This is a genomic window from Burkholderia sp. LAS2 (assembly GCF_018417615.1).
GTDB lineage: Bacteria > Pseudomonadota > Gammaproteobacteria > Burkholderiales > Burkholderiaceae > Burkholderia > Burkholderia sola.
In genome coordinates, this window is record NZ_CP071052.1 from 2,277,648 (window position 1) to 2,334,055 (window position 56,408).

Consider the following 56,408-nt stretch of genomic DNA (forward strand, 5'->3'; position numbering starts at 1 on the left):
GTCACGCCGGCGCTCGCGTTCATCGCCGCGCTGTTCATCTATCCGTTCGCGTACGGCCTCGTGCTGTCGTTCCAGCCGACGAACGGCGGCGGCGCGCTCGCGAACTACGTGCAGTTCTTCACCGACACCGCGATGTGGCCGACCGTGCTCGTCACGCTGAAGCTCGCGGTGCCGGCGACGCTGCTCAACGTCGGCATCGCGGTGCCCGTCGCGTTCGCGCTACGCCGCAGTTCGCGGTACCAGAAGTTCGTCACGACGCTGCTCGTGATTCCCGTCACGCTCGGCACGGTGCTCGTCGCCGACGGGATGCTCACGTATTTCGGGCCGAACGGCTGGTTTCCGCAGGCGCTGCAGGGGCTGCACCTGTACACCGATGAAGTGCGCCTCACGCATAACTACTGGGGCGTGCTGCTGTCGCTGATCGTGTCGGGCTTTCCGTTCGCGTTCCTGCTGATGCTGTCGTACATCAGCGGCATCGACCCGACGCTCGCGCGCGCGGCCGCGACGCTCGGCGCGAACCCGTGGCAGCAGTTTCGCCGGATCTACCTGCCGCTGCTCGTGCCGGGGCTCACGATGGCCGCGTGCCTGTCGTTCGTGCAGGCGTTCTCGGTGTTCCCGTCGGCCGTGCTGCTCGGCGCGCCGGCCGGCCCGACGCGCGTGATCTCGATCGCGGCGGCCGAAGCCGCGTTCGAGAGCTACGACTATTCGCTCGCGTCGGCGATCGCGATCGTGATGGGCTTCGTGCAGCTGCTGGTGGTCGCGTCGATGCTCGGCGCGCGCCGCTTCTTCTATACGGGTGCGGTCACGGGAGGCAAGGGCTGATGGCGACCGACAATCATGCCGCTCGCACGTGGCCGCCGAAGCACGACGCGCCCGATGCGCGACCCGTCGACGCAAGGGAACCGCACCGGATGAAAAGCAATCTCGCCGGCCGCGCATGGAAGGCGCTCGTCTGGGGGCTGATGGCGTTCTTCCTGCTGAACGTGATGCTGCTGATCGCGACCGTCGCGGTGAACTCGGTCGCGACGCGCTGGTTCGGCACGCCGCTGCCGCAGGGCTTCACGCTGCACTGGTATGCGAAGGCGTGGGAGGATTTCCAGCTTGCGAGCGTGCTGTGGGTGACCGTCGAGGTCGTCGGCGCGGTCGTGCTGCTGTCGATCGCGCTCGGCGTGCCGGCCGCGTATGCGCTCGCGCGCGTGCAGTTTCGCGGCAAGCGCTTCGCGCTGCTGGTGTTCCTGCTGCCGCTGATGGTGCCGCCCGTCACCTACGGGATTCCGATGGCGACCGTGATGTACAAGATCGGGCTGGCGGGCACGCTGCCGGGCGTGATCCTGGCGAACCTCGTGCCGGCGCTGCCGTTCGTGATCCTCGTGATGACGCCGTTCATCGAGCAGATCGATCCGAACCTCGAAGCCGCCGCGCGCATCTTCGGCGCGAACACATCGCGCTATTTCCGCTACGTGCTGCTGCCGCTGCTCGTGCCCGGCATGCTCGCGGCCGGGTTGCTCGTGCTGGTGCGCACGATCGGGATGTTCGAACTGACGTTCTTCACCGCGGGGCCGAGCACGCAGACGCTCGTCGTCGCGCTGTATTACGCGGTGTTCTCGACCGGCGTGCGCGCGCCGCAGTCGATCGACGCGATGGCGATGATCTACATGGCCATCACGCTCGTGTGGGTCGTGATCGCGTTGCAGTTCGTCAGTCCGACCCAGCTCGTGAGCCGCGTGAAGCAGGAGCGGCAGTAGGCGAGGGCGGCAACGGACACGCCGGGCCGCCGTGCAATTGGTTACAAATGGATACCGCGCACGATACGCGGACGTTGCAGACTACGCGGCGTTCACCCGATCGACGAATATCCATGAAGTTTCAAACGCTGCTGACACTCGCCGGCGCCTCGACGCTGCTGGCCGCCTGCAATCTGCTCCACGACGGTCCCGGATCGAGCGACGTCGACGCCGCCGTGCGCCGCGCGCTCGAGGCCGAAAACCACGGCGGGCTGAACGCGCTGTTCGGCCAGCCGTTGCCCGTGTCGGCCGACGTCGTGTCGGCGAAACCCGACGGCGACTGCAAGAAGCTCGGCGACCGCACGTACTCGTGCGACGTCGTGGTCACGTGGCGGAATGCCGATTACTCGCCGTCGCGCGCGAACCTGACCTTCGTGAAGGCGGCCGACGGCTCATGGCAGACGTCCGGCGTCGATGCGGCGCTCGTGACGGGCACCGCGAAGTCATTGATCGACCATATCGGCAAGGCTTGGCCGGGCAATGCGGCGAGCGGCGCGTCGGCGGCGAAGTGACGCGAGGGCGGCCAGCCTGGACCGCACTGCTGCTTTTTCCCGATAAAAAAGGGCGCGAGCATCGCGCCTATCTCGTTTGAACGCATCCTCGGTATGCAGCCAGGGTTATAGGGAAAACCCTTATCTCAAGGTATAATTCCGGCCATGAGAGAAAGGTCATCCCATGCCTGAACGCTTCCAAACCCTTGAAAAATTTGTGTTTTCCCTCGTCGTGATGTCCGCCGTCGTGTGCTCGGCCTTCCTCGCGTACGAGCGTCACCCCGAGATCAGGATCGCACTGCACGAAGGCGAAGCGCTGATGCGCGAGAGCGCCAAGTACTCGGTCATCTGCTCGCCGTCCAAGGTCGACCCTTGCGTCGAGATGTCCGCTTACTGAGCCGGCTTTCCGCTTTTCGGGCTTGGGCGACGTCACTGCCGGTCTCAATGCCCTGAAGTCGTCTCGTCACGTATTCGGAAACCGGCCGCAAGACAGCGGCGAATGCACGAACCCGTTACGTGCCGAGTCGCCCGCATAAGCAGCCCCGCATCCGGTCGGCCCCGCTTCGAGCAATCGAGCGGGGCCGTTCTGTTTGTGCATGTCTGCGCGTATCACACGACATGCCGCGGCTCGCCACCGACGAACGCGGCGACGTTGTCCACGAGCTGATCGGCCAGCGCCTGCATCGCTTCGTCACTGGCCCATGCGACATGCGGTGTCAGGATGAACGCCGGATGCGACAGGATCGCGTGAAACGGATGCGCGGCCGGCAGCGGCTCCTGCGTAACCACGTCGAATCCCGCGCCCGCGATCTGCCCCGACTGCAACGCGTCGACGAGCGCGCTTTCGTCCACGAGCCCGCCGCGCGCGGTATTGATCAGCAGCGGCCGGCGCGCCATCCGCGCGAACGCATGTGCGTCGATCAGATGCCGCGTCGCGGGCGTGAGCGGACAGTGCAGCGTGATCACGTCGCTGACGCGCAGCAGCGTGTCGAGCGGCGCATAACCGTCGCCCGCTGCGTCGTCGTGCGCGGCGAACAACACGCGCATGTCGAGCGCCCGCGCGATGGCGGCCACCGCATGCCCGAGCACGCCGTCGCCGACGATCCCGAGCGTCGAACCGGCCAGGTCGCGAATCGGATGATCGAAGAAGCAGAACTGCCCGCTGTCGAGCCAGCGCCCACCACGTACCGCGTCGCGATACGCGACGAGGCTGCGGCGCAGCGCGAAGATCAGCGCGAACGTGTGCTCGGGCACCGTACGCATCGCATAGCCGCGAATATTGCTCACGACGATGCCGCGTGCCGCACATGTATCGAGATCGACGATATCGGTGCCGGTCGCGGCGATCGCGATCATCCGCAACCGCCGCGCGTCGGCGAGAGCCGTCGCGTCGAGCCGCACCTTGTTGGTCACGACGATGTCCGCATCGCGGATGCGCGCCGCGACTTCGTGCGCGGCCGTCCGGTCGAACGTCTGCACCACGTGCGGAAACGGAAACGGCTTCAGCACCGTCTGCGGCGACAGCGTCGCGCGATCGAGGAACACGATCTTCGCGGGAGAAGAAACGGAAAACATGGCAGGTCTCGCTGACAGGCGCCCGGCGGCGCGGAACGGATCCGATTTTGCGCGCGGCGCGCGCGCCGCCGTTTGACCGTTGCGGGAGCGTGCTTTCCCGGATGGAAAGGCTGGTGCGTCACACCTGGCCGATACCGCGCTCGCGCCGTCGTCCGCCTTTCCGTTTCGGAAAGTCTGGTTGACCATCGATCGATTTTCGCCACGCGCGAACGCCGTCATGATCGTCGTCATCGACAACACGATTTCATCGGAGACGGTCATGACACGCCCCCTGGACGGCATCCGCGTGCTGGAACTTGGCCAACTGATCGCCGGGCCGTTCGCGGGCCGGATGCTCGCCGAATTCGGCGCGGAGGTCATCAAGGTCGAGCCGCCCGGCGTCGGCGATCCGCTGCGCAAATGGCGGCTGCTGCACGACGGCACGTCGGTCTGGTGGGCCGCGCAGTCGCGCAACAAGACCTCGCTCACGCTCGACCTGCGCACGCCCGAAGGGCAGGACGTCGTGCGCCGCCTCGTCGCCGACACCGACGTGCTGATCGAAAACTTCCGGCCCGGCACGCTCGAAGGCTGGGGGCTCGGCTGGGACGCGCTGTCCGCGATCAACCCGGGGCTCGTGATGCTGCGCGTGTCGGGCTTCGGGCAGACGGGCCCGTATCGCGACCGCCCCGGCTTCGGCGTGATCGCCGAGGCGATGGGCGGCCTGCGCCACCTGACCGGCGAGCCGGGACGCACGCCGGTACGCGTCGGCATCTCGCTCGGCGATTCGCTGTCCGCGCTGCACGGCGTGATCGGCGTGCTGCTCGCGTTGCGGCATCGCGAACAGCAGGGCGGCAAGGGGCAGGTCGTCGACGTCGCGCTGTACGAATCGGTGTTCAACATGATGGAAAGCCTGCTGCCCGAATATGCGGCGTTCGGCGCGGTGCGCGAGCCGGCCGGCAGCAGCCTGCCGGGCATCGCACCGACCAACGCGTACCGCTGCCGCGACGGCCGGTACGCGTTGATCGCCGGCAACGGCGACAGCATTTTCCGGCGCCTGATGGAACTGATCGGCCGGCCCGATCTCGGCAACGATCCGGCGCTCGCGCACAACGACGGGCGCGTCGCCCAGGTCGCGCGCATCGATGCGGCGATCGGCGAATGGAGCGCGCGTCACGACCTCGACGACGTGCTCGCCGCGCTGAACGACGCGCGCATTCCGTCCGGGCGCATCTACGACGTGGCCGACATCGCGGCCGATCCGCACTACCGGGCGCGCGACATGATCGTCGACGCCGCGCTGCCCGACGGCACCCCGGTGCTCGTGCCGGGCATCGTGCCGAAACTCGACGCGACGCCCGGGCGCATCGAGCGGCCGGCGCCCGCGCTCGGCGCGGATACCGATGCGGTGCTCGAATCGCTCGGCATCGACGCGGCGACCCGCGACGACTGGCGCACGCGCGGCGTGATCTGAAACGACCACCGGGACGAAGACATGAACCCCCATCCGCAACGACTCCATATTCACGAAGTCGCGACCCGCGACGGTTTCCAGAACGAAGCGGCGTTCGTCGACACCGACGACAAGATCGCGCTCGTCGACGCGCTGAGCGCCTGCGGCTACGCGAAGATCGAGGTCACGTCGTTCACGTCGCCGAAGGCGATTCCCGCGCTGCGCGACGCGGAAGCCGTGATGCACGGCATCGCGCGCGCGCCGGGCGTCGTCTATACGGTGCTCGTGCCGAACGTGCGCGGCGCCGAGCGCGCGCTGTCGTGCGGCGTCGACGAGGTCAACCTCGTGATGTCGATGAGCGAGAGCCACAACCGCGCGAACCTGCGGATGACGCGCGAGCAGTCGTTCGCGCAGTTGCGCGACGTGATCGACGCGGTGCGCGGCACGGGTGTCGCGATCAACGTGTCGCTGTCGACCGCGATGGGCTGCCCGATGGAAGGCGACGTGCCGGCCGAAACGGTGCTCGCGTGGATGCAGCGCTTCGCGGATCTCGGCGTGCACGGCTTCACGCTGTGCGACACGACGGGCATGGCGTTTCCGTCGCAGGTGCGCGACTTGTCGCGCCGCGCACGCGAGCGCTTCCTGGCGTCGCAGCTCACGCTGCACTTTCACAACACGCGCGGGATGGCGCTCGCGAACACGCTCGCGGCGCTCGACGCCGGCATCGACCGCTTCGATGCGTCGCTCGGCGGGCTCGGCGGCTGCCCGTATGCGCCGGGCGCGACCGGCAACGCGTGCACCGAGGAACTCGTGCACATGCTCGAACTCGACGGCTACGATACGGGCATCGACCTCGTGGCCGTGCTCGCCGCGTCGGCGCGGCTGCCCGCGCTGATCGGGCACGACGTGCCGAGCCAGATCTTGAAGGCCGGGCGCCGCTCGGACCTTCATCCGCCCCCGCGCGCCGATACCTGCGACATGCCCGCGCAACGCGCTTTCTCGTGAACGTCAACAGAAACAGGAGCGAATCCCATGGCGCTGATCGACCACCTCGATCATCTCGTGCTGACCTGCGTCGATCCGGAGCGGACGAAGCATTTCTACACCGAGGTGTTGCAGATGCAGCTCGACACCTTCGGCGCGGGCCGGCTCGCGTTCCGTTTCGGTAACCAGAAGATCAACCTGCACGTGCGCGGCGCGGAATTCGAGCCGAAAGCGCACGTACCGGTGCCGGGCGCGCTCGATCTGTGCTTCATCGCGTCGGTCCCGCTCGACGACGTGATCGCGCACCTGCGGCGCGTCGGCTGGCCGATCGTCGAAGGGCCCGTCGAACGCACGGGCGCGACGCAGAAGATCCGCTCGGTCTACGTGCGCGATCCCGACCTGAACCTGATCGAAATCTCCGAACCGATCTGACCGGCCGCGCGAGCACCGGCACGCTGCGCGCACGCCGCCACAATCCTTCGCCGAAAGCGGACACGCAGGCGCCGCGCCCGCCGATTCGGGATAGCCGTGCGCGGCCGCGCTGCGGATAATGGCGCCACGGCGTCGGCGCGGCCGCCGCCTTCGCCGCGCACGGAACCCACCGGCCGCGCGCATCCGCAACCCGATCCAGGCACTTTCCGAATGACGATCCTCTATCGCGGCATGGACCGCACGGCGCTCGACGCCGCGTACCTGAACACGAAGGCCGTTCCCGATTTCCCCGCGTTGCTGGCGTCATGCCAGACGCGCAGCGCGGCGCTGTACGCGGCAACGCCCGGCCGGCGCGACCTGCGTTACGGCGCGCAACCCGCGCAGCGCTTCGACTGGCTGCCGTGCGGACAGCCCGACGCGCCGCTGTTCGTGTTCATTCACGGCGGCTACTGGCAGCACTGCACGAAAGAGGATTTCGCGTATGCGGCGAGCGGGCCGCTCGCGCGTGGCTACGACGTCGTGCTCGCCGAATACACGCTCGCGCCGGTCGCGACGATGACCGATATCGTCGGCGAGATCGGCGCGCTGCTCGACCATCTCGCGGCCGACCGCGACGGCCTCGGCACCGCGGGGCGGCCGATCTACCTGAGCGGCCATTCGGCGGGTGGCCACCTGACGGCCGTGCATCGCGCGCATCCGGCCGTCGTGTCGGCACTCGCGATCAGCCCGCTCGTCGATCTCGAACCGATCGCGCTGTGCTGCCTGAACGACAAGCTGCAGCTCACCGCGCGCGAAGTCGACGCATACAGTCCGCTGCATCACATCGGGCCCGGCGCCCCGACCGTCATTGCGGTCGGCGACGCCGAACTGCCCGAACTCATCCGGCAAGCAGACGTCTACGCGACGGCGTGCGAAGCCGCCGGGGAGCGGATCGTCCGCACATGGCTGCGCGGCATGCAGCACTTCGCGGTGCTCGACGATCTCGCGACGCCGGACGGCGCGATGCTCGACGCCTTGCATGCAATCGCGCCGCGCTAGCCGGGCCATATCCGGCCATATCGCACGCGCACGGCCCGGCGTATGATCGGCGTCAGGCCGGCGCGCTGACGGCATACCCCGGCACGGCCTTCCAGGATTCCACGACATGGTGAACCCGCTTCATTTCGATCTGCAGTCGCTGCGCGTGTTCGCGCTCGTCGCCGAGCACGGTAGCCTGACGAAGGCGGCCGAACACGGCCAGCTCACGCTGTCCGCGGTCAGCAAGCGCATCGCCGAACTCGAAAGCGTGACCGGCAGCGCGCTGTTCGTCCGGCATGCGCGCGGCGTCGAGCTGACGCCCGCGGGCCGCGCGCTGCTCGATCATGCGGCGAAGGTGATCGAGCAGGTGAACCGGATGGCGCACGAGATGAGCGACTACGTCGCCGGCGTGCGCGGCCATATCCACGTGTGGACCAATACGTCAGCGATCGTCCAGTTCCTGCCCGCCGATCTTGCCGCGTTCCTCACCGACCACCCCGGCATCAAGGTCAGTCTCGAGGAGCGGCTGAGCCACGAGATCGTCGACGCGCTCGCGTCGGGCAAGGCCGATCTCGGCGTATTCGCCGACAACGTGCCGGCGCCCGGCATCGACCGGCGGCTGTACCGGCGCGACGAACTCGTGCTGCTCGTGGCGCGCACGCACCGGTTCGCCGCGCGCGACAGCATCCGCTTCGCGGATACGCTCGACGAGGACTACGTAGGCTTGAGCGACGGCAGCTCGCTGCTCGCGCGGATGACCGACGCCGCGTTCGCGGCCGAGCGCTCGCTGAAGCTGCGGATCCAGGTATCGAATTTCGACGGTGTGAGCCGGATGATCGAGGCCGGCCTCGGCATCGGCGTGCTGCCGCGCGACGCGGTGACCGGCGAGCGCGCGGCGCGGCTCGGTGTCGTGAAGCTCGACGACGCGTGGGCAACGCGCACGCTGTGGGTCGGCGTGAAGGCCGACACGGTGCTGACGACCGACGTCGCGAAGCTGTTTGATTTCATGTCGGCGCGGTGAATGCGATGGTGCGATGGTGCGATGAAACGGCGACGCACGGGCATGCGCCCGTGCGCTCCGTGCCGACTGCCGCGTCAAACCGGATTGATCTCATCCTGGCTGCGCCGCGTGGTCAGCGGCCCCAGCACGCGCAGCGTGACGGCGACGACGCCGAGCGCGGCCGAGATCACGCCGAACATCGCGCCCGCGCCGTAGTTGACGAGCACCGGCAGCAACACGAACGGCAGCGCGCCGCTGACGATGCGCGACAGCGCATAGGTGCTCCCGATCGCCGTCGAGCGTACGCGTGCCGGGAAGATCTCGGCCTGATACACGTGATACGCGTTGCTGAACACGTTCGACGCGCACGTCGTCAGGAATCCGAAGCCGACGATCAGCACGGTATTGCCCGAATACGCGAAGCACAGCCCGAACACCGCGATCGACAGGATCGACACGATCACGAGCGTGCGGCGCTCGATCCAGTTGAGCAGCGGAATCGACAGCAGCGAGCCGATCGGATAGCCGATGAACGATAGCGCGATGAACAGCGTGCTGTCCGTCACGTCGAAACCGCGACTCTTCACGACCGTGCCGGCCAGCGTACCGAATCCGTAATAGCCGAAGCCCTGGAACAGGTGAAAGATCGCCAGCATCAGGTAGCGCGCGCCATACGGTTGGCGGCGCAGCAGCGCGATGCGCTCGCCGAGCCCGAGCGGCCGCTGCGGCTCGGCCGGTTCCGCGAAGTGTTCGGGCGCGCGCACGCCGGCGCTTTCCGCAAAGCGCCGCAGCGCCGCGTGCGCCTCGGCCGTGCGGCCTTGCGCGAGCAGCCAGCGCGGGCTTTCCGGCAGCCGGTGCTGGACGAACAGCACGTACACGGCGCCGAGGCTGCCGATCGCGAGAATGATGCGCCAGCCGGCGACGCCCGCCACATGCAGCGGGTTCAGCCACAGCGCGAGAAAGCCGACGAGCGGCACCGCGACATACGAAGTCGTATAGGCCCACGCGGCGAGCCGGCCGCGCTTGTCCTTCGGCAGGATTTCGGACAGGAAGCTGTCGGCAACCGGATAGATCGCGCCGACGCCGATGCCGGTCAGGAAACGGCAGGCCACAAGCATGTCGGCGTTCACCGAAAACGCGCCGACCAGCGAGAACGCGCTGTACCACCCGAGCGTGAGCAGGAACGCCTTGCGTCGGCCGATACGGTCGGCCAGGCTGCCCAGGCACATCGCGCCGACGAACATGCCGATGAACGCGGACGCCAGCAACAGCTTGAAATCGGCGCTTTGTCGGCTCAGCCCGTATTCGTGCTGCAACGCGGAGCCGATCGTACTGACGAGAAAGATCTCGTACATGTCGAAGAACAACCCGATGCCGATCACCCAGACGACGAATCGATGCAACGCACCGACCGGCAGATCGTCCATGAAATCGCCGAGCGTGACGCGGCGGCCGGGGAGGGCCGCCGTGTCGACGCCGGCGCCTGCGGAGGCGGCCGGCGGGCGGGCGGACGCGGGTTTGCCCGCGTGGCCGTCGAGGTCGAGGGATTGGCTGTTCATCGTGTCTCCTGATTATCGATATGCGGTGTTGCGGGCTCTGGCCGTTCGCGACCCGCGTAACACGTCGGCCGCCCGGCGCGACGACAGGCATCGCCGGGCTCGCGCAAGCGTCTGCCATGCGGGTTGCGCCGATCGTCCGATACATGGTGGGCAAATCGGCGGCACGTGATAATTGAGGATGTCTCAAGCCTCCTTTCCTGAGCAGAAAGGGTGGGGCGCGCGCGGTGGCCAGATTCGCGCGGCAGGCCGTTGCAGCCTGCGTGGCGGGCGGGTGCATATCGAAAACGATGCGCACCCGCGCGATCCCTTGGCCCGGGAAAACCATGACGCCGATTCTAGGGATGAAACCGGAAATGCGATACCTGTCGCCGCGCGCGGTAGATTTGCAATGTCCTGTATCCGCGCCGACTACCGATACAGTGCGATACACCGCCCGCGCGCGGGTTCGCTATAAAGCAGGCATGACCTCTTCCGGAGTCCATCATGTCTGCAACCTGGTTCAAGGGGTCCTGCCATTGCGGGGCCGTCAAATTCGAAGTCACGACGGCGATTGCGCCGGCCATTCGCTGCAACTGCAGTCTGTGCCGCCGACGCGGCGCGTTGATGAGCCCGATGTTCGCCGCCGCCAATCTGAGCGTCATCGAAGGCGAGGACGCACTGACGTGCTATCGCTTCAACACGCACACCGCGCGTCACTACTTCTGCAGCGGCTGCGGCGTCTATCCGTTCCACCAGACCCGCAAGGATCCGGCCTGCTGGCGCGTCAATCTCGGTTGCCTCGACGGCGTCGATCCGTATGCGCTCGACGCGGCGGTCGCCGATGGCGCGAGCCTGTCGGTCGTGGAGGACGCATGAAACGCTGGCTGATGATCCTGCTGTTTGCCGCGGGCGGGCTCGCGACCGAAATCGCGCATCCGGTGCAGTGCACGTTGCTGTCGGTGAGCCGTCAGCAAACCGGCAAGCGCCGCAAGCCGGGCTGAGCGCGCGGCGCGTCGGCCGATCGCCCCCGATTATCATGCTTCCGATAAGATCGCATGCGATATATAATGCGATTGTCTGCGACCGTTCGTGTCGCTGGAGGAAGTCCATGAAACCGACCGAAACCCCGTCGCCTGCCGCGCCGAAGCTGTCCGAGTTCCTGTGCTTTGCGATCTACTCGGCGAACCTCGCGTTCGGCAAGGCGTACAAGCCGATCCTCGACGAGCTCGGCCTCACGTATACGCAATACATCACGATCATCGCGCTGTGGGAGCAGGACAACCAGACCGTCGGCCAACTCGGCGAGAAGCTGTTCCTCGAATCCAATACGCTGACGCCGATCCTGAAGAAGCTCGAGGCAATGGGCTATCTGGAGCGGCACCGCGATCCGTCCGACGAGCGCCAGGTGCTCGTCAGCCTGACGAAAAGCGGCCGCCGCGTGCGCGAGAAAGGGCTCGACATGAACCTGGTCGAAGCGACCGGGCTGAAGCCGGACGAGTTCGCGAAGGTGCAGAAGGCGATCGTCACGCTGCGCGGCAACCTGATCCGCTCGACCGACGCATAAAAACACTCAGGCGCGACAAGCGGCCGACGCGGGTATCGCGCCGGCCGCTCGGTCATGCGCGCGCATCGTCCAGCACCCGCAGGTGCATCTCGCGACGGACGACGAAACCGAGCGCGAGATAGCGCTCGATCGCCACCTGGTTCGTCGTGAGGACGTGCAGGAAAGGCGTTTGCGAACGCGCACCGATCGTCGCGATCAGCGACCGGATCAGCCGCGCCGCCAGCCCTTGCCGCCGAAACGCGGCATCCACGCAGACGGCGCTGATCTCGGTATATCCGTCCACCTGCATCCGCTCGCCGGCCATCGCGGCCAGCCGGCCGTCACGGCGCACGCCGATGTAGTGGCCGAGCTCGAACGTGCGCGGGCCGAACGGGCCCGGCTGCGCGGCGGCGGTCAGCGCGAGCATGTCCGGCACGTCGGCTTCGCCGAGCGGAACATGCTCCGATTCGGGGGCCGGCTCGAACGTCCGTTCGCAAGTCATCTGAAGCAACGTCGCGCGCCGGATCACCGACAATCCCGCCGGCGGCTCGATTTCGTTCGGCGTAACGAGCGCCGCCGGCCCGTGTGCGGCGATCAGCGCGCGCAGTGCGTCCAACGACGCCGGGCTCGTGTCGTCGATCGCGGCGAACGGCGCGATGGCCGTCGGGAACCGCAGCGCACGGCCGTCGCCGAGCGCAAAACGGCGCTGCCTGCCCGTGAGCGCATTCCAGACGACCCGGTCGAGCACGTGCGCATCGCCTGTCGTGTTTGCGGTCATCGCGTCCGGCATCGGCGGCTCCTTGATGGAAGATGGGGGCCGCACAGAATAATCCTGGATGGGCCGGGCAGGTAGCTCCGTCAACGCAGATCCGCGCAACATGAAAAAAGCGCATGCGATTACATCGCATGCGCTTTATATGGGGGACTTCGGCGACCGAATTCGCCGTACCGCGCTCAATGTCCGAAATAGATCGAGCGCTCGGCGGTGCGCAGCGTGTTTCGGCTGCCGGACTGCGAGGCGCCGCCGGCGTCGTTGCCGTAACCGGCTGTCTTCGTGTCGGCCGCGACGGCGCCGTCGTCCCGAATCCGTTTCAGCGCCGCCTGGATATTGTCCGGGTAGTTCGGATCGTTGGGGCGATTCGGCTGGTAGCCGGCTTGCTGCAACGCGGCCAGTTCCGCACGCACCTGCGCACGGGTGACGGTGCTTTCGCTTGCAAAAACCGGCGCGGCGACGGTGGCCGACACGGCAACGAGAAGGGCGGCAATCAGTTGGGTTTTCATTTTTCACCTCGATAGAAAAGGAATTCGGGAAGCGCACCGCACGCCGGCCATCGGCGTCGTTCGCGTGTTCGTTCAATGGCCGAAGTAGATCGAGCGTTCGGCAATACGCGTCGCCGGCCGGCTGCCCGACTGCGTCGCGGCTGCGGCATCGATGCCGTAACCGGATGCCGACGTATCGGCCGCCACCGCATCGTTCGCATGAATGCGCGTCAACGCGGCCTGCAGGTCGGCCGGGTAATGCGGATCGTTCGCGCGGCCCGGCCGATAGCCGACTTGTTCAAGCTGGACGAGCTCGGCGCGTACTTGCGCGCGGGACACGACGCCTGCGTCGGCAAACGCCGGTGCGGCGACGGAAGCGGAAACGGCGACGAGAAGGGCAGCGATCAATGGGGTTTTCATCATTCACCTCGAAAAAATGGCATCAGGAATAAAAGGACTCGCGGTTCACGTACCGGTGGGGTACTCAGTGACCGAAGTACACGGAGCGCTCGGCCACGCTGGCGACATAGCGGCGGCCGGATTGCGTCGCGGTGTCGCCGTTGCTGCCGTAGCCGGCAGCCTGTGCGTTGGCCGCGACGGCATCGTCGGCGTGGATCTGCGTCAGCGCGGCCTGCAGATCGTTCGGGTAGGTGGCGTCGGTCGCGCGGTTCAGCGGATAGCCGACGTGTTGAAGCTGCGCGAGTTCGGCGCGCACCTGCGCACGCGTCACGGCGGACTCATTGGCAAACGCCGGAGCGGCAACGGCAGACGAAACAGCGACGAGCAGCGCAGCGATCAATTGAGTCTTCATTTTTCACCTCGATAGAAAAGGAATCGGGAATTCGAGAAGGCGGCGTTCGGCCGCCCGATGCAACGTTCAGGCGATCCGGATCTCGACGTCGATGTTGCCGCGCGTCGCCTTCGAATACGGGCAGGTCTGGTGTGCGGTGTCGACGATGCGTTGCGCGACGTCGCGTTCGAGCCCCGGCACGCTCACGTTCAACCGGGCCTGCAGGAAGTACGCGTTGCCCGCCGTGCCAAGATCGACTTCGGCGTCGACCGCGAGATCGGCCGGCAGCGTCACCTTCTCGGCACGCGCCGCAAGCTGCATCGCGCCGATGAAGCAGGCCGACCAGCCGGCCGCGAACAGCTGTTCCGGGTTGGTGCCGGTGCCGGCGCTGCCCGGCGACGACAACTGGATGTCGAGGCGGCCGTCGGAGCTGCGCGCCGCGCCGTCGCGGCCGCCGGAAGTCGTATGCGTCTTGCCCGTGTACAGCACTTTGTCGATCTTGCTCATCATTTGCTCCGTCAGTTGAGGTTTGTGTCAGATGCGATTCGATCGCATGCGACGCAGTTTCCGCCTGGCTGCCGCTTGCGTCAAGCGTATTCGATTAAATCGTATGCGATATTTTGTATTTCAATGTATCTGAAACGGGCAGCGCCTTTCCTGGCAAGGCTTTTCAGGCGATTTCGCCCCCAATGAACCACGGCTGCCCAGTGGACGATGCGGTTTCGCCGCTCTGGTTCTTGGCCGATAGGGTTCGGACGCTCGGCAAGGTGATCGCCGCGCGCGAATGTCGAAACGTGGCGAGCGCTCGCGACGGAACCGATTTCCCGGTGGTTTGATGACCTGAACCTTCTGTCGCGGAACATGCAGTTGGATAAAACAATGCATCTATCCAGATAACTTTTCTTATCACAATAGCACTGTTGGCAAACCAAACTCGCCGTTTCAAAAACGCGCGGGCCACCGAACGTGCGCTCGATTCGAAGGGCAGGGAACTGAATGCGCCATCACGCCGGCGCGCTCATCCGCGCAAACAGCACCGTCAACACCTCCGCCGTTGCGCGCGAGACGTCGTGTGCGGTCGTGTCCACCAGCGCGTGCGCGCATTCGCGATACAGCGGGTCACGCATCCGGTACAGCGCGGCGAGCGTCTGCCGCGGCTCGCCCGCCTGCAGCAGCGGCCGACACCGCGCGTCGTCGCGCGTACGCCGCCACAGCACATCGGGGTCCGCATGCAGATAGATCACGCTGCCGCGTTCGCTCAGGCGTGCGCGGGTGCGCGGATTCAGAACCGCGCCTCCGCCGGTCGCCACGACCACGTTCGCGCGCTGCGTCAGCTCGTCGACGATCTGCGCTTCGAGCAGCCGAAAGCCGCCTTCGCCCACCCGGTCGAACAGCGCGGCGACCGAGCGCCCCATGCGCCGCTCGATCTCGTCGTCGCTGTCGGCGAACGACCAGCCGAGCGACGCCGCGAGCGCGCGGCCAAGCGTCGACTTGCCCGCGCCCATCATGCCGACCAGAAACGCGCGCCCGCCGGCCGTCGCTACGGCGGTGTTCATAACCGTCGCGCGAGCGGCCAGCGCGCCCGCGTCGCCAGACAGATCCGTCGCGCGCGCACTGCGTCCGACAGCGTGTCGAGCGCCGCGCCGGTCGACGCGTCATCGGCGTCGAGCAGCGCGCCGAGTATCGGCTCGTCCGGATCGCCGGCCGCGATGTGTTCGGCCGCATCCGCCGCAATGGTTCGCGGCGTGCGTTCGGGCCCCGCGTCGCGGTCGGGCCGTCGCCACCTGTCGTGCAGATCGCGCCATCGCACGACCAGCCCGGAGAGCAGCGCACCGCCCGGCACGGCCGCGTCGTCGCGTGCCATCGCCGAGCCGTCGGGCGTCGTCGTACACCGTGTGACCCAGCTCGCGAATTCGAGCAGCGACGCATCGTGCGTGACCGTCGCCGCGTCGAGCGCGACGGCCACGCCGGCGTCCCGCAGCCGGCCGAGCAGCGTCCGCACGCCGTCGTGCGCGCCACCGCACGGCTGCAGCAGCACCTCCAGCTCGTCCTCGTGGCGATACGCGAGCGCACGGTGCCGCTCGAGCGCAGCCGGCCCGAGCAAGGCCTGCGCCGCATGCCGGACGATCACGATCGCGCGATCGTCCCGCCGCTCCACGATCGCGCCGATCCGGCGCCGGGCGCGCGCCACCGCGCAGCTCACGTGTCGCCCCCGAATGGGTGCGCACGCATCACAGCGACCCCTGGAATTCGAGCACGCGCGTCTTGAATTCGTCGGGCACGGGCAGCGTCGTGTTGTTCGCGTAATCGAACATCACGTGCGTCGACACGCCCCGCGCGACGATGGTCTGGTCGTCGCGCTCCATCAGGTGTTCGAGATCGAAGCTCTTGCTGCCGAAGCGCACGATGCTCGAGCGGATGGTCAGGTTGTCGCCGAATTGCGCGGGCGCGAGGTACTCGCACTGCGTCTTCACCATGATGTGCGGCAGTTTCTCGCTGCGGGGCAGGCCGAGCAGGTCGAACATGTAGCAGAGATACGAATGCTGCAGGTAGTCGTAATAGACGGGGCTGCTCACATGCCCCATCGAATCCGTATCGCGATACTTGACGTGAATAGGGGTTTCGTAATGTCGTTTCGACATGGTGACTCTCCGCAATGACTGGGTTGATTTATATTTTCGAGCCCGAATGGCCCTCGGGCATCCGAAAATTAATCGAACGACTATCGGGCCGCCACTATCAGAACGAATAGCGACGCGCGGCGGAAAGTCGCATCAGCCTGCAGTCCCCTCTGCGAAATCACATCCCCATTTTCGAATGAAACCCAATGAATATGCGGTTCCACACGCCGCAAACGTACACGCACCGGGTTCCTCGATTATCGAATCCGACTCTTATTCTTCTCATTCATAAAGTTATGAATTAGAAACTGATAAATATGTTAGTTGCGCGTAGAAAGCGCCATTCAATACAGTCGCGCTGTAGTGAAAAAATCCCGTTCATTATCGACAGGAGGGCAGTCCCCATGCATGCAAACGCCTGGACGACAAACCGCGACGCCGTGTCGCGCTTGCCGTCCCCTGCGGATCTGGCCGGCGCACTGCCGCCGGCGTGGCGCGCGTCGCGCACCGTTCACACGACCCGCCGCGCGATCGTCGACGTGCTCGATGGCGCGGACGACCGGCTCGTGGTCATCGCCGGCCCGTGCTCGATACACGATCCCGACGCCGCACGCGACTACGCGGCACGGCTCGCGCTGCAACGCGCGCGCTTCGCGGACGAGCTGGAAATCGTGATGCGCGTGTACTTCGAGAAGCCGCGCACGACGGTCGGCTGGAAGGGGCTGATCAACGATCCGCTGCTCGACGGCAGCGACCGGATCGACGTCGGGCTGCAGACGGCCCGCGCGCTGCTGTGCGACCTCAACGGCGCGGAGATGCCGGCCGCGACCGAGTTTCTCGATCCGCTGTCGCCGCGCTACCTGGCCGATCTGGTCGCCTGGGGCGCGATCGGCGCGCGCACCGTGGAGTCGCAGGTGCATCGCGAGCTGGCGTCGTCGCTGCCGATTCCGATCGGCTTCAAGAACGGCACCGACGGCAATGTCCAGGTCGCCGTCGATGCGATGCGCGCGGCGGCGCACGCGCACCGATTCCTGTCGATCGATGCCGACGGCCGGCTATGCGCGAGCGCGTCGCCCGGCAATCCGCATACGCACGTCGTGCTGCGCGGCGGGCGCGAGCCGAACTTCGACGCGGCCGCCGTGCATGCCGCCTGCGAGCGGATGACGGCCGCGCACGTCGCCCCGCGCGTGATGATCGACGTCAGTCACGGCAACAGCCGACGCCAGTACCGGAACCAGCTCGCCGTCGGCGCGGAAGTCGCCGCGCAGGTAGCGGCCGGCGATACGCGCATCGTCGGCGTGCTGATCGAGTCGCACCTGATCGAAGGGCGGCAGGATCTCGTGCCGGGCGTGCCGCTGCGCTACGGGCAGAGCATCACGGACGCGTGCCTGTCGTTCGCCGATACCGCGCAGCTGTTCGAGACGCTCGCGCACGCCGTGCGTACCCGGCGACGCGGCCATGCGCTGCCGCTCGGCGCCGAGTTCGCGCACGAGCCGCTGCTTGCCTGCTGCGCGTGAGCGGCCCGGCGCGACGCGCTCAGATGGCGGCTTCGTCATGGATCCGCGTCGCGTCGCCGGCCCACGCATCGCGATAGCGGGCCAGCCAGTGTTCGGCCTGGGTCGGCGCGCCGGCGACGATTTCGTCGAGCGGCGCGAGATACATCGATTCGTCGCGTCCGGCCGCATCGTTGCGCGCCCGCGCGCGCAGGCCGCGATGCGCGATCGCGAGCGCATCGGCCGCCACCGCGCGTAACGACCGGCCGTCGGCCGGCGTGTCGAGCCCGGTACGCGGCACGTCGCGACGCAGCGCGAGCAGCGTGCCGCGATCGATCTCGGCAGCCAGCGTCTCGGCTTCCGACAGCGCGGCCGGATCGTACAGCAGGCCGGTCCAGAACGCGGACAGCGCGACCATCATGTCCGGCGAGCCGGCATCGGCGCCGCGCATCTCGAGATAGCGCTTCAGCCGCACCTCGGTGAACACCGTGGTCAGATGGTCCGCGAAATCGCCCAGCGTCGGCATCTCGCCTTCGAGATGCGGAATGCGCCGCCGCAGAAAATCGCGGAACGTGTGCCCGGTCGCGTCCGCATAGCGATCGCCGCGCCGTACGAAGTACATCGGCACGTTGTCGAGCAGCCAGCTCACGTAGCGCTCGAAGCCGAAGCTGCGCGACAGGAACAGCGCCGGCACGCCGCAGCGATCCGCGTCGGTATCGAGCCACGTGTCGGCGCGCGTCGACAGCAAGCCCGACGGGCGGCCGTCGCGGAACGGCGAATTCGCGAACAGCGCGGTCGCGACCGGCTGCAACGCGAGCGACACGCGCAGCTTGCGCGCCATGTCGCTTTCCGACGCGAAATCGAGGTTGACCTGCACGGTGCACGTGCGCTGCATCATGTCGAGCCCGCGCGTGCCGACGCGCGGCATGTAGCGCCGCATGATCGCGTAGCGCTGCTTCGGCATCCACGGCAGCGCGTCGCGCGACAGGTGAGGGTGAAAACCGAGCGGCACGCAGCGCAGGCCGAGCGGATCGCATGCCGCACGGGCCGCGGCGAGGTGCGCATGCAGTTCGGTGTGCGTATCGTGCAGCGTATCGAGCGGCGCACCCGACAGTTCGAGCTGGCCGGCCGGTTCGAGCGAGATCGCGGCGCCGTCGCGCTGGATCACGCCGACGGTCTGCCCGGCATCGACGATCGGCGTCCCGTCGCCGCGCAGCCGCGCCAGCACCTCGGCGATGCCGGACGGTCCTTCATAACGCGCAGCCGCGTGCGTCGCGTGGGAAACGACGAATTTCTCGTGCTCGGTACCGATCCGGAACTGCGCGGCCGGCTTGCAGCCGGCGGCCAGATGATCGGCGAGCTGCTGCTCGGAGACGATCGGCGTGTTGTCCGATCCGACGGCGTTCGACATCGACATCCTCCACAGGTCACATTGGGCGACCGACCGGCCGGTCGCACGGCGACTATAGCGACGTCGATGCGCGCGCAGTACTGGCAGGGGTGATAGGGGGCCGGGCGATGCCGCACGGCATTACGGCTGCTTGCGCTTCGCGAAGTAATGCGCGGGCGAATCGCCGAACGCGCGGCGGAACATCGCGATGAAATTGCTCGGCGTCGCATAGCCGAGCGCGTCCGCGATGTTGGCGACGCTGTCGCCGTTCGCCAGACGTTCGAGCGCATGCGTGAGCCGCGCCTGCTGCCGCCACTGCGCGAAGCTCGTGCCGGTTTCCGCGACGAACAGCCGGCTCAGCGTGCGGGCGGACAGCCCGGCCCATTCGGCCCACGCGTCGAGCGTCCGGCTGTCGTGCGGCTGCCCGAGGATCGCGTTGGCGATCCGCAGCAACCGCCGGTCGCGCGGCATCGGCAAGTGCAGCGGTTCGTGCGGCGCGCGGCGCATCTCGTCGAGCAGCACGACGCTCATGCGCGCCTGCTCGAGGTCGAGCCGGTCCTGGTCGGCCCACGACACCGCGCGCCGCACGAGCGCGCGCATCAGTTCGCTGATCGCGATCACGCACGGCTGGTCGGGCATCCGGCGGCTCGCGGCCGGTGCGATCACGACGCTCCAGCCGCTCAGCGCACCGCTGATGCTGACCTTGTGCTGCTCGCCCGGCGGAATCCAGCCCGCGCGATGCGGCGGCAGCAGCCACGAACCGTGCGGCGTGCGCACGTGCGCGAACCCGCTTTCGACGCAGAACACCTGACCGCGCAGATGGCTGTGCCAGTCGACCTCGCGCGTGCCGAGCTGGTAGGTGTTGCTGCCGTCGTCCTCGCCCCAGACGGCGATCAGCGATGGGCCGTCCGCGCGTTCGCTCGGATCGGCGTCGGCGCGTTGCGCCGCGCGGGCGGGAGAGGTGTCTCGGATGGGCATGGCCGGATTTCATTATTTTTTGTCTAAACAACATTATCAGCTTTGCCGGGGAGCGTCCAACAATGCGTGTCGTATTCAAACTCAAACGAATCCGAGGAATGCGATGCATGCAGTACTTGCTCCGCCGCCGCGCGATGCCGTCGCGCCGCGCGTCCTGTCGCGAATGGCCGTCGCCGTCGTGCTCGCCATGCTCGGCGCCTGCGCGAGCCGCGACGGGCTCACGCCCGCCGGCACGCTGCGCGGCGCCGATACGCTCGCCGCATCGCGCAGCCTCGCGCATGCGCCGGCCGCCGACTGGCCAGCCGCCGACTGGTGGGCTGCGCTGAACGATGCGCAGCTGAATGCGCTGATCGACGAAGCGCTTGCCGGCAATCCCGATCTCGCGACCGCCGATGCGCGTGCGCGCGAAGCGCAGGCGCTCGTGATCGAAGCGCAGGCCGCCCGGCTGCCGCACCTCGTCGGCCGCGCCGGCGCGAAAGGGGAACGCACGTCCGCCACGCAGTTCTCGACGGGCGAGGGCGGCGGTGTCTTCAGCCACACGCGCGAGATCAATCTCGGCCTGAGCTGGGATCTCGATCTGTGGGGCGGCCGCCGCGCCGCGTGGGAAGCCGCGCTCGGCGAAGCACGGGCCGCGCAGATCGATGCACGGGCCGCGCGCGTGCTGCTGTCCGTCAACGTCGCGCGCGCCTACGTGAATCTCGCCTATGCGTTCGATCAGCAGGACGTCGCGCGCGCCGAATACGATCGCGCCGACGAAGCGCTGTCGCTGACGCGTCAGCGTGTCACGAAAGGCATCGACAACGTCGCGCAGCAGCGCCAGGCCGAAAGCGAAGTCGCGGCCGCGATACGCGAGCAGGCACGCGCGGCGCAGGCGATCGACAGCGCGCGCATCGCGCTCGCGATCCTGCTCGGCGCAGGCCCCGATCGCGGCCTCGCGCTCGTGCGGCCCGCGCCGCTGCCCACCGCCGCGCTCGCGGTGCCGGCCGACCTGCCGGCCGCGCTGCTCGGCCGGCGCGCCGATCTCGTCGCCGCACGCTGGCGGGTGGAAGCCGCGAGCCGCAACGTCGCGGCCGCCCGCGCGGACTTCCTGCCCGACGTGAGTCTCACCGCGCTGATCGGTCTCGCGACGCGCGGCGGCGCATCGCTGTTCCAGGCCGCCTCGCGCACCTACAACGTCAGCCCGGCCGTGAGCCTGCCGATCTTCGACGGCGGCGAACGGCGCGGCGTGCTGCGCAAGCGCGACGCGCAATACGACGTCGCGGTCGCCGGCTACAACAAGACGCTGATCGGCGCGATCGGCGAGGTGGCCGACGATCTGCACCGGCTGCATTCGCTCGCGGTGCAGGCCGACGCGCAGCAGCGCGCGTTCGACGCCGCCACCGATGCATGGCGGCTCGCGGACGCGCGCTACCGGGCCGGCGTCGGCAGCTACCTCGACGCGCTCGTCGTGCGCCAGCAGCTGTTGATCGCGAGTCGCGAAGTCGCCGCGTTGCGCGCCCAGCGCGCGGACCAGTCGCTGCAGCTCGTCGCCGCGCTCGGCGGCGGCTTCCATGCCGAGCCGGACGACGTCGCGCTCGCCGCCACTCCTTCCCACCGTCCTTGACATCGAACCATGAGCAGCGACAACACCCTGCAGACTCCCGCGCGGCCCGCAACCGCCGATCCCGCCAGCGCCCGCCAGCCCCCGTCGGCCGACCACACCGGTGCGCCGCGCGCGCCGGGCGGGTCGGACGCCCGCACGCAACCGGCGCCGGGCGGCGCCGCACCGGCCACGCCGCCGCCCGCACGACGCAAGCACCTCGTGCGCGCGCTCGTCGCCGTGTTCGCGCTCGGCATCGTCGGCTGGGGCATCTGGTACGGGATCGTCGGCCGCTGGTACGAGTCCACCGACAACGCGTACGCGCAAGGCAACGTCGTCGAATTGACGCCGCAGGTGACGGGCACCGTCGTGTCGATCGACGCGGACGACGGCAACCTCGTTCGCGCCGGCACGCCGCTCGTCCGTCTCGACGCGAGCGACGCGCAGATCGCGCTCGCGGCCGCGCAAGCCGACCTCGCGGCCACGGTGCGCAAGGTGCGCGGCCTGTACAGCAACGAGCGCGGGCTCGCGAACAGCATCGACGGCGCGCGCGCCGACCTCGACGCCCGGCGCACCGCGCTCGACAAGGCGAAAGCCGACTATCGGCGCCGCGAGGATCTCGGCCGCTCCGGCGCGATCTCGCGCGAGGAGCTCGCGCATGCGCTCGACACGCTGACGTCCGCGCAAAGCGCGTACGCCGCCGCGCAAAGCGCGCTCGCGACGTTGACCGAACAGCACCAGACGAGCAAGGCGCTCGTCGACGACACCGCGGTCGCGTCGCATCCCGACGTCCAGGCCGCGGCGTCGCGGCTGCGCGCCGCCTACCTGGCCCGTGCGCGCACCGACATCGTCGCGCCCGTCACCGGCTATGTCGCGAAGCGCACGGTGCAGGTCGGGCAGCGCGTGTCGCCGGGCGTGCCGCTGCTCGCGGTCGTGCCGCTGCGCGAGCTGTGGGTCGACGCGAACTTCACCGAAAAGCAGCTCGAACACATGCGGATCGGCCAACCGGTCGAGCTGACCGCCGACCTGTACGGCGACGCCGTGCGTTATACGGGCCGCGTGCAGAGCCTCGGCGTCGGCACCGGCAGCGCGTTCTCGCTGCTGCCCGCGCAGAACGCGACCGGCAACTGGATCAAGATCGTGCAGCGCTTGCCGGTGCGCATCGAACTGACGGACCCGTCGCAACTCGACGCGCATCCGCTGCGCATCGGCCTGTCGATGCATGCGCGCGTCGACCAGCACGACCGCAGCGGTGCGATGCTGTCGCATCGCGCGCAGGATGCGCCGGTGTTCCGGACCGACGTGTACCGCGACGAGCTCGCGCGCGCCGACAGCCTGATCGCCGACGTCGTGCATGCGAACCTGCCGGCGGCCGTGCATGCGGAGCGTGTGCGATGAGCGGCCCGATGCCGGCCGCCGACGCCGGCTTTCGTCCGTCGAGCGTCGCGCTGACGACGTTCGGCCTCGCCCTCGCGGTGTTCATGCAAGTGCTTGACGGCACCGTCGCGAACGTGTCGCTGCCGACGATCGCCGGCAACTTCGGCGTCAGCACGACGCAGAGCGCATGGGTCGTCACGACGTTCTCGGTCAGCAATGCGATCGCGTTGCCGCTGACCGGGTTTCTCGTGAAGCGCGTCGGGCAGGTCCGGCTGTTCGTATGGGCGACGCTGGCGTTCACGTTCGCGTCGCTGCTGTGCGGCCTTGCGCAAAACCTGCCGCAGCTCGTCGCATTCCGCGCGCTGCAGGGCCTCGTGGCCGGGCCGATGATCCCGACCACCCAGGCGCTGATGCTGTCGATCTACCCGCCGCAGCGGCGCGGCTTCGCGCTGTCGATGATCGCGATGGTGACCGTCGTCGCGCCGATCGCGGGCCCCGTGTTCGGCGGCTGGGTGACGGAACATTACTCGTGGCGCTGGGCGTTCCTGATCAATCTGCCGATCGGCGTGTTCGCCGCGATGTGCGTGTTCGCGCAGATGCGCGCGCGCGTCGAGACGACGGTTGCCGCGCGCGTCGACTATGTCGGTCTCGCGGCGCTCGTGGTCGGCGTCGGCGCGCTGCAGATCGTGCTCGACAAGGGCAACGAAGCCGACTGGTTCAACTCGACGTTCATCGTCGTGATGTCGGTGGTCGCCGCGTTCGGGATCGCGCTGTTCCTGATCTGGGAGCTCAACGAGCCGAACCCGATCGTGAACCTGCGGCTGTTCAAGCATCGCAACTTCGCGGCCGGCACGCTAACGCTCGTGCTCGCGTACTCGGCGTTCTTCGCGGTCAACGTGATCGTGCCGCAGTGGTTGCAGCGCACGCTCGGCTATACGGCGTTCTGGGCGGGGCTGGCCGTCGCGCCGATGGGTGTGATCCCCGTGCTGATGACGCCGTTCATGGGCAAGTACGCACCGCGCTTCAACATGCGCGTGCTCGTGTGCTGCGCGTTCGCGATCCTCGGCACGTCGTCGTTCCTGCGCGCGGGCTTCGTGCCCGACGTCGACTTCACGCACATCGCGCTGATCCAGCTGCTGCAGGGCCTTGGCCTCGCGCTGTTCATCATGCCGATCAACAGCATCCTGCTGTCCGACCTGAAGCCGGACGAGATCGCCGCGGGCTCCGGCTTGTCCACGTTCCTGCGCACGCTCGGCGCGAGCTTCGCCGTGTCGATCACGTCGTTCCTGTGGGACCGGCGCGCGATCCTGCATCACGCGCAGCTCAGCGAGCACCTGAGCAAGTTCGATCCGGCCGTTCGCGCCGAACTCGCGCAACTCGGCGGCGGCGATCCGCAACGCGCGGCGACGCTGCTCGGCAACCTGGTCGACGCTCAGGCCTACCAGATTTCGTTCAACGACGTGTCGTTCGCGCTCGGCTGCGTGTATCTCGCGGTGATCGCGGTGGTGTGGCTCGCCCGCCCGCCATTCGGCCCCGGCGCCGCCGCGAAACGATGAAACGGGCGCCGCGCGGCCCGTTCCAACCCATGCTGTTCAATTCGATGGAGATTGACCCGATGCCTACCCACCACGCTGAAAACGCGCCGTCCGCACTGGCGGCGCTCGCCGTGTTCGACGTCACGGAATTTCCGCTCGTCGTCGTGCGCAACGATGCAATCGCATCCGCCGGCTACGCGCAGCGCTGGCTCGACGACATGCACGCGCTGATGCGGCACGGCGAGCCGTTTGTCATGATCTTTCCGCCGGCCCGGCCCGACGAGCAGCACGACGACCGCAAGGAACGCGGCATGTGGCTCAAGCAGAACCGCGCCGCGCTCGCCGCGGTCTGCCGCGCGCTCGTGTCGGTCGAACCGGACCCGCGCGAGCGCGAAGCGGCCATCGCCAACGCGGCCGGCATCGAAAAGGCGTTCGGGATTCCGTTCGACGTGACGGCTTCGCTCGACGACGCGAAGCAGGCCGGTCGGCGACGCTTGACGGAGGCGGTCTAGCGCGGCCCGTTCGCGCGCAACGCCTCGAACCGGTTGCGCAAGTCCGCCTGATTGCAGATTCCAACAATTAAACGGGGTGGCCTGTATGAAAGGACTGGATTGTCTGAAATGGTTGGTACCCGGCGACACGGACGCGTCATGGCAGCGAATGACCGACGCGGCCGCCGGCATGGGGTTCGACAAGGTCGTGCTGATCGTGTTGCCGTTCGCCGGCGCGTCGTTCGATCTCGCGCGCAAGTGGAGCAGCGGCGTGCCGGGCTGGACGGCGCTGTACCGGCAGCGGCAGTTCGACCGCATCGACCCGATGCTGCAGCATTGCTTCCGTTCGGCGCTGCCGCTCGTCTGGGACGGCGCGCTGTTCGGGCTGCCCGAGCAACGGCCATGCTACGAAGCGGCGGCCGCGTACGGCATGCGCAGCGGCGTCGTGCTGCCCGTGCGCGGCCCGAAGGGGGAGGTCGGCATGCTGTCGTGCGCGAGCGCGGACGATCTCGCCGCCACGTGCGAGCGCTGCGACCGGCATCTGGCGGCGCTCACGCTGTTGCGCGACATCGCCTGCGAAGCGATCGCCGGCACACGCTGCCACGCACCGCCCGACAGCGTGCCGCGCCTCAGCCGGCGGGAGGTCGAGTGCCTGCGCTGGCATGCGGCCGGCAAGACCTCGTGGGAAATCGGCCACATCCTGAACGTGACCGAGTCGTGCATCAACTTCCACTTCATGAACATCCGCCGCAAGTTCAACGTGTCACGTCGGCACGAAGCCGTGCTGCGCGCGGTCGAGTGGGGGCTGATCAGCATCTCCGACGTGACGGTGCCGACCTGACGCCGGCGTCTCGTCGAGCCAGCGGTCGAGAAACGCGCTGAGCCACGCGGCCGTCGCGCGGTCGTGCCGGCAGCCTTCGCTGGCCTGCGTCGCCAGGTCCTGCGCGCCGGGCACCGTCAGCTTGTGCGCGGCCGCCGTGCTCCAGCGCCGCATCATCGAATAGCTCACTTCCGGATGGAACTGGACACCGTACGCGCGCGGCCCGTAACGGACGGCCTGGTTCTCGAAATGCTCGCCGGTCGCGAGGATCTCGAGCCCGGCCACGCGCTCGAAGCCTTCGCGATGCCACTGGTACACGTGCGACGGCCATGAACCGAGCCGACGGCCGGCCGGCGTCGCGGCGATCGGCCAGTAGCCGATTTCCGCGCGCCCGTCGCGATGCGTATTCACGCGCCCCCCCAGATGGCGAATCATCATCTGCGCGCCGAGGCAGACGCCGAGAAACGGCGCCGCCTCGCGCAGCGGCACACCGATCCAGTCGATCTCGTCGCGGATCCAGCGATCGCCGTCGTTGGCGCTCATCGGCCCGCCGAACACCACGGCGCCCGCATGGTCGGCGAGCGTCGCCGGCAACGGATCGCCGAGCGGCGGGCGGCGGATGTCGAGTGGATGGCCGCGGGCGGCGAGCAGCCGGCCGATCCGGCCGGGGCTCGACTGTTCGCGATGCAGCACGATCAGGATCGGACGAAGGGCTAAGTGCGTCATGTCGGGTGGTCGGTAGAAGGTCAGCCCGGCTGGCCGCGCAACGCGTCGAACGACACCATCACCTGTTCGCGATAGGCGGGCCGTCGGCACAGGCGGGCGTACCAGGCCTCGACGTGCGGCAACGGCGGCCGCTCGACGTCGAGCGAGAAATAGCGGAACAGCGTCGCACCGGCCGGAATGTCGGCCAGGCCCGGCGACGCGCCACCGAGAAACGGCTGGGTCGACAGCAGCCGGTCGAGCAGCCGGTAATGCGTCGCGCTGCGCGCGGCCTTGTCGAGCACGATCGCCTCGTCGCGCCGCTCCGGCGGCGTTCGCACGAGCGCCCAGAACAAGCCGGTCATCACGTCGGGTTCGAGCGCGGTCTGCGACCAGTCCATCCAGCGCTCCGCGCGCGAGCGGGCGAACGTGTCGCGGCACCAGAACGGATTGTTCGGCACGCGCGCGGCAAGATAGCGCAGGATCGTGTGCGACTCCCACACGACGTCGCCGTCCCAGTCGATCACCGGAATTCGGCAGGTCGGATTCAGCGCCGCGAACGCGGGCGTCTGCAGCGAGCCATGCTCGCCGCCGACCGCAATATGCCGGTAAGGCAGGCCGAGCTCGCCGATGAGCCACAACACCTTCTGCACGTTGAACGACGTGCGGCGGCCCCAGACGGTCAGCATCGCGCGGCATCCTCGCAAGCGGCGATCGACGCGCATGCCGCATAGCGGTCGAGGCCCGCCGCAAGATCGGCGATCAGGTCGTCCGCATCCTCGAGCCCGATGTGCAGGCGCACGCCGCGGCTACCGGACGGCCAGCGCGCCGCGAGGCCGTGCGCGTCCAGCTCGAACGGCAGCGCGAGGCTCTCGTAGCCGCCCCACGAATAGCCGAGCCCGAACAGCGTCAGGTGATCGAGAAACGCGTCGATCGCATGCGCGGGCGCGGGCTGCAGCACGATCGAGAACAGCCCCGACGCGCCGCGGAAATCGCGGCGCCACAGCGCGTGGCCGTCGTCGCCCGGCAATGCCGGATACAGCACCCGCTGCACCTCGGGACGCCGCTCGAGCCAGCTCGCGACGGCGAGCGCGTTGCGCTGGTGCTGCCGCAGCCGCACGCCGAGCGTGCGCAATCCGCGCAGCGCGAGATAGACGTCGTCGGGGCCCGCGCACAGTCCGAGATCACCGTGCAGTTGCTTCAGCGCGGGCCACGCGCGCGCGTTGGCCGACACCGTGCCGAGCATCGCATCCGAGTGCCCGACCAGATACTTGGTGCCGGCCTGGATCGACACGTCGATCCCGAACGCATGCGGCTGAAAGAACAGCGGCGTGGCCCAGCTATTGTCCGCGATGACCTGCGCGCCGTGCGCGTGCGCGAGCCGCACGAGGGCAGGGATGTCGTGCATGTCGAACGTGTAGGAGCCGGGCACCTCGACGTACAGTGCGCGCGTGTTCGGACGAAACGCGGCCGCGACGGGCGTGCTGCCGTCGTACCACGTCGTCTCGACGCCGAGCCGCGCCAGCACGCCTTCGCATGCGTGACGCACCGGGCCGTAGACCGATGCGGTCATCAGCAGATGGTCGCCGGGTGTCAGGCACGACAGCAGCGCGAGCGTGCATGCGGACAGGCCCGACGGGCACAGCACCGCGCCGGCGCCGCCTTCGAGGCTCGTCACCGCGCGCTCGAGCGCGTCCGTCGTCGGCGTGCCGCGACGGCCGTAGATATACGGCTGCGTGCGGTTCAGCAGATCCGACACCGTCGGGCTGAGCACGGTCGACGCATGGTAGACGGGCGGATTGACGAAGCCGTGCCATGCGGCGCTGTCGCGGCCGGCGTGCGCGAGCCGCGTGTCGTCGTGCAGGCGGTCATGCATGCCGTCGCGCGGCAGCGACGGCGGTTCGTCACGCTTCACGGCCATAGCGCGCACCGCTCCCAGCGCTCGCCGGCGCGGCGATAAGCCTGCCGCGCGAAACGGCGCGAACTGTCGGCCCGCCAGAACTCGACGTCGTCCGGCGCCAGCGTATACAGGTGCCAGTCGTCCGACACGAGCGCCGGATCGGCGGCCAGCCGTTCGAGCTGCGCGTCGATCGCACGCGCCAGGTCGGCCGGATCGTCGAGCCGTTCGCTTTGCCGTCCGGCCAGGATGCTCGCGCGCGACCGCTCGGGGCGGCTCGCGAAATCGGCATGGCCTTCGGCGTCCGGCAAGCGCTCGACCGGGCCGCTCAGCCGGATCTGGCTCGCGATCGCGGGCCAGTAGAACGTCAGCGCCGCGAACGGCAGGTTCGCGAGCTGGCGCCCCTTCGGACTGCGTGCGTTCGCCGCGAAATGCCAGCCGCGCGCGTCGAGGTTCAGCAGCACGACGGAACGTGCATCGGGCCGTCCGTCCGGGCGGACCGTCGACAGCGTCGTCACCTGCGGTTCGAGCGCGCCCGCGGTCACGGCCTCGTCGAGCCAGCGTTCGAACTGCGCGTGCGGCGTATCGGCCCAGTGGTCGGCCGGCACGTGCGGCGCGGCATGCGCGAGGGTTTTCAGCGCCTTCAGGCGCGTGGCGATCGTATCCATGGCGACACTCATGCGATGCCGAATTGCGTCGCGCGGGCGATCAGCCGATGCGCGGCGAGATAGTCGGGGACTTCCGCGAGGAAGCCGTCGACGACGGCGGCGGCTACACGACGGCCGCCGGAGGTACGCCGCGCGTGATCGAACGCGTCGATCACGCGGCGGGCGAGAGCGACTTCATCGGCCGTCGGCGTCAGCACGCGATTGACGGCCGGCACGAACTGCGCGTTGACGATCGCTTTCGCCTGGTAGCCGAGGTCGCGCGACACGCGCATGTCGAGCTCCGCGCCTTCGTTGTCGGCATAGCTGTACGGGCAGTCGATCGCGGTCACGCCGACCGCCGCGCATTCGACGCGAAAACGCGAGCGCACGTAGTCGAGCTCGCGGCCCGCACGGGTGCGCTCGGCACCCATGTCGGCCACCATGTCCTCGGTCGCGACGAGCACGGCCGACACGCGCGGGCTCGAGCGTGCGATCGCCATCGTGTTCACGAGGCCGAGCGTCGTCTCGACGTTCGGCACCAGTTCGGTCGAGCCCGGCGCGATGTCGTATTCCCGCTCGAAACGCGTGACGGCTTCGTCGAGCGCGACGACCTGCTCGGGCGTCGCGACGTACGACATCATCACGATGTCCGGGCGGCCGCGCATCGCGGCGCGCAGGTCGTCGATGCCGCCCGCGTCGAGCGGATTCACGCGTACGGACGCCAGCACGCCGGCGTCGCGCCAACCGGCGAGCACCCGCTCGCTCAGTTCGCGCGCGGCCGGGCGCCGGTCGGGAGGCGTAAAGGTTTCGAGTTCCTGGATCAGCACATCCGCGCCGCTCGCGGTGCCGTCAACGAGCGCATCGTGATCGGCGCCGGCGAGAAACAGCCAGGAGCGGCGCAGGCGGGAAGGGCGTCGGTTCGTCGGTGTCATGCGTGGTTTCCTGTAGGGCGCGGGGTGCGCGTGGCGATGGCGCGGGCACTCAGCCGGCGCGCATCATCTGGTTGAAGATGTTCTTGCGATGCATTTCCTCGGTGCCGCCGACGCTCATGAAGCCCAGCGCGTCCGCCGCGAACGCGGCCACGGGCCCGGCCTGATAGCCGAGGCTGCCGTACAGCCGCACGAGACCGATCGCGCCGTCGACGAGATCCTGCGCGCCGACCAGCTTCGCGATCGAGCACGTCATCAACGCCTGCGGGTGATCCGTCAGCAACTGCGCGAGCGCGCCACGCGCGAGCCACGTGCCGCGCTCGATGCCGATCTGCAGGTCGACGAGGCGGCGCTGCACGTACTGGTGGGCATCGATCGTGCTGTCGAAGCTGCGTCGCTCGCGGCAATAGCCGATCGCATCGCGCAGATAGGGCGCCGTCACCTGCGCCGCGACGAGGCCGTAATAGAGACGGCCGAGCGAGATGATGTCGATCAGGTTGCCGAGCCCGGCGCCCGGTTCGCCGAGCAACTGGCCGCGCGTGATCGGACAGTCGTCGAAATGCAGCGCGCCGGTGGGCAGGTCTTCGAGGCCGAGCTTGCGGTCGGGCGGGGACACCGTCATGCCCGGCTGATCGCGATCGACGATGACGAGCGCGGTGTTGCGCCGGCCCGGCGTTTCGATGCGCGTGACGACGAGAATGAAGCGCGCGAGCGGCGCATGCGCGATATTGAATTTGCTGCCGGTCAGCCGGTAGCCGTCGCCGTGCTCGGCGAGCGTCGTCGCGATGCTGCGCACGTCGGTGCCGGTGCCCGGCTCGGCAATCGCGGTCGCGCTCAGTTCGCCACGCAGGATCGCGCCGAAATAGCGGTCCTGCTGCGCCGCCGTGCCGTGGCGCTCGAGTGCGCGCACCATGCCGGCCTGCGCGATCACCGACAGCAGCAGCGCAGGGCGGCGGATCGACGACGCAAGCCCTTCGAGCGCCGCGGAAAAATGCCACCAGCCGTGACCGTCGCCGCCATACGTGTCGGGCACGATCATGTCCCACAGTCCTTCGTGCCCAAGCCGCGTCCAGCCGGCCTCGTCGAATTCGGCCGGCGTGCGGCCGTCCTGCTCCACGGCCGCGGCGATCTCCGCGCCGATATCGCGAAAGCGCGCACGTGTCGCGTACTGTTCCTGTGTCCAGTCGAATGGCATCTGTCGTGTCTCCGGTCGAAGCGGCGCGGCCGTCGACGGCGCGCCAGCGATGACGACAAGGTTAAGGGGGCAGGGACAGCGCAGGTACTGGCAGTAGTGGTAGTTGCAGGGTGAATGAGCGGTTTGGCGGGATCGGGAGAGGGCGACACGAGCCTGATCTATGTAGACAAAAACGGGGCGTCGCGTTGCGGCGGGGATCAACGACATGTCGCATTTCAGCCGCACGTTCTGCGAACGGTTTGCGACATCGTCGCGCGGCTCGCGGGAACGACGGGCGAGCAGGCGAGCGGTTGCATCGTCGATGGCTTCGTCGTCGATGCGCCTGCCCGATGTCGGCATGCGATGCACGTCAGCCGTCTGACCGGACGCCGCCTATAATCGCTATCAACTTCTCCACGAAATCGCGGTGACCAAGGTGAGGGGGTGTCCAAATGGGACCGTGCCGTCGCATCCGTTCGCGCTTCGTCCTCGCAAGCTCGATCGCTGGTCTGACAATACTGGCGTGCCCGGTACACGCGCACGCCGAGGACGGTCCTTCGAGCTCGCCGAGCGGGCCCAAATCATCGGAGAGAACGCTCAACGCCTATGCGGTGTATGGCGACGGACGCGCGACCGAAGGCGGCGACATGCATTGGCGTGCGTACGAAGTCGGCTTCGGCGACGTCTTGAATGACTACCTCTCCGTCTATCTTGCCTATTTGAACGAGGGGCATCCGCTGGATCACCACCGTGACGGTTTCGCCGCGTTGGGTTCGTTTCGTTGGCCGCTCGGCAGTCGTATGGCACTCGAATTTTCGGCGGGCCCGTATTTCAGCATGGACACGACACATGTCGACGACCAGCCACGCAATGAAAAGCGCTGGGGCGTGCGTGCGTCGGCAGCGGTGCGGTATTACGTCGTTCCCAACCGCTTCTTCCTCAAGCTGCAGTACAACCACGTCCAGATGATTGGCGGATTCAATTCCGACGCGGTGCTCTTCGGTATCGGCTCGGATTTCGGCGGCGCTCCTGGCCCGGTGTTTTCGGACGGCAAGACGCAGGTCGGCGTTTGGGCCGGGACGTCGCAGACGAACCGCCCTCGAGTGCCGATCGAAAAAGGATACATGGTCGAAGTCAAGCGGCCGCTCGGCAATGCGTGGGCCTATTCGGCGAGCTTCATCTATGAAGGCAACAATGGCGTGGCCGGCCGACGAGGCGTGGCCGCGCAATTCTGGTACGTCGCGCCGGTCACGAGCAAATGGACGCTTTCGGCCGGCGTCGGTCCGTATCTCTCGCGGGATCGGAACGACGTTTCCGGCACGACACGACTCAATGCGTTGCTCAGCGCGCAAGTGGCCTATCGGATCACGAACGAGTGGGCGGCGAGCTTGCGCTTCAATCGTGTCGCAACCGGCAACGACAAGGACCAGGACATGTTCATGGTCGGCGTGGCGCGCAATTTCTAGTGATGGTGGAATGTCATTGGCGTAATGACAACCATCAATCGTGAGTCAATGCGCGACGATATCGGGCGACGTATTTCGCCTGAGCGATGACTTTCCCGTGCATCTGATAGGCGACGAGTGCAGGACTCGCCGCCGGCGCCACGTCAATTTTTTCCACGTCCAAGGCCGACGCCGTCACGACATATCGATGCGACGCCCCCGGAGGCGGGCAGGGCCCACCGTATCCGGATTCGCCAAAGTCCGTCAACGTCTCGACAGCGCCCGCCGGCAGGAATTTCGGATTGCCGGAAGCGCCTTTTTCGATCGACGACTCCGAAGGTGGAATATTGACGATCTCCCAGTGGGTCCAGCCGAGCCCGCCGGTCGGCGCATCGGGGTCGAAAATTGTGACGACGATGCTCTTCGTGCCGCGCGGAACGTGAGTCCACGAAATTCGCGGCGAAACGTTCTGACCGCGACAGCCAAAGCCTCCGTACACGTGTTCGTTCGTAAAATGCCCGTGACTGAGGTCATCGACCATGATGGTGAACGGCGCCGCGCTGGCGATCGCCGGGATGACCGCTAGTGCCGCTGAAGTGCATAGAATCGCGGAAAATAAAATCCTCGATCGCATGATGTGCTCCGTTGAAGGGTAAGCGTTCAGTACAACGGTAACAACGGTATCGTGTAGCGATTCGTCCCGGAAGCCAGATTCGCGAACCACGGTGTTGCCTTCGCTGCAACGTCGTTGGCAGGACGTTCAGTCGATTCGATCGTCGCTCGTGCCGGCGAGGTCGAATCCGGCTGGCTGCATGGTCGGCTCCCGGGCTTACTCAACGAGCCGTCCAGCATGCCAGCAGTCAAAAACACGACATCTGTAAATAGCCAGAACACGACATTAGGATATGGCCGCTACAACAAAAAATGTTGATAATGTTGATTATGTCAAATAACAAAGATCGACTGCACGAGGTGCTGCTGGCCGAGCGCCTTCGCATTCAAACCCTCCACCTCTGATCCTCGTAGGAGTCGATGTGCTCATTCTTCGTCGTCCCGGCGCGGGCCGCGCGCCGGGACGGGTTGCCGCCTGGCGGCCTCCTCGCCGTCAGAACCGGTACGTCGCCCCGATCTGGAAGAAGCGGCCGAGATCCGTGTAGAGCGACTGGTCATAGCCAGTGATGTCGGGCACGGCTTGCCACTCGACGTCGAACGGCGGTTTCTTGTCGAAGAGGTTCGTGATGCCGCCGTAAATCGTCCAATGCTTGAAGCCGCGATAGTTGAACATCAGGTTGAACTGGCTGTACGACGCCACCGATCCCGTACCGCCGTCGCCGAATTCCGCGGCCACGGCGTTCGTATATGGCCCAGTGTATTGCCAGGTCAGCGTGGTAGTCAGCTGCCGGTAGTCCCAGCTCAGGCTCGTATTGCCCTTCCAGCGCGGGTTGCTCGCGCCGAATGGCTGCAGCAGCGCAAGGTTGTTGCCGGCGAAGTCCTGCGGTGCGGTTCCGGGGCTGTGCAGCTTGAAGTGCCACACATAAGTCCAGTCGCCTGCGAGCGTGAACGTGCCGTACTTGGTGCGCAGCGCTTTGCGGAAGTTGAGATCGAAGCCATCGGTATCGAGCGCACCGAGGTTCACGAAATGCTGAACGAGGTAACGCACCGACCCGTCAGCGTTGCGCACGACGCGCGAGGGATCGTTGGCGACGAGCACCGCGTTCGGATCGTCCGTGCCGATGACGCCGTCGATGCGGACCTTGTAGAACGCCGCGCCGATATCGGTCATCGCATCGGGTGAAAGCTGGAAGCCGATGTTGTAGTTCTTCGTGTGCTCCGGCTGAAGATTCGGATTGCCCGCGACTTGCTCCGTCGTGAAGTGCTTGGTCGGCACACCGCTCGGATCGTTCGGATCGACGAGGTTCTGGTGAGAGAGATAGACGGCCTGCGAGTTTTCGACGAGGGTCGGCGCGCGGAAGCCGCGACTGTACGATGCATACGTCGTCAGCATTTGCACCGGCTGGAAACGCAGCGCAAAGCTCGGCGAAAACGCCCCACCGAAGTCGCTGTAGTGATCGTAGCGGCCCGCCTGCGTGAACGTCAGATTGCGCAGGATCGGAATGTCGACCTGGTAGAACGCGGCGGCGACGTTGCGCGAACCCTCCACCGTCTGCACGTTCGCCGGTGCGGATACGCCCTGCGACGCGAGCGTCTGGGGGTTGATCGTCGACGATTCGTGGCGGAACTCGGTGCCCAGGCCCAGGCCGACCGGGCCCCCGGGCAGCGTGAAGAGATTCGACGTCGAGGCCTTGGCCGTCACGCTGTCGACCTTCGAGATGGCCTGCTGATCGTCGTCCGTGAAAACGCCGTTCAGGCCGTTTGGCGTGGAGGCCGGGTTCGAGAAGTTATAGGTGCCGTTCGCGAGCATGTTCTCGAGGCCCGCGGCGTTGATCCGGTTGCGATACGTCGTATCGACGGTGCTCTGCGAGTGGCCGTAATCGGCCGACCAGTCCCACGCGCCGAATCTGCCCGCGTCGAGCGAGCCTTTGACGCCCGTGTTCGCCATCCAGAACGTCGATACCGTGTCCGCCCTCACGACGTTGCCCGGGAAAGTCAAGTTGATCGCCGTCGGCACGCCGAACGGGTTATAAGGATTGCTCACCGGTACGGTGCGCGGCAGCGGCGAAACGGACCCGGTCGAAGGGTTGTAGACGTTCGTCGTGCTCGAGATCGACGCCGGTCCCTGCAACTGGACGGTTTCATCGCGGCTCACCCAGAAGCCCGCATAGGCCTGCGTGTTGTCGTCGATCTTGAAGGTGGCGCGCACCTTCGCGTTCAGGCGCGTCGTGGACGGAACGAGCGACGTCGACGCGGCCGGGTTATACGTGCAATTGGTCGCGCTCGTCTTGCTGCCGGGCGGGCACGGCGAAAGCGGCACCTTGGAGCCGTCCGCCAGCGACCAGTACGATTGCTGGTTCGGCCCGAGCGGCGCTGCCAGTCCGCCGGGATATTGCGTGAAGTCTTGCGCCGACGTCATGTCTCGATCGCCGAGCGTCGAACCCGAATCGCGGTAATAGCTGGCGGCCGCGGTGACGTTGAAGCGATCCGAATTCAGGTCGCCGAAGCCGGCCAGTACGCTGAAGTTGCCCTGCCCGTCGCCCGGATGCTGCGCCTTGCCGAGTTGGCCGTCGATCTGCAGGCCCTGAAAGTTCTTCTTCGTAATGATGTTGACGACGCCCGCGATCGCGTCCGAGCCGTAGACGGATACCGCGCCGGTCTTGACGATCTCGACGCGCTCCACCATGTTCAGCGGGATCGCGTTGACATCGAAGAACGTGTCGGTGAAGTTCACCGACTGCGCATAGTTCGCGACGCGCTGGCCATCGACGAGCACGAGCGTGTATTTCTCGCTGAGCCCGCGCAACGCCATGCCGGCGCCGCCGGGTGCCGAGCTGTTCATCGTCGTCTGGCCCCAGCTGCTTGCGGAATTGGCCGAGGTCGAACGCAGGAAATCGGCGACCGTCGTGTATCCGCTTTGCTGGATTTCCTTCGCGGTGATGACCTGCACTTCGGTGTGGCCGACCTTATCCGATGTGCGGATCAGCGAGCCCGTCACTTCGAACTTGTCGAGCTTTTTCACGGTCTGCCCGCCCGCAGCGGCGCCGGACGCCGGCGCGGGCGCGGCGGCGGCCGTGCTGCCGGTTTGCTCGGCGGCGACGCTCCCGTCGACAGGCGTTGTCTGCGCGTAAGCGGAGGTACCCAAAGCCGCCGTCAACGCGACTTCAGCCCATGCGATGCTGCGTATTGCCGATCCCAAAGCCGTTGGTTTCATAACACCCCTTTCCCTTTGTCGTCGCAAGGCCTGACCTTTTTGTATGCACGGAGACTCGCCGGCCTTTAAATAGCGTTGCCCCGCGTTCCTGATTCGTCATCTGACGATCACAACCATTCCGTCCACCTTCCCATTTCTTTCAAAATTATTTCCTCCGCTTATGAGTGGAATGAATTTGAAATACAAGAAGCTGAATTTCTATAGAATTAGGAAGCCTAATTACATGGATCGGTATTTCCGCGTATCGAAAGGCTGCATACGCGCTACGCCCTGGAACATTCTCACCATGGCGCTTCGTCAATCAGTGCGTACGGGTTGCCAGGAAGGCAGTCTCCCGTTGAAAGGCTTCTTTACGTATTCACTTTGAAAGCATTAATTCACGGAACATGAATTACCGTTTACTACCAAGTTTTACATTGGACGCGAACATAGCAGGACAGAATCGACGCGTCAAAAAATATTTGATGCCACATAACTTTGTTTAGGTGCAATAGATGCACTCGGTTGGTGCCGAATAAAAATCGATATGGTTCATCAGCCGCTACCGTTGTCTTGTCTTCCTTGTTCGGCTGCTTTTTCACCCGTTCGCGCATGCGCCGCAATGGAGCATGCGGCCGGTACTCGCCAGTCCGAACTTTTTTGTTTACCAGAGGGAAGACGCGAATCCTTGGCATGGAAACAGTCCGAACGCGTGGTCGATGAATCCCCATCACTACCATCAATCGATCTCCAGATTCCCGGCCGTTTCCACGCGCGGCGCCTCGCGCTTCGTCACCGCTGCATGCCGCCCGCGCCGGCCTATGGACACGACTACCCGAAACGCCACCGGCGCGAACACCAGCCCGAATATCGTCGCCGCCAGCACGCCCCCGAACGCGCCGGTCCCGATCGAACGCCGGCTTTCCGCACCCGCGCCGGTCGCCAGCACCAACGGCACGACGCCGAGCAGGAACGCCATCGACGTCATCACGATCGGCCGAAACCGCACGGCCGCGGCCTCCACCACAGCCTGCCGCAGCGGCACGCCGCGCCCGACGAGTTCGCGTGCGAACTGCACGATCAGAATCGCATTCTTCGCCGACAATCCGATCACCGTAATCATCCCGACCTTGAAGTACACGTCGTTCGGCATCCCGCGAGCGAACGCCGCCGCCAACGCGCCCACGATGCCGAGCGGCACGATCGTCAGCACCGACAGCGGAATCGTCCAGCTTTCATACAAGGCGGCGAGCGCCATGAACACCGCGAGCACCGACAACCCGACCAGCAGCGGCGTCTGCCGCTCGGCAATCCGCTCCTCGCGCGCCGCGGCGACCCAGTCGTAACCGATCCCGGCCGGCAGCATGGCGGCCAGCCGCTCCATCTCCGCCATCGCCGCACCCGAACTGGTGTGGGTCGCCGCCCGGCCGCTGACGTCGAGCGACGGATAGCCGTCGTAGCGATTCAGCATCACGGGCCCGACCGTCCAGTGCGGCGCGGCGATGGCCGACAGCGGCACCATGTCCCCCGTCCGGTTCGGTACCGTCAGCGCCATCAGTTGCGCGTCGGTCGCACGCGCGGCCGGGTCGGCCTCGACGATCACGCGGCGCATCCGGCCCGACGCCGGAAAATCGTTGATGTAGTTCGAGCCGAACGTGCCGCCGAGCAGCCCCGCGATGCGCTCGAACGGCACGCCGAGCGCATATGCTTTCGCGCGATCGACGTCGAGCTCGATGCGCGGCGCGTCCGGCAAGTCCTCGAAATGCACGGACGCGAGCGCCGGGTCCGCCTTTGCACGCGCGGCCAACTGCTCGCGGGCGGCCTTCAGCGCGTCGAGCCCGACCCCGCCGCGATCCTCGAGACGGAACGTGAAGCCGTCCGCGTGACCGATGCCGGGCACCGACGGCGGCAGCGTCGCCTGTACGTCGCCGTCGAGAATCGCGTCGAAACGCCGGTTGAGGCGATCGCGCAACGTCATCGCATCGACGTCGCGCTGCGCCCAGTCCTTCAGGTCGACGAATGCCATCCCGACGTTCTGCCCGCTGCCCGCGAAACTCCAGCCGATCACGCTCGTCACGTTCGCGACGGCCGGCTCCGCGCGCAGGATCGCCTCGACGCGCTGGACGACCGCGAGCGTGCGCGCCTGCGTGGCGCCGGCCGGCAACTGGATCATCACCTGCAGCTGCCCCTGGTCCTCGGTCGGCAGGAAGCCGCCCGGCATCGTCCAGTACAGCAGCCCGCACACGGCCAAGAGTGCGACATAGATGCCGACGACCGCACCCGTGCGGCGTACCGCCGACACGGTGACGCGCCGATAGCTGGCCTCGGCGCGCGCGAACGCGACGCCGAAGCGGTCGGCCACGCGCGCGCCGAGGCTGCGGCGCGGCACGCCCCCGCCTTCGTGACGGACGACCGGTTTCAGCAAATTCGCGCACAGCGCCGGCGTGAGCGACAACGCCATGAACGACGACACGAGCATCGACGCGATCATCGACACCGCGAACTGCCGGTAGATGCCGCCGACGCTGCCCGGGAAGAACGCCATCGGCACGAACACGGCGGTCAGCACCGCGGTCACGCCGACGATCGCCCCGCCGATCCGCTTCATCGCGTGCCGCGTCGCATCGCGCGGCGACACGCCCGCCTCCATCACCCGGTGCACGCTCTCGACGACGACGATCGCATCGTCCACGAGAATGCCGATCGCCAGCACGAGGCCGAACATCGTGAACACGTTGATCGACAGCCGGAACACCCACATCGCGACGAACGCGCCCATCAGCGTGACCGGAATCACGACGGTCGGCACGAGCGTGTAGCGCAGCTCGCGCAGGAACAGCCACATCACGCAGAACACCAGCACGACGGCCTCGACGAGCGTCAGCACGACTTCCCGGATGGCGATCTTCACGAAATGCGCGCCGTCGAACGGAATCTCGACCGCGACGCCCGGCGGCAGCGTCTTCGACAGCTCGGCAAGCCGCGCGCGGATCGCGTTCGACGTTTCGAGCGCGTTGCCGCGCGGGCCGAGCTGGATGCCGACGGTGGCCGCCGGACGGCCGTTCAGCCGCGAATAGAACGAATAGTCGTCGCGGCCGATTTCGATGCGGGCGACATCGGCGACGCGCACGACCGAACCATCCTGCTTCGACTTCAGCACGATCCGGCCGAACTCCTCCGGCGACGTCAGCTGTCCCTTGACGACGATCGTCGCGGTGAGCTGCTGGCCGCGCACGAACGGCGCATCGCCGATCGCGCCGGCCGTCACCGTCGCGTTCTGCACGCCGATCGCCGCGATCACGTCGTCGGCGCCGAGGTCGTATTCGCGCAACTTGCCGGGATCGAGCCAGACCCGCAGCGCCTCGTCGGCGTCCCACAGCTGGGCCGCGCCGACCCCGGGCGCGCGCTTCAGCTCGCGCAGCACGTAACGGTTCAGATAGTCGCCGAGCTGGGCGGAGTCGCGCGTGCCGTCGGTCGACGTCAGCGTGACGAGCATCAGGAACGTGTTGGCCGCCTTGAACACGCCGACGCCCTGCTGCACGACCTGCTGCGGCAGCCGCGGCTCGACCTGCTTCAGCCGGTTGTTGACGTCGACGAGCGCGATGTCCGGATCGGTGCCGGGCGCGAACGTCACGTCGATCTCGAGATTGCCGTGACCGTCGCTGCTCGTCTCGTAGTACTGCAGCCCGTCGGCACCGTCGAGGCTTTCCTCGATGATGCTGCCGACGTCGGCGTCGACCGTCTCGGTCGACGCGCCCGGATAGGTCGCGGTGATCACGACGCGCGGCGGCGCAAGGCGCGGATACTGCGCGATCGGCAATTGCGGAATGGCGAGCATGCCCGCGACGACGATCGCGAGCGCGACGATCCACGCGAACACCGGGCGGTCGATGAAGAACGATGGCATCGGCGTGCGTCAGCGAACGGTACGGGCGCGCCGTGCCCGCTTCACGTCACTCATCCGCGCCCCCTTCCCGCTGCAGCGGACCCGGTTCCGGTGCGAGCATCGACGACGCGAGCAGCGCCTGCGTATACGGGTGGGACGGCGCGTGCAACACGTCGAGCGTATCGCCCTCCTCGACCACGCGCCCCGCCTTCATCACGATGACCCGATGGGCCATCGCGCGCATCACCGCGAGATCGTGCGTGATGAACAGGTAGCTCAGTTGATACTTCTTTTGCAGGTTCGTCAGCAGATTCAGCACCTGCTTCTGGATCGAAACGTCGAGCGCGCTCGTCGGCTCGTCCAGCACCAGCAGCTCCGGCTCCACGGCCAGCGCGCGCGCAATCGCGATGCGCTGACGCTGGCCGCCGGAAAATTCGTGCGGATAGCGAAGCATCGCGTCGGCCGGCAGGCCGACCTCCTGCAGCAAGGCAGCGACCCGCGTGCGCCGCGCGGCGCCGGCCACCTCCGGCCGGTGCACGGCAAGCCCCTCGCCGACGATCTGCTCGACCGTCATGCGCGGCGACAGCGAGCCGAACGGATCCTGGAACACGACCTGCATGCGGCCGTACAGCGCGCGCCGGCCGCGTGTCGTGCGCAGCGACGCCAGCGGCATGCCGTCGATCTCGATGCCGCCCGACGCCGGCCGCTGCAGGCCGAGCACGGCCGCCGCCAGCGTCGATTTCCCCGACCCGGATTCGCCGACGATCCCGAGCGTCTCGCCGCGCCGCAGGCTCAGCTTCACGTCGTGCACGGCCCGGAACGCCGTCTTGCCGAACACCGCGCGCCAGCCCTTCGTCGCGATGCGGTAATCGACGGCGAGTTGCCGCACGTCGAGGATCGTCTGCGCACCGGCCGCGACCGGTTCGACCGCACGTTGCGGCGCGCTGTCGAGCAGCCGGCGCGTGTACGCGTGTTGCGGCGCGGCGAACAGCGCGCCGGTCGTGTTCGTTTCGACGAGCACGCCCTGCTCCATCACGGCCACGCGCTGCGCGAAGCGCCGCACGAGATTCAGGTCGTGCGTGATCAGCAGCACGGCCATCCCGCGCGCGGCGGCCTCCTGTTCCTGTAGTTCGATCAGCAGGTCGACGATCTGCTGGCGCACCGTCACGTCGAGCGCCGTCGTCGGCTCGTCCGCGAGCAACAGCCGCGGCCGGCACGCGAGCGCCATCGCGATCATCGCGCGTTGCCGCTGGCCGCCCGACAACTGGTGCGGAAAACTGTCGATGCGCCGCTCCGGCTCCGGAATCCCGGTGCGCCGCAGCAGCGCGATGCCGCGCTCGCGCGCGTCGCCCGGCCGCAGCCCCTCGTGCAGCCGCAGGCTCTCGGCGATCTGCTTGCCGATCGTATACAGCGGATTGAGCGCCGTCATCGGCTCCTGGAACACCATCGCGATATCGGCGCCGCGGATGCCGCGCATCTGCTGCTCGGTCTTCGCGAGCAGATCCTCGCCGTCGAACAGCATCTGTCCCGACAGCGTCGCCTGCTGCGCGAGCCGCAGGATCGACAGCGCCGTCACGCTCTTGCCCGAGCCCGACTCGCCGACGAGCGCCACGCGCTCGCCGCGCCCGACCGCGAGGCTCAGGTCCTGCACGGCGGCTTTCGCGCCGAAGTGCGCGGAAAACCGTCGAATGTCCAGCAAAGGAGTCGTCATCGTTGCTCCCCGCCGAAGGCCGAGCCGCGCGCGCGCGTGTCGAGCGCATTGCGCAGCGCGTCGCCCATGAACGTGAGCAGCAGCAGCGTGACGACCAGCGCCGAGAACGCGGAGATCGAGATCCACCACGCGTCGAGGTAGTTCTTGCCTTCCTGCAGTAGTTCGCCGAGGCTCGGCGTCGGCGGCTGCACGCCGAGGCCGAGGAAGTCGAGGCTCGTCAGCGACAGGATCGCCGCACTCATCCGGAACGGCAGGAACGTGATCACCGGCGTCAGGCTGTTCGGCAGCACGTGCCGCCACATGATCTGCCAGTTCGACAGTCCCATCGTGCGTGCGGCCTTCACGTAGTCGAGCGCGCGGTTGCGCAGGAACTCCGCGCGCACGTAGTCGGACAGCACGAGCCAGCCGAACATCGACAGCAGGACGAACAGCAGCCACAGCGACGGCTCGAAGATCGACGCGAAGATGATCAGCAGGTACAGGTCGGGCAGCGCGCTCCAGATCTCGATCAGGCGCTGCCCGACGAGATCGGTGCGCCCGCCGTAGAAGCCCTGCAGCGCGCCCGTCAGCACGCCGATCGCGACGCCCGAAACCGTCAGCGCGAACGCCATCAGCACCGACAGCCGAAATCCGTACAGCAGCCGCGCGAGCACGTCGCGGCCGAACTGGTCGGTGCCGAGCCAGTTGCTCGCGGACGGCGGCGCCGGATACGGCCGCGACGCGAAATAGTCGATCGTGTCGTAGCGGTAGCGGTTCGGCGGGTAGATCGCGAAGTTGTCGTGCGACTCGATCTTCGCGCGGATGTATGGATCGAGATAGTTGGTCTTCGCCGGGAAATCGCCGCCGAACTGCGTCTCCGGATAGTCCTTCACGATCGGGAAATAGAAATGCCCGTCGTAGCGCACCACCAGCGGCCGGTCGTTCGACAGTCCTTCGGCCAGCAGGCTGAGCGCGAACAGCGTGGCAAAGATCACGAGGCTCCAGTAGCCGAGCCGCTGCGCGCGAAACCGCCGCCACGTGCGTCGCCATGGCGACGGCGACGCCGCGCATGCGACGGCGGCCGGATCAGTGGTCCAGGCGGTTGAACTGGATACGGGGGTCGACGAGGACATAGCAGACGTCAGCAATGAGTTTGGTCAGAAGGCCGATGAGCGTGAACAGGAACAGCGAACCGAGCACCACCGGATAGTCGCGGCGAATCACCGAGTCGTACGAGAGCTGCCCCATCCCGTCGAGCGAGAACAGCGTCTCGATCAGCAGGTTGCCGTTCAGGAAGGCGCCGACGAACGCGGCCGGCAACCCGGTGAGCAGCGGGATCGCCGCATTGCGCAGTACGTGCTTCCACAGCACGTCGCGCTCCGGCGCGCCCTTCGCGCGTGCGGTCAGCACGTATTGCCGGCCGATTTCATCGAGGAACGTGTTCTTCGTGAGAATCGTGACGATCGCGAAATTGCCGACCACCGACGCCGTCACCGGCAACGCGATATGCCACAGATAGTCGAGAGCCTTGCCGATCAGCGTCAGCTCGTCGAAGTCGTCCGAGGTCAGGCCGCGCATCGGAAACACCTGCCAGAACGTGCCGCCGCCGAACAGCATCAGCAGCAGCACGCCGAGCACGAAGCCCGGAATCGCGTAGCCGGCGAGCACGAGCACGCTCGTTACCGTGTCGAAACGCGAGCCGTTGCGCACGGCCTTCGCGATGCCGAGCGGCACCGACACGAAGTACGTGAGGATCACCGTCCACAAGCCCAGCGTGATCGACACCGGCAGCTTCGAGCGGATCACGGCCCATACGCTGCGGTGCGCGAAATAGGACTGCCCGAGGTCGAACGTCGCATAGCTTTTCAGCATCAGCGCGTAGCGTTCGAGCGGCGGCTTGTCGAAGCCGAACTGCTTGCGGATCTGCTCGATCTGCTGCGGATCGACGCCCTGGCTGCCGTGGTAGCCGCCCCCGCCTCCGCCCGCCTCGCCTCCACGCGCGCTGCCGTGGCGCAATTGCGTGAGCACCTGCTCGACCGGGCCGCCCGGCACGAATTGCGTAACCGCGAACGTGATCGTCACGACGCCGATCAGCGTCGGGATCATCAGCAGCAGGCGCCTCAATATGTATGCAAGCATCGTCGCTCCCTCGTCAGGCCGCCGCGGCGGGTTGTGGCCGTGCTACCGGCTTCTTCACGTACCAGTAGTCGATGATCCAGTCCTCGTACTGATAGGAAGCCGGCACGACCGGCGGATGGCCGAGCGTCGTCTTGTACGCGATCCGCGCGTTCGGCATGTAGTACTGCGGAACCAGCACGTACAGGTTGATCAGCACGCGGTCGAGCGCGTGCGTGGCTGTCTCGAGATCGTCGAGCGTATTGGCCGCAAGCGCCGCGCGGATCAGCGCATCGACGGCCTTCGACTTCACGCCCGGATAGTTCTCCGAGCCGGGCTGCGATGCGGCCTCGCTGCCGAAACGACGCGTCAGTTCCGCGCCCGGGATCGTCACGGGCGAGTAGATATACGTCGTCATGTCGTACTCGAAATTGTCGAGCCGCTTCTGGTAGAGCGCGCTGTCGATCTCGTGCAGGTACGCATGGATGCCGAGCGTCGCGAGCGCCTGCGCGTACGGCAGGATCAGGCGATCCATGCCGGGCTGGTCGTCGATGATCTCGATCGACATCGGCGTGCCGTTCGCGTCGCGCAGCGCGCCGTCCCGGTAGTGCCAGCCAGCCTGAGCGAGCAGGTCGCGCGCTTGCTTGAGGTTCGCGCGCAGCGAGCCCGGCGGCAACGTCGACGGCTGCTTGACCATCGGGCCGAACACCTCCGGCGGCAGCGTCGAGCGGTACGGTTCGAGCAGCGCGAGTTCCTTCGCGCTCGGCATGCCCGACGCGGCGAACGGGCTCGCGTCCCAGAAGCTGTTGGTGCGGCGGTACTGCCCGTAGAACATCATCCGGCTCATCCAGTCGAAGTCGAATGCCAGCGCAAGCGCGTGCCGCACGCGCACGTCCTGGAACATCGGTTTGCGCAGGTTCATCAGGAAGCCCTGCATCTGCGCGGGGCCGTCCGGGAACTCGCCCCTCTTCAGCATGCCGTTGCCGAAATTCTTGCCGACGTACTTGCGCGCCCACTGCGTCGAGCTGTACTCCATTCGCGCATCGACATCGCCGGCCTTGAACGCCTCGAGCGCCGTGTACTGGTCGAGATACAGCTTGAACGACACGCGTGCGAAACGGAACATCCCGCGCCGCGACGGCAGGTTCGCGGCCCAGTAGTGCGGGTTGCGCACGTACGCGATCTGCTTGTCGTTCCTGCGCTGCTCGATCAGGTACGCGCCGCTCGCGATCGGCGGCTCGTTCGCGATCTGGTCGAACGGCGGCCGCGTACCGTCCGCGTGTTGCCCCCACTTCGGCGAGAACACCGGCAGGTCGCCCGCGATCAGCGCGGCGTCGCGCTCCGCGTGCTTGAATTCGAAGCGGATCGTGTGGCCGTCGACGACCACTGCGCGCCGGATGATCGAGAACTGCGCGTTGTACAGCGGCGACGCCTGCGGGCTCGTCAGCGTATCGAACGAATACTTGACGTCGGCCGCGGTGATCGGGTCGCCGTTCGAGAAGCGCGCGGCCGGGTTGATGTGGAACGTGGCCGACTGCCCGTCGGGCGCCACCTCGACGTCGTCGGCAATCAACGCGTATTCGGACGCGAGTTCGTCCCAGCTGCGCTGCATCAGCGTGTCGAACATCAGGTTCTTGATGTCCGGTGCGGGCGAGCCGCGCACGAGGAACGGGTTCAGCGAGTCGTAGCTCTGCGCTTCGTCGTAGTTTTCGAAGTTGAGCGTGCCGGTGTCCGGCGCCTGTGGGTCCGCATAATCGAAATGCGCAAAGCCCGGCGGGTATTTCGGCTGGTCGTATTGCGCGATCGCCGACACCGCGAGCGCCGCACGTGGCATGGCGCTACCCGACACGAGCAGCACGGCGCATGCGAACAGCGCCGCGCGCGGCACGCCTGCCCATCGCCATTTCAACAGTTTCATGGTCGGTCTGTCCGAAAGCGTGCGGGCGCGAGGCCTGCGCGCGGTAGATTCCTGTGCAGGTTGCCGCGTGCCACCTGCATCCCACTGGTTGTTCGTGCTGAAAACGATCCTGCGAACTGCATCGCCGCACGTCCCGGTTGCAGGCCGTCGTGGCGCCAGGCGAAAAAGGGCCGCTCCAAAAAATGGGGAGGTGGACGTGGAGCGGCCGGTCTAAAGCCTATCGGTGCATCGCAATCGCCATCAGAACTTGTAGGTCGCGCCAACCTGCGCGAATCGACCGACATACGTGTACAGCGACGTGTCGTAGCCCGTCTGGTAGCTCGCGTTCATATAAACCGGGTCGAACGGCGGCGCACGATTGAAGATGTTGTCGATGCCCGCATAGATCGTCCAATGCTTGAAGCCGGTGTAGCTGACCATCAGATTGAACTGGCTGTACGAAGCCACGCTGTCCTGCATGTTCGGATATTGGCCCGGCGACAGGATGGCCTGGCTGTACGGTCCCGTGAACATCCACGTCAACGTCGCGTTCCATTGGTTGTGGTAGTTCCAGTTCAGACTCGTGTTGCCCTTCCAGCGCGGGAAGCTGCCGCCGAACGGCTCGTTCAGCGAACCGTTGTTGCCCGCGAAGTCGGTCGTCTCGCCGCCCACCGGCATCTTGAAGTGCCACACGTAGGCCCAGTCACCCGACAGCGTGAACGTACCGATCTTGGTCGACACCGACTGGCGGAAGGTGGTCTCGAAGCCGTCCGTATCGAGCGACGACAGGTTCATATACGGCAGCAGCACATACGCGATCGAGCCGTTCGGGTTACGGATCACCTTCGACGGATCGTTCTGGTCGACCACCGTCTGGATGTCTTCCGTGCCAATCACGTTGTCGATGTGGATCTTGTACCAGTCGAAGCCGAAATCGGTATTGCGGGTGGGCGACAGCTGGAAGCCGATGTTGTAGTTCTTGGTCCGCTCCGGCTGCAGCTTGCTGTTACCGGTCTGCACTTCCTCGACGAGGTTGTATGCGTTCGGGTTGTTAGGATCGTTCGCGTCGACCGCGCCCTGCGCGCCGTAGGTCCTCGACGAGGTGTTTTCGATCAGCGTCGGTGCGCGGAAGCCACGGTTGTACGAACCGTACATCGTCAGCTCGCGGATCGGCTGGAAGCGCAACGCGAAGCGAGGCGAGAACGCGCCACCGAAGTCGCTGTAGTGGTCGTAGCGCCCCGACTGGCTGAACGTCAGGTTCTTCAGGATAGGAATGTCGATCTGGTAGTAGACCGCCGCGACGTTGCGCTCCCCGTTGACCGACTGCAGCGACGGCTGGATGAGCGTGCCGTTCGCGTAGTCCGCGCCCGTACCGATGTACTGGCTCTGGTGCGTGAATTGCGTACCGAGACCCAGGCCGACGTTACCCGTGGGCAACGTGAACAGGTTCGGCGTCGACAGCGTCGCGTCGACAGCATCGAGCTTCGTGATGGCCTGTGTCGACGTGCTTCCGTACAGTCCGTTCAACCCGTTCGGTGTCGACGATGGATTGGCGAAGTCGAACACGCCGTTCTGGACGATATTTTCCAGTGCGGCCGCGTTGATCAGGTTCGAATAGTTGTTCGACACCGTGTCCTGCGAATGCGTGTAGGACGCCGTCCAGTCCCAATCCCCCACGCGTGGCGTGCTGAACGAGCCTTTCACGCCCGTCGCGGCACGCCAGAAGTTGGAACTCGTATGCACGGCCTGCGCGGCCGGGAATGCGTAGACCAGTTTGGCCGGCACGCCAAACGGGTTATACGGGTTGCTGCCCGGCACAAGGTTCGAAATAGGCGCGAGACCGCCCGTTGCCGGATCATAGGTCTGCGTGCTGTTGCCGAGGCGGCCGACGAAGTTGTTCGTGACCGTCGTATTGTTGCTTTCCCAGAGATCGGCGAACGCCTGCATCGCGTCGTTGATCTTGAAGTCGGCGTGCACCTTCGCGCTCAGGCGTTCAGTCCACGGCGACAGCGACGATGCGTACGCGGTGTTGTTTGCGCAGACCGTGCCGGGACCGTTGACCTGCGCGACGGAGGTGCCCGGCACGGCCTGGCCTCCGTTCGGACACGGGCTCAGCGGCACCTTCGCGCCGGTGGTCGGATTGCGCCAGTAGGAGACGCTCTGGTTCGACAAGCCGCCCGGGAAATTGGAGAAGTTCTGGTTCTGCGTCGTGTCGCGATCGGCGATCGAGATGCCGTTCGACTTGTAGTAGCTGGCCGCCGCCGTCACGTTGAAGCGGTCGGCGTTCAGGTCACCGAAGCCGCCGAGGATGCTGAACTTCGTCGTGCCCTGGCCGCCTTCACCGTTCGTCGCGCCACCGTAGCTGCCCCCCAATTCAAGACCCTGAAAGTTTTTCTTCGTGATGATGTTGACCACGCCCGCGATTGCGTCGGAACCATACTGAGACACCGCGCCTGTCTTGACAATTTCGATACGGTCGATGATGTTGAGCGGCAGCGTGTTCAGGTCGAAGAATTGATCGCTGCCGTTCACTGCGAACGCATACGGCGACACCCGCATGCCGTCGATCAGCACCAGCGTGTATTTCTCGCTGAGGCCGCGCAGCGCGATACCTGCGCCGCCCGGCGCGAAGCTGTTCGTCGAGCCCTCGCTCCAGCTGCTTGCCGAGTTGGCCGAGGTGCTGCGCAGGTAGTCAGCGACGCTGGTCTGGCCGCTGTTCTCGATGTCCTTGCTCGTGACGGTCTGAACCTGGTTGAAGCCGACCTTGTCAGCCTGCCGGATCAGCGAACCGGTCACTTCGAACCGCTTGATCTGCGCTACCTTGCCCTGTCCGTTCGCGCCGGGCGTGGCAGGCGTCGCCTCGGCTGCCGCACCGGACGCCGAGGCGCCCGTGGCAGCGACAGCGCTCGTCGCACCGTCCGCCTGTGCAACGGTCATCGGTGCGCCGTTCGCGACCGCATCCGCGATCGATGTGGCACCCGGCGCCGGCTGGCTCTGGGCGAACGCCGGCGGCACCAGCGCGGCCGTCAGCGCCAGTTCCGCCCAGACTATCCTCTTGATGGCCAACGCCAAAACTCTCTGCTTCATCTTGTTCCCTCTCGCTCGTAGTAAGACCCCGCCTGCTGCGTGCCGGAACCTTGTGAATTCCTTGCGCGTCCTGGGTGCCCGTCTAACGGAACCCGCGATAGCCACTCTTCCGACTGCCGTGACTCGAACGGATCGGCCTCAGGGCACCCGTGCCACTCGGCATCACCATCTCGTTATATTTCGATTCGTGCTACTTACTACATGTCCTGAGCGCGCTTCCTGCCACTTCCGATTCGAGGGATGGCGAGCCCAGCCCCGCCGTCGACGAAAATGCTCGCGCGCCATACTGCGTGCTGCCTTCCATCGATCGGGTACTTCTCCTGCATCGCGGCGTGCAGCACCTGCCGCCTCCGCTAGAACAGCCGCGGCGTACCGACCCAGACGATCACCGCCTCTTCGTCGGCCGTGTTGTGCCACGCATGCGGCAGCGTCGACTCGTAGTGCGCGGTGTCGCCCGCGCTCAACACGAACGTGCAATCCTCCAGCGTGAGCACGACCCTTCCGCGCATCACGTAGAGAAACTCCTCCCCGGCATGCGTCGTCACTTCAGACGGCGACTGCCCCGCCGGTATCCTGACGAGAATCGCGTCGAGCTTGCGACCGTCCACGAGATTCGTCAGCCGCGCAAAGGAGCTCGCCGAGTTCGCGAACTGGAAATACTGCAATGCGTCGCCGCGGCACACCGAGCGCGCCTCGGTCGGCGTGTCGATGAAGTACTGCATCGTCACACCGAGCGCCTTAGCGATTCGGACCAGCGACGTGATCGACGGCGTCGCGCGTCCGCGCTCGACCTGCGACAGGAATGGCTTCGAGATCCCTGCCGTCGTGGCCGCTTCGTCGAGCGTGAGTTTCAGCCGCTGCCGAAGCGCGCGGATCTTGTTGCCGAGCGAAACCGCAACGAGCACCGATTCATCGGGAGGCAAGACCATGGAAGAACGGAACCTCTCAATCGAAATCGGTTTGATGTCGGCAGGCCTTTCCCGGTGCCATGAGACTGCCGCCGCGGCGCGAAACTCCGGTCCCCTTCGCCGCCGGGCGCACGTCGCACGTGCCGCGAAACGGGATTCCCGCTTCGTGGCCGTGCGATTCACGCTCATTTCATTCGGTTTACTAATTAACAAGACTGCCCCTTTTCTTCACCTAGACAGACTTCCCCGCCTTCAGGTCGCCGCGGTACCACGTGTATGCGGCACGGCGCCCATCCCGCATCGCGCGCCTGCTTCCCCCTCCGTCGTTACCGCGACGCGACGGCCGTCCAGAGCTTCGCCAGATCCCCTGATCCGTCGTTACCCTTCACCGTGCGCAGTACCTGAACCGCGTGCGCCTTCTCGCCCGCCACGTAGTACGCCTCGCCAAGCCGCAGCCGCGCCGCATCGGGATGCTCGAGCCCGCCCTTCGCGATCGCCTGCTCCATCATCGACAGCCCCTGCGCCGCGTGGCCCGCGAACACCAGATTCATGCCGACGTCGATCGGGGCCACCGGATTGGCAGCGTCCGCGCCCGACTGCGCGCGCCTGGCGGCCAGCGCCTGCAGCCGTTTCTCGCGGTCCGCCTGCGCATCCTTGCCCAGCACGCCGGATGCGAAACCCTGGTCGATCACCTGCCGGCCTTCGGCCGGCGTGCCCGCCACCAGCGCGAGCTGCGTCATCTCCATATAGGCGTCGGCCGTCGTCAGCGAGCCCGTCGCCCTGCGCAGCCGGTAGATGTCGAGGTCGAGCGACGACAGGTAACCGGGGCTGCCGCGAATCGCCGAGACCATTTCCTCCCAGTACGCGGGGCTCGGATGATAAGCCACCAGCATGGCGAGCGCGCTGCGATACGCGCCGGCATCCTTGCTCTTTTGCGCGCAGGTCGCGAGCATCTGCAACTGCCCTTCGTCGGGCGCGCGGCCGGCCTTCACCTGTGCGTCCGCGCTTGCCTTCAACTGGCTCACGACCTGGCCGCAATCGTTCGACAGGTAATACGATTGCGTGAGCAGCGTACGCATTTCCGGATCCGTGCCGCCCGCCTTCAGGTAGCGCTGCGCGATTCGGATCGCCTGCGGATAGTTCTTCTGCTGGAAGTAGATCCCCGCGAGCGCCGCCGTCGTCCGCTGCTCGTCCTCGCCCGACAGGCGCCCCGAATTCAGCACGGTTTCGTACGCCTGCGCGGCCACGCCCGTATCGCCGGCCGCCATCGCCGCTGCGCCGCGCGTCGCTTCAACCATGTAGGTTTCATACGGCGTGCGGTTGGGCACGGCGGCCGCCTGCGCGATCTTGCCGAGCGCGTCGCGATACTTGTGCGCGCGATACAGGTCCTGTGCCGCCGCCAACGGCTTCGCCACATCGGGCCGCAACGCGTCGGCCGCCCACGCCGGCCGGCCGAGCAAGCAGGCCGCACCGAGCGCCGTCAGCGCCATCATCCGTTTCCATCGTCGCTGGTTCATCGGTCGACCTGTCCCGTCATTGCATGAACTGCTCGTTTCCGATCAGGCCGATCTTCGTCGCGCCCACGCGCTGCGCGGACGCCAGTACGGCCGCCACGTCCTTGTACGGCGCCAGCTTGTTCGGCCGCAGATGGATCTCCGCCTGCACGGGCTCGTGCGCGACCTGCGTCAGCTTCGCCTCGAGTACCGCTCGGTCCGGCACCGGCGCACCGTTCCACGTCGTCGTGCCGTCGAAGTCGATGTCGATCTGCACGACTTCCGGCTGTGTGGCGGGCGGCGGCGGATTGCCCACCGGCAGGTCCATCTTCACCGAATGCATCTGGATCGGGATCGTGATGATCAGCATGATCAGCAGCACCAGCATCACGTCGATCAGCGGCGTGGTGTTGATGTCGACCATCACGTCCGGCTCGCTGCCGCCCCCGCCCGAAGGCACGTTCATTCCCATCGTCTGCTCCTGTCGATGCCTGCTCCGATCCGCTGCGTCGCCGTCGATCGGCAGCGGTGCGTATGCCGTTTCCAGGCAACGTTAGCCACCACGCGCCGGCGGTTCCGTAATGAACGACACCTTCGCGATACCCGCGCGCTCGCACATCGTGATGACCCGGCCGATGAACTCGTAGCGCGTGTTCTGGTCGCCGCGCACGTGCACGCTCGGCTGCGGCTGCTGCTGCGACACCCCCTTCAGCTTCGCGAGCAACGCCGACGTGTCCACCCGTTGCTCGCCCCAGAAGAAATCGCCGTCGCGGTTCACCGCGATCTCGACGCTCTTCGGCGTGGTCTGCAGCGGCTGCACGACCTCTTTCGGCAACTGCAGCTGGATCGTGTGCGTGACGACCGGAATCGTGATCAGGAAGATGATCAGCAACACCAGCATCACGTCGACGAGCGGCGTCGTGTTGATGTTCGCGATCACCTCGTCGCTTTCGTCCTGCCCGACGTTCATGCCCATCGCGCGCCTCCGTCAGCCGGTCAGTTCACGAGCGACGCGGCGGCCGACGGCACGCGAGCGGGACGCTTGCTGCCGGCCAGCAGCACGGTATGCAGCTGGGCGCCGAAGTTGCGCACCCGCTCCATCACCGACTTGTTGCGCCGGACCAGGAAGTTGTAGCCGAGTACGGCAGGCACCGCGACCGCGAGGCCGATCGCCGTCATGATGAGCGCCTCGCCCACCGGGCCGGCGACCTTGTCGATCGACGCCTGCCCCGCGATGCCGATCGCCGTCAGCGCGTGATAGATCCCCCAGACCGTGCCGAACAGCCCGACGAACGGCGCGGTCGAGCCGACCGTCGCGAGGAACGCGAGCCCGTCCTGCATGCGGTTCGACACGTTCGTGATCGAGCGTTCGACGGACACGTCGATCCACGTGTTGCGGTCCACTGCTTCGAGCAGCGCCTCGTCGTGATGCTCGCCCGCCTCGATCGCCGTTTCGGCGATGAAGCGGAACGGCGACGCCTCGTCGAGCAGCTTCGCGCCCTCGGCCAGCGACGGCGCGCTCCAGAGCTGCGCGTCGGCGAGTTTCGCGCGGCGGTTAGCCCGCAACTGCTCGACGAACTTCGTGATCATGATGTACCAGCTCCCCATCGACATGATCACGAGCAGGATCAGCACGAAGCGCGCGACGAAGTCGCCGTTCTTCCAGAGCGCGCCGAGCCCGTACGGATTCTCGACCGCTTCGGTCGCGGCCGGCGCCGGCGGCGGGGCCGACTCGGCGGCGGCGGGCGCCTGCGTCGACGCCGCGGCCTGCGTCGACGCGTCGGATGTCGCCGTGGCTCCGCTCGCTTGCGCGTAAGCGAGTTGCGGCGCAACGAGCCCGTCGATCGCAGCGACGGACATCAACAGGCTTGCCGCCAGCGCGGCCAGAGAACGTTTCGTCATACCCCACTCCAATTCTTTCGTTGAACTTACGATTTGAGTTCAAGCCGGTTTTCCCCGGTCCGGCTCCCGCCGGACCGCCCACTGCATCAATTCAGATTGAACGAGAACGGCACCTGGACCCGCACTGCCTGGCCTTGCGCCACGCATTTGAAGCGCTTCACGGTGTTGTAGGCCGCACGATCGAGCACCGGGTCGGCCGACTGGGCCACGCGTTCGTTCGTGATGTTCCCTTCCGCATCCACGACGAACTCGATCGTCACGTCGCCCGTGATGTTGTTTTCCTGCGCTTCCTTCGGGTACTGCATCGACGCGCGAATCGAGTCCGAATTCGGGCAGACGACCCCGACTTCGTGACTGACCGGCTTGGCCGGCGCGGGCGGTGCGATGACCGGCGCCTGCACGGCCGGCGCGGACGGCGCCGGGGCCGACTGGTGCGTGATCGTTGCCTGCTGCGGGGGCGCCTGCACCGGCACTTCGGGCGGCGGCACGAACGGCGGCGGCGGCGGCGCGAACTTCGGCGGCGGAAGCTTGACGACCGGCATCGGCGGGGGCGGCGGCGGCTTCACCGGCTCGATGATGCGGGTTTCGATCGGATGCTGGATCACCTGCACGACCTTGGTCGCGAGGCCGTTGAGCAATGCGTAGATCAGCACTGCATGCAACAGGAGGACGACTGCGATGCCGCCGAAACGGCGCACCGGATTCTGCTGCTTCTTGCCGAATTCCCGCGGACGGCCCAGCGTGGCCAGTCCGCTGTTCGAAGCAACCAGATGCTCTTCGACTTTCATGCCCACTATCCTTCCCCCAAGCGAATCGCCCAGTTTCGCGATGATGGCCGGCGCCGGAACCGGGTCGGTTCCGTCTCCGCCTCAACCCGAAATTTCATTTTTAATTCAATTTGCAATCCGAATTGAAAGCATCGAATCCGGATCCTGATTTGTGCAATTTCAAGGAATCGTTTCAACCGCAACGGGATAGCCGCCCTATCCGGCGTCTACCCCGAACCAGCGCATTCAGGCAATTGTCAGCTGCGTCGACATAGTCACACTTTTCGTGTGACGACTGGATCGTCGTTACACGCCGATGTCAGCCAAGCCGTTCGTCTTGGGTGCAGAAGATAGCAAGGAAAAAATTTGGGCGTCAAACTTTATTTGATAGTCGAATACAAAGTTTGGAGGCATTACTCGAATAACGAGTTAGTAAACTTCATGAATCATTTTTCATTGATTTAGTAATTGATTTGTATGGTGTCGCACTCATTTAGTGACTTGCGCATAAATAATCACCAGTTTAGTGCGGCGCACCGAATTGGCCCGCTCGGTGCGCGTGTTGCCGGATGTGTTTCGTGGGCGCGCCCGGCGACGGCAGCCGATGAACCACTGCCGCGCATGCATACCGTGCGAGGCCACAGCCCACGCATGCCGGGAACGGGCTTGCATCCGCGCGAACAGGCTCTAGCCGATTCCACGGCGGCTCCGCGATGATCGGATGGCGCTCGCATCGACCACATATCAAGGATTCAAAATCAAAATCAATAGATCTCGCTGCTCGTCCGGTTTCCATTAAATGGTTCGCACAACCAATCTAATTTTCGACTCAGGACTCCGCCGTATCAGCATGAATTCATTCCCCGCCCTCTGCGCGCACCGGCATCTCCCCTCACCGAACCGGTGGAAAATGCCCGCGCGCATCCTTCCTCGACGAACGCCCGGCATCGCTCAGGACAGCATCATCCCCTGCATCCGGTGCGAGAAATGCGCGCGCTCGGCCGTCTCCATCAGCATCAGGAATTCGTCCTGCGTCATGTGAATCAGCGCCTCATGATCGCCGGCCTCGAAATAGACTTCCGGCTGCTGCGCGAGGTGCTCCTCGAGGAACGTCTTCATCCCGTACGCCATGCACACCGGCGGCAGCGCGCCCATGTCGCAATCCTTGAACAGCTCGCGCAATTCGACCTCGCGAGCGAGCACGAGATGGCGTCCCGTCTTCACCCAGAGATCCGACAGACGCACGGCGTGCGTCGTCGGCAGCACGGCGGCGACGTAACCCTCGGCGTCCTCGAGGAGCACGGTTTTCGCGAGGCGATCGCCGGGAATATGCGCGGCGGCGGCCGTCTCCATGCTCGTATGGCTATAGGGGTGGTACACGACTTCGTACCGCGATGACTTCTGGCGCAGGCAATCCTGCAGGGTGGCTGAGACCGGCATGGCGCACCTCGTCTGGGCGAATCGGGTCAATCGGGCGAACGGCGTTCGCTCTTGATTCGTTCAGCATAGGTCGCATTTCGGCCCAATGGAAACGCTCGTGTGCGACGCCAGTCCACCCGGCCCGGCAGCCGCCGCCCTCAGCTTCCATCCGGGCCGCCCGCCCTCGCCGGCATGTGAAATCGGGCCCCGGAATACGTTTCGCAGACCCTCACTTCTGCAGACAGATTTTGGGCAGTGCGCACGTAGATGCGGTCGCGCCCGGCAATTAGCCGATGTACAGACACTAGACCGTTAGTTGCATTTTAGGAAGAACACCAGGATACCTGCGGGCACGCATTGTTCCGAAGCGCGCACCCCAAGGCACGCCAGCCAACCCCGTCGCCAACGGCTTTCCCGGTGCCCTATACTGAGCCGGCCGCCCACCCTCCCGCGGCGGAAACCGACTCCTGGAGCGATCATGCATTACCAGTTGATCTACGAACTCGTCGACGATTACC

General features: G+C 66.6%; 54 protein-coding genes (2 of these 54 cut by a window edge). 21 read left to right on the forward strand and 33 right to left on the reverse strand.

The genetic code is table 11. The features are described from left to right. From JYG37_RS10495 to JYG37_RS10510, 4 genes are all read left to right on the forward strand, one after another. Positions 1-822, forward strand: the 3' portion of a protein-coding gene (locus tag JYG37_RS10495) for an ABC transporter permease (RefSeq protein WP_050012653.1). It extends 51 nt beyond the left edge of the window; 822 of the gene's 873 nt are visible here — the last part of the coding sequence; its start codon lies beyond the left edge, outside the window; it ends in the stop codon at positions 820-822. After that, positions 822-1,745 (forward strand): ABC transporter permease, encoded by a 924-nt coding sequence (locus JYG37_RS10500; RefSeq protein ID WP_089488443.1) that lies wholly within the window; start codon positions 822-824, stop codon positions 1,743-1,745. The genes JYG37_RS10495 and JYG37_RS10500 overlap by 1 nt, the downstream gene beginning before the upstream one ends. A gap of 113 nt (positions 1,746-1,858) precedes the next feature. Then, positions 1,859-2,296, forward strand: coding sequence for a hypothetical protein (locus JYG37_RS10505; protein ID WP_050012655.1), 438 nt, complete (start codon positions 1,859-1,861; stop codon positions 2,294-2,296). Between the two features lie 163 nt (positions 2,297-2,459). Next, positions 2,460-2,672, forward strand: coding sequence for a hypothetical protein (locus tag JYG37_RS10510; protein WP_046545736.1), 213 nt, complete (start codon positions 2,460-2,462; stop codon positions 2,670-2,672). Between the two features lie 212 nt (positions 2,673-2,884). Here JYG37_RS10510 and JYG37_RS10515 read toward each other — a convergent pair whose 3' ends face one another. Continuing rightward, a complete protein-coding gene (locus tag JYG37_RS10515) occupies positions 2,885-3,850 on the reverse strand; it encodes a D-2-hydroxyacid dehydrogenase (RefSeq protein ID WP_050012657.1) in 966 nt (321 codons plus the stop codon). A 259-nt stretch (positions 3,851-4,109) separates the two neighbouring features. On the opposite strand from JYG37_RS10515, the gene JYG37_RS10520 reads away from it, so the two are divergent. From JYG37_RS10520 to JYG37_RS10540, 5 genes are all read left to right on the forward strand, one after another. Continuing rightward, positions 4,110-5,300, forward strand: a complete 1,191-nt coding sequence (locus tag JYG37_RS10520; protein WP_089488651.1) for a CaiB/BaiF CoA transferase family protein — start codon at positions 4,110-4,112, stop codon at positions 5,298-5,300. 21 nt (positions 5,301-5,321) lie between these two features. Next, on the forward strand, positions 5,322-6,284 hold the full coding sequence (locus tag JYG37_RS10525) for a hydroxymethylglutaryl-CoA lyase (protein WP_089488444.1): 963 nt from the start codon (positions 5,322-5,324) through the stop codon (positions 6,282-6,284). A gap of 27 nt (positions 6,285-6,311) precedes the next feature. Next, entirely contained in the window at positions 6,312-6,695 is a 384-nt protein-coding gene (locus JYG37_RS10530) for a VOC family protein (protein ID WP_089488445.1), read from the forward strand. A 210-nt stretch (positions 6,696-6,905) separates the two neighbouring features. Beyond that, complete coding sequence (locus JYG37_RS10535; RefSeq protein WP_213345383.1) at positions 6,906-7,733, forward strand: alpha/beta hydrolase; 828 nt, start codon at positions 6,906-6,908, stop codon at positions 7,731-7,733. A gap of 106 nt (positions 7,734-7,839) precedes the next feature. Next, positions 7,840-8,733: a LysR family transcriptional regulator gene (locus tag JYG37_RS10540; RefSeq protein ID WP_213345384.1), complete on the forward strand. Its 894-nt coding sequence runs from the start codon at positions 7,840-7,842 to the stop codon at positions 8,731-8,733. A gap of 74 nt (positions 8,734-8,807) precedes the next feature. On the opposite strand, the gene JYG37_RS10545 is transcribed toward JYG37_RS10540, so the two are convergent. Beyond that, on the reverse strand, positions 8,808-10,271 hold the full coding sequence (locus JYG37_RS10545) for an MFS transporter (protein ID WP_213345385.1): 1,464 nt from the start codon (positions 10,269-10,271) through the stop codon (positions 8,808-8,810). A gap of 483 nt (positions 10,272-10,754) precedes the next feature. Between JYG37_RS10545 and JYG37_RS10550 the strand changes: the two genes are divergently transcribed. The 3 genes from JYG37_RS10550 to JYG37_RS10555 all read left to right on the forward strand — a co-directional run bounded on the left by JYG37_RS10550 (position 10,755) and on the right by JYG37_RS10555 (position 11,814). After that, entirely contained in the window at positions 10,755-11,126 is a 372-nt protein-coding gene (locus JYG37_RS10550) for a GFA family protein (protein WP_050012663.1), read from the forward strand. Next, positions 11,123-11,251: a hypothetical protein gene (locus JYG37_RS34975; protein ID WP_256122098.1), complete on the forward strand. Its 129-nt coding sequence runs from the start codon at positions 11,123-11,125 to the stop codon at positions 11,249-11,251. The genes JYG37_RS10550 and JYG37_RS34975 overlap by 4 nt, the downstream gene beginning before the upstream one ends. Before the next feature lie 107 nt (positions 11,252-11,358). Then, a complete protein-coding gene (locus JYG37_RS10555; protein ID WP_050012664.1) occupies positions 11,359-11,814 on the forward strand; it encodes a MarR family winged helix-turn-helix transcriptional regulator in 456 nt (151 codons plus the stop codon). 52 nt (positions 11,815-11,866) lie between these two features. Here JYG37_RS10555 and JYG37_RS10560 read toward each other — a convergent pair whose 3' ends face one another. From JYG37_RS10560 to JYG37_RS10595, 8 genes are all read right to left on the reverse strand, one after another. Further along, positions 11,867-12,583: a GNAT family N-acetyltransferase gene (locus JYG37_RS10560; RefSeq protein WP_124630379.1), complete on the reverse strand. Its 717-nt coding sequence runs from the start codon at positions 12,581-12,583 to the stop codon at positions 11,867-11,869. A gap of 164 nt (positions 12,584-12,747) precedes the next feature. Next, the gene (locus JYG37_RS10565; protein WP_050012666.1) at positions 12,748-13,074 is read right to left on the reverse strand and encodes a DUF4148 domain-containing protein; all 327 of its coding nucleotides are present in this window, start codon (positions 13,072-13,074) and stop codon (positions 12,748-12,750) included. 72 nt (positions 13,075-13,146) lie between these two features. Continuing rightward, positions 13,147-13,473: a DUF4148 domain-containing protein gene (locus JYG37_RS10570; protein ID WP_213345386.1), complete on the reverse strand. Its 327-nt coding sequence runs from the start codon at positions 13,471-13,473 to the stop codon at positions 13,147-13,149. A 64-nt stretch (positions 13,474-13,537) separates the two neighbouring features. Further along, the gene (locus JYG37_RS10575) at positions 13,538-13,864 is read right to left on the reverse strand and encodes a DUF4148 domain-containing protein (RefSeq protein WP_089488450.1); all 327 of its coding nucleotides are present in this window, start codon (positions 13,862-13,864) and stop codon (positions 13,538-13,540) included. Between the two features lie 66 nt (positions 13,865-13,930). After that, positions 13,931-14,350: an organic hydroperoxide resistance protein gene (locus tag JYG37_RS10580; protein ID WP_050012697.1), complete on the reverse strand. Its 420-nt coding sequence runs from the start codon at positions 14,348-14,350 to the stop codon at positions 13,931-13,933. Positions 14,351-14,847: 497 nt separating this feature from the next. Next, on the reverse strand, positions 14,848-15,399 hold the full coding sequence (locus JYG37_RS10585) for a shikimate kinase (RefSeq protein ID WP_050012670.1): 552 nt from the start codon (positions 15,397-15,399) through the stop codon (positions 14,848-14,850). Continuing rightward, entirely contained in the window at positions 15,396-16,034 is a 639-nt protein-coding gene (locus JYG37_RS10590; RefSeq protein WP_050012671.1) for a hypothetical protein, read from the reverse strand. Before JYG37_RS10590 ends, JYG37_RS10585 begins: the two co-directional genes overlap by 4 nt. Before the next feature lie 40 nt (positions 16,035-16,074). Continuing rightward, positions 16,075-16,485: an acyl-CoA thioesterase gene (locus tag JYG37_RS10595; protein WP_050012672.1), complete on the reverse strand. Its 411-nt coding sequence runs from the start codon at positions 16,483-16,485 to the stop codon at positions 16,075-16,077. Between the two features lie 383 nt (positions 16,486-16,868). Between JYG37_RS10595 and JYG37_RS10600 the strand changes: the two genes are divergently transcribed. Beyond that, complete coding sequence (locus JYG37_RS10600) at positions 16,869-17,981, forward strand: 3-deoxy-7-phosphoheptulonate synthase (RefSeq protein ID WP_060733859.1); 1,113 nt, start codon at positions 16,869-16,871, stop codon at positions 17,979-17,981. A gap of 19 nt (positions 17,982-18,000) precedes the next feature. Here the strand turns inward: JYG37_RS10600 and JYG37_RS10605 are convergent, their stop codons facing one another. Next, the gene (locus JYG37_RS10605; protein ID WP_089488653.1) at positions 18,001-19,368 is read right to left on the reverse strand and encodes a glutamate--cysteine ligase; all 1,368 of its coding nucleotides are present in this window, start codon (positions 19,366-19,368) and stop codon (positions 18,001-18,003) included. Positions 19,369-19,488: 120 nt separating this feature from the next. Then, entirely contained in the window at positions 19,489-20,325 is an 837-nt protein-coding gene (locus JYG37_RS10610; protein WP_050012673.1) for an AraC family transcriptional regulator, read from the reverse strand. 103 nt (positions 20,326-20,428) lie between these two features. Between JYG37_RS10610 and JYG37_RS10615 the strand changes: the two genes are divergently transcribed. From JYG37_RS10615 to JYG37_RS10635, 5 genes are all read left to right on the forward strand, one after another. Next, complete coding sequence (locus JYG37_RS10615; RefSeq protein WP_124593094.1) at positions 20,429-21,928, forward strand: efflux transporter outer membrane subunit; 1,500 nt, start codon at positions 20,429-20,431, stop codon at positions 21,926-21,928. Positions 21,929-21,937: 9 nt separating this feature from the next. Further along, positions 21,938-23,302, forward strand: coding sequence for an HlyD family secretion protein (locus JYG37_RS10620; protein WP_080334193.1), 1,365 nt, complete (start codon positions 21,938-21,940; stop codon positions 23,300-23,302). Then, positions 23,299-24,837: a DHA2 family efflux MFS transporter permease subunit gene (locus JYG37_RS10625; protein WP_089488453.1), complete on the forward strand. Its 1,539-nt coding sequence runs from the start codon at positions 23,299-23,301 to the stop codon at positions 24,835-24,837. Before JYG37_RS10620 ends, JYG37_RS10625 begins: the two co-directional genes overlap by 4 nt. Positions 24,838-24,896: 59 nt before the next feature. Further along, on the forward strand, positions 24,897-25,328 hold the full coding sequence (locus JYG37_RS10630; RefSeq protein ID WP_050012700.1) for a hypothetical protein: 432 nt from the start codon (positions 24,897-24,899) through the stop codon (positions 25,326-25,328). An 85-nt stretch (positions 25,329-25,413) separates the two neighbouring features. Beyond that, the gene (locus tag JYG37_RS10635; RefSeq protein WP_124593092.1) at positions 25,414-26,148 is read left to right on the forward strand and encodes an autoinducer binding domain-containing protein; all 735 of its coding nucleotides are present in this window, start codon (positions 25,414-25,416) and stop codon (positions 26,146-26,148) included. Here JYG37_RS10635 and JYG37_RS10640 read toward each other — a convergent pair. The 6 genes from JYG37_RS10640 to JYG37_RS10665 are packed head-to-tail and all read right to left on the reverse strand — an operon-like array spanning position 26,071 to position 31,497. Continuing rightward, positions 26,071-26,853: a glutamine amidotransferase gene (locus tag JYG37_RS10640; protein ID WP_124640231.1), complete on the reverse strand. Its 783-nt coding sequence runs from the start codon at positions 26,851-26,853 to the stop codon at positions 26,071-26,073. The two genes, JYG37_RS10635 and JYG37_RS10640, sit on opposite strands and share 78 nt — an antisense overlap. 20 nt (positions 26,854-26,873) lie before the next feature. Continuing rightward, a complete protein-coding gene (locus JYG37_RS10645; RefSeq protein ID WP_050012677.1) occupies positions 26,874-27,518 on the reverse strand; it encodes a glutathione S-transferase family protein in 645 nt (214 codons plus the stop codon). Beyond that, the gene (gene metC / locus JYG37_RS10650) at positions 27,512-28,705 is read right to left on the reverse strand and encodes a cystathionine beta-lyase (protein WP_050012701.1); all 1,194 of its coding nucleotides are present in this window, start codon (positions 28,703-28,705) and stop codon (positions 27,512-27,514) included. Before metC ends, JYG37_RS10645 begins: the two co-directional genes overlap by 7 nt. Positions 28,706-28,740: 35 nt before the next feature. Continuing rightward, positions 28,741-29,394: a pyridoxine/pyridoxamine 5'-phosphate oxidase gene (locus JYG37_RS10655; RefSeq protein ID WP_050012679.1), complete on the reverse strand. Its 654-nt coding sequence runs from the start codon at positions 29,392-29,394 to the stop codon at positions 28,741-28,743. A gap of 8 nt (positions 29,395-29,402) precedes the next feature. Further along, complete coding sequence (locus tag JYG37_RS10660; RefSeq protein ID WP_050012680.1) at positions 29,403-30,305, reverse strand: HpcH/HpaI aldolase/citrate lyase family protein; 903 nt, start codon at positions 30,303-30,305, stop codon at positions 29,403-29,405. 49 nt (positions 30,306-30,354) lie between these two features. Continuing rightward, entirely contained in the window at positions 30,355-31,497 is a 1,143-nt protein-coding gene (locus JYG37_RS10665; protein ID WP_124630373.1) for an acyl-CoA dehydrogenase family protein, read from the reverse strand. 114 nt (positions 31,498-31,611) lie between these two features. On the opposite strand from JYG37_RS10665, the gene JYG37_RS10670 reads away from it, so the two are divergent. Both JYG37_RS10670 and JYG37_RS10675 read left to right on the forward strand, forming a co-directional pair. Next, a complete protein-coding gene (locus JYG37_RS10670; protein WP_124630372.1) occupies positions 31,612-31,875 on the forward strand; it encodes a hypothetical protein in 264 nt (87 codons plus the stop codon). Positions 31,876-31,928: 53 nt separating this feature from the next. Next, positions 31,929-32,942 carry a hypothetical protein gene (locus tag JYG37_RS10675; RefSeq protein WP_089488454.1) on the forward strand — a complete coding sequence of 338 codons (1,014 nt, stop codon included), beginning with the start codon at positions 31,929-31,931 and terminating at the stop codon, positions 32,940-32,942. A gap of 34 nt (positions 32,943-32,976) precedes the next feature. Here JYG37_RS10675 and JYG37_RS10680 read toward each other — a convergent pair whose 3' ends face one another. From JYG37_RS10680 to JYG37_RS10750, 15 genes are all read right to left on the reverse strand, one after another. After that, a complete protein-coding gene (locus tag JYG37_RS10680) occupies positions 32,977-33,555 on the reverse strand; it encodes a YbhB/YbcL family Raf kinase inhibitor-like protein (protein ID WP_060733857.1) in 579 nt (192 codons plus the stop codon). A gap of 471 nt (positions 33,556-34,026) precedes the next feature. Continuing rightward, positions 34,027-36,747 (reverse strand): TonB-dependent receptor plug domain-containing protein, encoded by a 2,721-nt coding sequence (locus tag JYG37_RS10685; RefSeq protein ID WP_050015431.1) that lies wholly within the window; start codon positions 36,745-36,747, stop codon positions 34,027-34,029. 718 nt (positions 36,748-37,465) lie between these two features. Beyond that, positions 37,466-40,633: a multidrug efflux RND transporter permease subunit gene (locus tag JYG37_RS10690; RefSeq protein ID WP_124630371.1), complete on the reverse strand. Its 3,168-nt coding sequence runs from the start codon at positions 40,631-40,633 to the stop codon at positions 37,466-37,468. A gap of 46 nt (positions 40,634-40,679) precedes the next feature. Then, complete coding sequence (locus JYG37_RS10695) at positions 40,680-42,323, reverse strand: ABC transporter ATP-binding protein (protein WP_124630370.1); 1,644 nt, start codon at positions 42,321-42,323, stop codon at positions 40,680-40,682. Next, positions 42,320-43,435 (reverse strand): ABC transporter permease, encoded by a 1,116-nt coding sequence (locus JYG37_RS10700; RefSeq protein WP_050015436.1) that lies wholly within the window; start codon positions 43,433-43,435, stop codon positions 42,320-42,322. The genes JYG37_RS10695 and JYG37_RS10700 overlap by 4 nt, the downstream gene beginning before the upstream one ends. Then, positions 43,389-44,441, reverse strand: a complete 1,053-nt coding sequence (locus JYG37_RS10705) for a microcin C ABC transporter permease YejB (protein WP_124593080.1) — start codon at positions 44,439-44,441, stop codon at positions 43,389-43,391. The genes JYG37_RS10700 and JYG37_RS10705 overlap by 47 nt, the downstream gene beginning before the upstream one ends. A 13-nt stretch (positions 44,442-44,454) precedes the next feature. Then, complete coding sequence (locus JYG37_RS10710; RefSeq protein ID WP_213345387.1) at positions 44,455-46,335, reverse strand: extracellular solute-binding protein; 1,881 nt, start codon at positions 46,333-46,335, stop codon at positions 44,455-44,457. 240 nt (positions 46,336-46,575) lie between these two features. Further along, the gene (locus JYG37_RS10715) at positions 46,576-49,401 is read right to left on the reverse strand and encodes a TonB-dependent receptor (protein ID WP_213345388.1); all 2,826 of its coding nucleotides are present in this window, start codon (positions 49,399-49,401) and stop codon (positions 46,576-46,578) included. Positions 49,402-49,754: 353 nt separating this feature from the next. Further along, positions 49,755-50,330: a helix-turn-helix domain-containing protein gene (locus JYG37_RS10720; protein ID WP_050015443.1), complete on the reverse strand. Its 576-nt coding sequence runs from the start codon at positions 50,328-50,330 to the stop codon at positions 49,755-49,757. Positions 50,331-50,635: 305 nt separating this feature from the next. After that, entirely contained in the window at positions 50,636-51,826 is a 1,191-nt protein-coding gene (locus JYG37_RS10725; RefSeq protein ID WP_050015445.1) for a tetratricopeptide repeat protein, read from the reverse strand. Positions 51,827-51,842: 16 nt separating this feature from the next. Continuing rightward, on the reverse strand, positions 51,843-52,274 hold the full coding sequence (locus JYG37_RS10730; protein ID WP_050015447.1) for an ExbD/TolR family protein: 432 nt from the start codon (positions 52,272-52,274) through the stop codon (positions 51,843-51,845). A gap of 81 nt (positions 52,275-52,355) precedes the next feature. Beyond that, positions 52,356-52,778, reverse strand: a complete 423-nt coding sequence (locus JYG37_RS10735) for an ExbD/TolR family protein (protein WP_204383252.1) — start codon at positions 52,776-52,778, stop codon at positions 52,356-52,358. A 20-nt stretch (positions 52,779-52,798) separates the two neighbouring features. After that, a complete protein-coding gene (locus tag JYG37_RS10740) occupies positions 52,799-53,704 on the reverse strand; it encodes a MotA/TolQ/ExbB proton channel family protein (protein ID WP_124640114.1) in 906 nt (301 codons plus the stop codon). Between the two features lie 86 nt (positions 53,705-53,790). Next, entirely contained in the window at positions 53,791-54,492 is a 702-nt protein-coding gene (locus JYG37_RS10745) for an energy transducer TonB (RefSeq protein WP_050015453.1), read from the reverse strand. A gap of 930 nt (positions 54,493-55,422) precedes the next feature. Further along, positions 55,423-55,911: an aminoacyl-tRNA deacylase gene (locus JYG37_RS10750; protein ID WP_050015455.1), complete on the reverse strand. Its 489-nt coding sequence runs from the start codon at positions 55,909-55,911 to the stop codon at positions 55,423-55,425. A gap of 457 nt (positions 55,912-56,368) precedes the next feature. Here JYG37_RS10750 and JYG37_RS10755 point away from each other — a divergent pair, with 457 nt between their 5' ends. Continuing rightward, positions 56,369-56,408 carry the beginning of a YciI-like protein gene (locus JYG37_RS10755; RefSeq protein WP_050015457.1) on the forward strand. It continues 254 nt past the right edge of the window, so the window shows 40 of its 294 coding nt (coding positions 1-40); the start codon lies at positions 56,369-56,371; its stop codon lies off the right edge, out of view.

Coding starts and splice junctions, on each gene's coding strand:
- JYG37_RS10745 (WP_050015453.1), bottom strand. CDS start 54,492: ATGAAAGTCGAAGAGCATCTGGTTGCTTCGAACAGCGGACTGGCCACG.
- JYG37_RS10545 (WP_213345385.1), bottom strand. CDS start 10,271: ATGAACAGCCAATCCCTCGACCTCGACGGCCACGCGGGCAAACCCGCG.
- JYG37_RS10735 (WP_204383252.1), bottom strand. CDS start 52,778: ATGGGCATGAACGTCGGGCAGGACGAAAGCGACGAGGTGATCGCGAAC.
- JYG37_RS10685 (WP_050015431.1), bottom strand. CDS start 36,747: ATGAAACCAACGGCTTTGGGATCGGCAATACGCAGCATCGCATGGGCT.
- JYG37_RS10595 (WP_050012672.1), bottom strand. CDS start 16,485: ATGTCGAAACGACATTACGAAACCCCTATTCACGTCAAGTATCGCGAT.
- JYG37_RS10725 (WP_050015445.1), bottom strand. CDS start 51,826: ATGAACCAGCGACGATGGAAACGGATGATGGCGCTGACGGCGCTCGGT.
- JYG37_RS10500 (WP_089488443.1), top strand. CDS start 822: ATGGCGACCGACAATCATGCCGCTCGCACGTGGCCGCCGAAGCACGAC.
- JYG37_RS10700 (WP_050015436.1), bottom strand. CDS start 43,435: ATGTCCTCGTCGACCCCCGTATCCAGTTCAACCGCCTGGACCACTGAT.
- JYG37_RS10550 (WP_050012663.1), top strand. CDS start 10,755: ATGTCTGCAACCTGGTTCAAGGGGTCCTGCCATTGCGGGGCCGTCAAA.
- JYG37_RS10530 (WP_089488445.1), top strand. CDS start 6,312: ATGGCGCTGATCGACCACCTCGATCATCTCGTGCTGACCTGCGTCGAT.
- JYG37_RS10720 (WP_050015443.1), bottom strand. CDS start 50,330: ATGGTCTTGCCTCCCGATGAATCGGTGCTCGTTGCGGTTTCGCTCGGC.
- JYG37_RS10645 (WP_050012677.1), bottom strand. CDS start 27,518: ATGCTGACCGTCTGGGGCCGCCGCACGTCGTTCAACGTGCAGAAGGTG.
- JYG37_RS10740 (WP_124640114.1), bottom strand. CDS start 53,704: ATGACGAAACGTTCTCTGGCCGCGCTGGCGGCAAGCCTGTTGATGTCC.
- JYG37_RS10570 (WP_213345386.1), bottom strand. CDS start 13,473: ATGAAAACCCCATTGATCGCTGCCCTTCTCGTCGCCGTTTCCGCTTCC.
- JYG37_RS10520 (WP_089488651.1), top strand. CDS start 4,110: ATGACACGCCCCCTGGACGGCATCCGCGTGCTGGAACTTGGCCAACTG.
- JYG37_RS10625 (WP_089488453.1), top strand. CDS start 23,299: ATGAGCGGCCCGATGCCGGCCGCCGACGCCGGCTTTCGTCCGTCGAGC.
- JYG37_RS10655 (WP_050012679.1), bottom strand. CDS start 29,394: ATGGATACGATCGCCACGCGCCTGAAGGCGCTGAAAACCCTCGCGCAT.
- JYG37_RS10635 (WP_124593092.1), top strand. CDS start 25,414: ATGAAAGGACTGGATTGTCTGAAATGGTTGGTACCCGGCGACACGGAC.
- JYG37_RS10600 (WP_060733859.1), top strand. CDS start 16,869: ATGCATGCAAACGCCTGGACGACAAACCGCGACGCCGTGTCGCGCTTG.
- JYG37_RS10615 (WP_124593094.1), top strand. CDS start 20,429: ATGCATGCAGTACTTGCTCCGCCGCCGCGCGATGCCGTCGCGCCGCGC.
- JYG37_RS10510 (WP_046545736.1), top strand. CDS start 2,460: ATGCCTGAACGCTTCCAAACCCTTGAAAAATTTGTGTTTTCCCTCGTC.
- metC (WP_050012701.1), bottom strand. CDS start 28,705: ATGCATGACCGCCTGCACGACGACACGCGGCTCGCGCACGCCGGCCGC.
- JYG37_RS10665 (WP_124630373.1), bottom strand. CDS start 31,497: ATGCCATTCGACTGGACACAGGAACAGTACGCGACACGTGCGCGCTTT.
- JYG37_RS10505 (WP_050012655.1), top strand. CDS start 1,859: ATGAAGTTTCAAACGCTGCTGACACTCGCCGGCGCCTCGACGCTGCTG.
- JYG37_RS10675 (WP_089488454.1), top strand. CDS start 31,929: ATGGGACCGTGCCGTCGCATCCGTTCGCGCTTCGTCCTCGCAAGCTCG.
- JYG37_RS10565 (WP_050012666.1), bottom strand. CDS start 13,074: ATGAAAACCCAACTGATTGCCGCCCTTCTCGTTGCCGTGTCGGCCACC.
- JYG37_RS10610 (WP_050012673.1), bottom strand. CDS start 20,325: ATGCCCATCCGAGACACCTCTCCCGCCCGCGCGGCGCAACGCGCCGAC.
- JYG37_RS10630 (WP_050012700.1), top strand. CDS start 24,897: ATGCCTACCCACCACGCTGAAAACGCGCCGTCCGCACTGGCGGCGCTC.
- JYG37_RS10730 (WP_050015447.1), bottom strand. CDS start 52,274: ATGGGAATGAACGTGCCTTCGGGCGGGGGCGGCAGCGAGCCGGACGTG.
- JYG37_RS10670 (WP_124630372.1), top strand. CDS start 31,612: ATGAGCGGTTTGGCGGGATCGGGAGAGGGCGACACGAGCCTGATCTAT.
- JYG37_RS10585 (WP_050012670.1), bottom strand. CDS start 15,399: ATGAACACCGCCGTAGCGACGGCCGGCGGGCGCGCGTTTCTGGTCGGC.
- JYG37_RS10690 (WP_124630371.1), bottom strand. CDS start 40,633: ATGCCATCGTTCTTCATCGACCGCCCGGTGTTCGCGTGGATCGTCGCG.
- JYG37_RS10560 (WP_124630379.1), bottom strand. CDS start 12,583: ATGCCGGACGCGATGACCGCAAACACGACAGGCGATGCGCACGTGCTC.
- JYG37_RS10580 (WP_050012697.1), bottom strand. CDS start 14,350: ATGAGCAAGATCGACAAAGTGCTGTACACGGGCAAGACGCATACGACT.
- JYG37_RS10575 (WP_089488450.1), bottom strand. CDS start 13,864: ATGAAGACTCAATTGATCGCTGCGCTGCTCGTCGCTGTTTCGTCTGCC.
- JYG37_RS10555 (WP_050012664.1), top strand. CDS start 11,359: ATGAAACCGACCGAAACCCCGTCGCCTGCCGCGCCGAAGCTGTCCGAG.
- JYG37_RS10660 (WP_050012680.1), bottom strand. CDS start 30,305: ATGACACCGACGAACCGACGCCCTTCCCGCCTGCGCCGCTCCTGGCTG.
- JYG37_RS10695 (WP_124630370.1), bottom strand. CDS start 42,323: ATGACGACTCCTTTGCTGGACATTCGACGGTTTTCCGCGCACTTCGGC.
- JYG37_RS10540 (WP_213345384.1), top strand. CDS start 7,840: ATGGTGAACCCGCTTCATTTCGATCTGCAGTCGCTGCGCGTGTTCGCG.
- JYG37_RS10680 (WP_060733857.1), bottom strand. CDS start 33,555: ATGCGATCGAGGATTTTATTTTCCGCGATTCTATGCACTTCAGCGGCA.
- JYG37_RS10750 (WP_050015455.1), bottom strand. CDS start 55,911: ATGCCGGTCTCAGCCACCCTGCAGGATTGCCTGCGCCAGAAGTCATCG.
- JYG37_RS10640 (WP_124640231.1), bottom strand. CDS start 26,853: ATGACGCACTTAGCCCTTCGTCCGATCCTGATCGTGCTGCATCGCGAA.
- JYG37_RS10605 (WP_089488653.1), bottom strand. CDS start 19,368: ATGTCGAACGCCGTCGGATCGGACAACACGCCGATCGTCTCCGAGCAG.
- JYG37_RS10515 (WP_050012657.1), bottom strand. CDS start 3,850: ATGTTTTCCGTTTCTTCTCCCGCGAAGATCGTGTTCCTCGATCGCGCG.
- JYG37_RS34975 (WP_256122098.1), top strand. CDS start 11,123: ATGAAACGCTGGCTGATGATCCTGCTGTTTGCCGCGGGCGGGCTCGCG.
- JYG37_RS10710 (WP_213345387.1), bottom strand. CDS start 46,335: ATGAAACTGTTGAAATGGCGATGGGCAGGCGTGCCGCGCGCGGCGCTG.
- JYG37_RS10705 (WP_124593080.1), bottom strand. CDS start 44,441: ATGCTTGCATACATATTGAGGCGCCTGCTGCTGATGATCCCGACGCTG.
- JYG37_RS10715 (WP_213345388.1), bottom strand. CDS start 49,401: ATGAAGCAGAGAGTTTTGGCGTTGGCCATCAAGAGGATAGTCTGGGCG.
- JYG37_RS10535 (WP_213345383.1), top strand. CDS start 6,906: ATGACGATCCTCTATCGCGGCATGGACCGCACGGCGCTCGACGCCGCG.
- JYG37_RS10525 (WP_089488444.1), top strand. CDS start 5,322: ATGAACCCCCATCCGCAACGACTCCATATTCACGAAGTCGCGACCCGC.
- JYG37_RS10620 (WP_080334193.1), top strand. CDS start 21,938: ATGAGCAGCGACAACACCCTGCAGACTCCCGCGCGGCCCGCAACCGCC.